The organism is Pseudomonas sp. BN505, from assembly GCF_029873175.1.
Lineage (GTDB): Bacteria > Pseudomonadota > Gammaproteobacteria > Pseudomonadales > Pseudomonadaceae > Aquipseudomonas > Aquipseudomonas putida.
In genome coordinates this window covers 168,738-226,408 of sequence record NZ_SSOI01000013.1, presented here as the reverse complement: position 1 = coordinate 226,408, position 57,671 = coordinate 168,738, and the positions used below count along the sequence as shown (strand labels likewise).

The window sequence follows — 57,671 nt, the reverse complement described above, 5'->3', positions numbered from 1 at the left end:
CCCTGGGCGCAATCGCCCTGGCCGGCCGCGAGAAGCTGGACAACCTGATCTTCGTCATCAACTGCAACCTGCAGCGCCTCGACGGCCCGGTTCGCGGCAACGGCAAGATCATCCAGGAACTCGAAGGCGTGTTCCGTGGCGGTGGCTGGAACGTCAACAAAGTGGTCTGGGGCCGTTTCTGGGACCCACTGCTGGCCAAGGACACCAACGGTGCCCTGCAGCGCCGCATGGACGAAGTCATCGACGGCGAGTACCAGAACTACAAAGCCAAAGACGGCGCGTACGTTCGTGAAAACTTCTTCAACACGCCAGAACTCAAGGCCATGGTCGAAGACCTGTCCGACGACGAGATCTGGAAGCTCAACCGTGGCGGCCACGACCCGTACAAGGTCTACGCGGCGTACCACCAGGCTGTGAACCACAAAGAGCAGCCGACCGTCATCCTGGCCAAGACCATCAAGGGTTACGGCACCGGTGCTGGCGAAGCCAAGAACACCGCGCACAACACCAAGAAGGTCGACGTCGACAGCCTGCGTCACTTCCGTGACCGCTTCGACATCCCTGTCAAGGATGCCGACCTGGAGAACCTGCCGTTCTTCAAGCCGGAAGAAGGTTCTGCCGAAGCCAAGTACCTGGCCGAGCGCCGCGTTGCCCTGGGCGGCTTCGTACCACAGCGCCGTGCCAAGAGCTTCAGCGTACCGACCCCATCCCTGGAAACGCTGAAAGCGATCCTGGACGGCTCGGGCGACCGCGAAATCTCCACCACCATGGCCTTCGTGCGTATTCTGGCGCAGCTGGTCAAGGACAAGGAAATCGGCCAGCGCATCGTGCCGATCATCCCGGACGAAGCCCGTACCTTCGGTATGGAAGGCATGTTCCGCCAACTGGGCATCTACTCGTCCGTCGGCCAGCTCTACGAGCCAGTCGATAAAGACCAGGTGATGTTCTACCGCGAAGACAAGAAGGGCCAGATTCTCGAGGAAGGCATCAACGAAGCCGGCGCCATGTCGTCGTTCATCGCTGCCGGTACCTCGTACAGCTGCCACAACCAGCCGATGCTGCCGTTCTACATCTTCTACTCGATGTTCGGCTTCCAGCGCATTGGCGACCTGGCCTGGGCCGCTGGCGACAGCCGCACCCGTGGCTTCCTGATCGGCGGTACCGCCGGCCGTACCACCCTGAACGGTGAAGGCCTGCAGCACGAAGACGGTCACAGCCACATGATGGCGGGTACCATCCCGAACTGCCGCACCTACGATCCAACCTACGGCTACGAGCTGGCGGTGATCATCCAGGACGGCATGAAGAAGATGACCGAAGAGCAACAGGACATCTTCTACTACATCACCGTGATGAACGAATCCTACCAGCAGCCAGCCATGCCGGCCGGTGTCGAGGAAGGCATCATCAAGGGCATGTACCTGCTGGAAGAAGACACCCGCGAAGCCGCGCACCACGTACAGCTGATGGGCTCCGGCACCATCCTGCGCGAAGTCCGCGAAGCCGCGAAGATCCTGCGTGAAGAGTTCAACGTCGGTGCCGACGTATGGAGCGTCACCAGCTTCAACGAACTGCGTCGCGACGGCCTGGCCGTTGAGCGCGCCAACCGCCTGAAGCCTGGCCAGAAGCCACAGCAGACTTACGTCGAAGAATGCCTGGCCGGCCGCAAGGGCCCGGTCATCGCCTCTACCGACTACATGAAGCTGTTCGCCGAGCAGATTCGCCAGTGGGTGCCGAGCAAAGAGTTCAAAGTCCTGGGTACCGACGGTTACGGTCGCAGCGACAGCCGCAAGAAGCTGCGTCACTTCTTTGAAGTCGACCGCCACTTCGTGGTACTGGCTGCCCTGGAAGCCCTGGCTGACCGTGGCGAGATCGAACCCAAGGTTGTGGCTGACGCCATCGTCAAGTTCGGCATCGACCCGGACAAGCGCAACCCACTGGACTGCTGAGGAGTATTTTTAAGTGAGCGAACTCATTCGCGTACCTGACATCGGCAGCGGTGAAGGTGAAATCATTGAGCTGTTCGTCAAGGTCGGTGACCGTATCGAGGCTGACCAGAGCCTGCTGACCCTGGAGTCCGACAAGGCCTCCATGGAGATTCCGGCCCCCAAGGCCGGTATCGTCAAGGAACTCAAGGTCAAGCTGGGCGACCGCCTGAAAGAAGGCGACGAGCTGCTGGTGTTGGAAGTCGAAGGTGCCGCTGCTGCGGCGCCTGAGGCTCCGGCCGCGGCCGCTGCCCCGGCTGCTGCTCCAGCGCCTGCCGCCGAAGCCGCCCCTGCTCCTGCCGCAGCCCCGGCTGCTGCCAGCGTGCAGGACATTCACGTGCCGGACATCGGCTCGTCGGGCAAGGCCAAGATCATCGAAGTGCTGGTCAAGGTCGGCGACACCGTCGAAGCCGACCAGTCGCTGATTACCCTGGAGTCCGACAAGGCCTCCATGGAAATCCCGTCGCCGGCTGCCGGCGTGGTCGAAGAAGTACTGTGCAAGCTGGAAGACGAAGTCGGCACTGGCGACCTGATCTTCAAGCTGAAAGTCGCGGGCGCTGCACCGGCTGCTGCACCGGCACCTGCTGCTGCACCGGCGCCAGCCAAGGCTGAGGCTGCTCCGGCCGCCGCGCCTGCCGCTGCTGCCCCTGCTGCTGCCCCTGCACCGGCTGCTACCGCACCGGCTGCTGGCAACAATGCCAAGGTTCATGCAGGCCCGGCTGTTCGTCAGCTGGCCCGTGAATTCGGTGTCGAGCTGGGCGCAGTGGCTGCCACCGGCCCGCACGGCCGTATCCTGAAGGAAGACGTGCAGGTTTACGTCAAGGCGATGATGCAAAAGGCCAAGGAAGCCCCGGCAGCCGCCGGTGCAACCGGTGGCGCTGGCATCCCGCCGATCCCGGTGGTGGACTTCAGCAAGTTCGGTGAAGTGGAAGAAGTGGCCCTGACCCGCCTGATGCAGGTCGGTGCCGCCAACCTGCACCGCAGCTGGCTGAACGTGCCGCACGTGACCCAGTTCGACTCCGCCGACATCACCGAGCTGGAAGCCTTCCGCGTTGCGCAGAAGGCCGTGGCCGAAAAAGCTGGCGTGAAGCTGACCGTGCTGCCACTGCTGCTCAAGGCCTGCGCCTTCCTGCTCAAGGAACTGCCGGACTTCAACAGCTCGCTGGCGCCAAGCGGCAAAGCCATCATCCGCAAGAAGTACGTGCACATCGGCTTCGCCGTGGACACCCCGGACGGCCTGCTGGTCCCTGTGATCAAGAACGTCGACCAGAAGAGCCTGCTGCAACTGGCTGCCGAAGCCGCTGCACTGGCCGAGAAGGCGCGTACCAAAAAGCTGTCGGCCGACGACATGCAAGGTGCCTGCTTCACCATCTCCAGCCTCGGTCACATTGGCGGCACCGGCTTCACGCCGATCGTCAACGCGCCGGAAGTGGCTATCCTGGGCGTCTCGAAGGCGACCATGCAGCCAGTGTGGGATGGCAAGGCCTTCCAGCCGAAGCTGATGCTGCCGCTGTCGCTGTCCTACGATCACCGTGTGATCAACGGCGCTGCCGCCGCGCGCTTCACCAAGCGCCTGGGCGACGTGCTGGGCGATATCCGCACCATGCTGCTGTAAGGCAGCCCGCTGCCCCTCCTTGCGAGGGGCAGTACCCTTTTCGAGCTGCCACGCTCGTACCTCAACCCCGCCAATTGGCGGGGCTTTTTTTGTCCGCCGATAGGGTTTTGCCGCCAGGGAGATCGAGCGCCGCCCGCGCGGCGCTCGATCTCCCAAGCGGCAAAAATTCCAACGCGATCTAAGTTTTCCGCCCCACCCGCCGATAACCTGTCCACAGCATCAAGCATGGCCGCTTGCCAGCCCTCGGGACATGATGCAACCTTGCCGAATCCGCCGCCGCTCCAAGGCCGCGCTCCCTGTTCAAGCGAGTCTTCGATGAAAAGCCAACCCGATGCCGCCAGCCGTGTGGCGGCCGAGGTCGTCACGCCGTTACCCGTGCCCTCGCGGCTCGGTATGCTGCGTTTCGAAAGGCTCAACGAAGCCACCTGGTCCATGCTCTACCTTGACCCGGCCTGCGAGCGCCAGTTTGGCCTGCACGCCGCCGACCTGTGTGCCCTGGTGGACGCGCCCTACGCCAGCCTGATGGAGCCCGAGGCCCGCTACCGGCTGCACGACGAGATCCAGCTGCAACTGGCCCAGCGCGGCTACTACCGCGTGCGCTACTCCCTGCACACGCCAACCACCTCGCTGCGCCTGCTGGAAACCGGTGAAGCCTACAAGCAGCACAACCGCCAGCTGTTGCGCGGTTACCTGAGCGTGCTCGACGACCAGCCCGACGACGCAGGCGAGAGCGCCAGCGACCTGGAGTCGCGCAACAACCGCCTGCAACTGGCCCTGCAACTGAACCAGCGTGCCCAGCAGGAACAACTGGAACACCTGGAGCGGGTACGCGGCCAGCAGGACCTGATCCTGCGCCTGGCGCGCCAGCGCTACAGCGCCGAGAACTCCCTGCTGGAAGCCGCCCAGCTGATCACCCAGAGCGCCTGCGAAATTTACAAGGTCGACAGCGCCAGCATCTGGCACCTGGACGACCAGCGACTGGAACCGATCACCGCCTGGTACCGCGACGCGCAGGAGCATCGCCAGCCCGAAGCCATCGATGCCAGCCGCTTCCCCGACTACCTTGAAGCACTACACGCCAGCCGCGCCATCGACGCCCACAACGCCGGCCACGACCCGCGCACCCGCGCCCTGACGCAAAGCCTGCGCCCCGAAAACAAGGCCATGCTCGATGCCAGTATCCGCGTCGATGGCCAGGTGGTCGGCGTGTTGTGCCTGGAGCAGAGCGGCCAGCCACGGGCCTGGCAATCGGACGAGATCGCCTTTGCCGGCGAGCTGGCCGACCAGTTCGCCCAGGTCATCACCAACCACAACCGGCGCGCGGCGGCCAGCGCACTGCACCTGTTCCAGCGTGCGGTGGAGCAAAGCGCCAGCGCCTTCCTGCTGGTCAACCGCGATGGCCGGGTGGAATACGTCAACCCAAGCTTCACCGCCATCACCCAGTACAGCACCGACGAAGTGCAAGGCCGCCAGCTGGGCGAGCTGCCTGCACTGGAAAACCTGAGCGAACTGCTGTTCGACTCGCCCTCCAGCCTGGCCATGGGCAATAGCTGGCAGGGCGAATTCAAGAGCCGGCGTAAAAACCTGGAGCCCTACTGGGGACAGTTGTCGATTTCCAAGGTGTACGGCGACAACCGTGAGCTGACCCATTACATCGGCATCTACGAAGACGTCACCCAGACCAAGCTGGCCCAGCAGCGCATCGAGCGCCTGGCCTACACCGACAACCTGACCAACCTGGGCAACCGCCCGGCTTTCATCCGCAGCCTGGACGAGCGCTTCGTCCGCGATGGCGAAAGCGCGATGTGCCTGCTGCTGGTAGACATCGACAACTTCAAGCGCATCAACGACAGCCTCGGCCACCAGACCGGCGACAAGCTGCTGATCAGCCTGGCCCGGCGCCTGCGCAACAGCCTGCACAGCGGTGGCATCCTGGCGCGCTTTGCCAGTAACGAGTTCGCCGTGCTGCTCGATGACACCAGCCTGGAAGATGGCCAGGGCGTTGCGCTGCAGTTGCTGAGCACACTCGACAAGCCGATGTTCGTCGACAACCAGCTGATCAACGTCACCGCCTCGGTAGGCCTGGCTTGTGCACCGCTGCACGGCGTCGACCCCGCCAGCCTGATGAAAAACGCCGGCCTTGCCCTGCACAAGGCCAAGGCCAACGGCAAGCATCAGGTACAGGTGTTTACCGAGGTGCTGAACGCCGAGGCCAGCTACAAGCTGTTCGTCGAGAACAACCTGCGCCGCGCCCTGACCCAGAACGAGCTGGAGGTGTTCTACCAGCCCAAGATCTGCCTGCGCAGCGGCCGCCTGCTGGGGCTGGAGGCATTGCTGCGCTGGAACCACCCCGAGCGCGGTATGATCCGCCCGGACCAGTTCATCAGCGTGGCAGAAGAAACCGGCCTGATCATCCCCATCGGCAAGTGGGTGGTACGCCAGTCGTGCCGCATGAGCAAGCAACTGCGCGAGGCCGGGCTGGGCAACCTGCATGTGGCCATCAACTTGTCGCCCAAGCAGTTCTCCGACCCGGACCTGGTGGCGTCCATCAGCACCATCCTCAACGAAGAAGCCCTGCCCCCGCACTTGCTTGAGCTGGAGCTGACCGAAGGCCTGCTGCTGGAAGCCAGCGAAGACACCCACCGCCAGCTGGACGAACTGAAGGCCCTGGGCCTGACCCTGGCCATGGACGACTTCGGCACCGGCTATTCGTCGCTGAGCTACCTGAAGAAGTTTCCGATCGACATCCTCAAGATCGACCGCAGCTTCATCAACGAAATCCCGGATAACCAGGACGACATGGAAATCACCTCGGCAGTGGTGGCCATGGCCCATAACCTCAAGCTGAAGGTGGTGGCCGAAGGTATCGAGACGCCGGAGCAGTTGGCGTTCCTGCGCCGGCACCGCTGCGACGTGGGCCAGGGCTACCTGTTCGACCGGCCGATTCCAGGGCGCGAGCTGGCCGAGCGGCTGAAGCGTTATCCACGTGGCCCGGTGGCCTGACAGCAGCGCAAACCTCGGGCACTATAGAGGTCATTCGGGCCCTTTCGCAGCGCAAGGCTGCTCCTACAGAAAAGCGCGTGCCCTGTAGGAGCAGCCTTGTGCTGCGAATGCCCCAACACCTATCCCACTGAATAAACACAGAGGAACGGCCATGGTCCTGCGTTCGGAAATCCTGGTGAACAAAAACGTCATGCCAACTGCGGAACAGGCCCTGCCTGGCCGCGAAACGCCAATGAGCCTGCCCGAGTTCCACTACGTGTTCGAAGGCACCCCGCTGCTCGGCCCCTTCTTCGAAGGCGCCATCGACTTCGCCATCTTCGGCCTGGGTTGCTTCTGGGGCGCGGAGCGGCGCTTCTGGCAGCGTGAAGGTGTGGTCAGCACCGTGGTCGGCTACGCCGGCGGCTTCACCCCTCACCCTACCTACGAAGAAGTCTGCTCGGGCCTGACCGGCCACACCGAAGTGGTGCTGGTGGTGTTCGACAAGGACAAGGTCAGCTACCGCGAGCTGCTGGCGATGTTCTGGGAACTGCACAACCCGACCCAGGGCATGCGCCAGGGCAACGATGTCGGCACCCAGTACCGCTCGGCCATCTACTGCACCAGCCCTGAACAGCTGGAACAGGCCAAGGCCAGCCGCGACGCCTTCCAGGCGGAACTGAACAAGGCCGGCTTCGGTGAAATCACCACCGAAATCGACCAGGCACCGACCGTGTACTTCGCCGAGGCCTACCACCAGCAGTACCTGGCCAAGAATCCGCAAGGCTACTGCGGCATCGGCGGCACCGGTGTATGCCTGCCACCCAGCCTGCAGGGCAACTGAACCATGGCCACGATGACCCTGTTCCACTCGCCATTGTCCCCTTTCGTGCGCAAGGTCATGGTGGTGCTGCACGAGACCGCCCAGCTTGAGCGCGTGACGCTGCAACCGGTCAACATCAGCCCGGTCAGCGGCGACCCGCAGCTCAACCACGACAACCCGATCGGCAAGATCCCGGCCCTGCGCCTGGATGACGGCACCGTGCTGCATGACAGCCGGGTGATCTGCGAATACCTCGACCTGCAACATGTCGGCCTGCCACTGCTGCCCCGCGAAGGCTCGGCGCGCTGGCGGCGCCTGACACTGGTGTCGCAGGCCGATGCGATCATGGATGCAGCAGTATCGTCGCGCTATGAAAGCTTCCTGCGCCCAGAAGACAAACGCTGGGACGGCTGGCTGCTGGCGCAAGGCGACAAGATCCGCCGTAGCCTGGCCAACCTGGAGCAGGAGCACCTGCCCGAGCTGGTGTCCGGGTTCGACCTGGCGGCGATTGGCGTGGCCTGTGCGCTGGGATACCTGGATCTGCGTCAGCCGGAGTTTGGCTGGCGTGAGCGCCAGCCTGGGTTGGCGGCGTGGTATGCAGAGGTGGCCAAGCGGCCGTCGATGGTCGCCACAGCACCGACAGCCTGACAGGGACATTCGCAGCCCAGGCTGCTCCTGCAGGGGATGCCACCGCCTGTAGAAGCAGCCTTGTGCTGCGAATTTCTCACTTGGCTGCCACAGGAAACAACAGCCCGATCCTGTAGGCCAACCACCGCCCGATTTCTTTGTCCTCCCTCATGCCGACCTCCCCACCCGCGCCCAGTCCAGCCGTCGGGTCAGCACCATGAACACCCCCAGCAAGCCAAAGCACAGCAGCGAGCCCATCAGCAGCGCATAGTCCTCGGCACTCAGCAGCCCATACAGCAGCGCATACAGCGCCGCCAACCCCGCCGCAAACCCCACCCCTCGTGCCAGGCTGCGCAACACATGGCTGAGGTAGAAGCCGATCAGCAGCACACACGCCGAAGCCGACAGCCCGTACGCCAGGCCAAAGCCTATGTGCTCGGACAACGACAACAGCAGCAGGTAGAAGAACGCCAGCGCCACACCCACCAGGATGTACTGCACCGGGTGCACACTCAGGTTTTTCAACACTTCGAACAGGAAGAAGCCGGCAAAGGTCAGCGCGATGAACAGCAACGCGTATTTGATCGCCCGCTCACTCTTCAGGTACTGGTCCACCGGGTCGACAAAGCTCACGCCGAAGCTGCGCTCGCTGAAGTCTTCGCACTGGCCGGCAGTGGCGCATTGGCGCAGGGCATCTTCAAGGTTGGTGGCGAAGAACGACGTCTGCCAGTGGGCGCTGAAGCCTTGCGCATCGATGTCTCGGCGGTTGGGCAGATAGCTGCCGACAAAGCTCGGATGCGGCCAGTTGGCACGCATGTCAACGCTGCTGGTGCGGCCCACCGGCACGATGTGCAACTGGCCGGTGCCTTGCAAAGCAAGGTCGAAGCCGTAGCTGAATTCCCGTGCCTGCATACCGTCCAAACCCGGCAGGCTGGCATGCACGCCACCGCGCATCCAGTCGAGCTGGGTGCCCGCCTCGAACGGCACCTTCTGTTCGTCCATGCTCAGTTCCAGGCCATTCTCGATGCCGCGGATATCGCTGATGCCCACCACCAGGAAGGGTTTGTCGAAGCGGTAGTCGTCGAAGTCCTTGTCGATACCCCAACGCTCCGGGAGCCTGAAGCGGCCGCTGATACGCCCCTTGGCGTGGAACAGCCGGGCCTGATAGATGCCGCGGGCACGCAGTTCGGTGTCCACGCCCAGGTCGGCGGCGAAGGTGTCCGGCAGGAAGTACAAGTGGCCGGCAATGGTGCTGGTTTCCTGGGTGCGCTCGCCGTCCTTTTCGATCCAGCGGCGCTGGTACTTGCGGTACGGCACCACCAGCAGCGGGCCGCTGAGCTGTTGGTCAAAGCTGGCACTTTGGGCGATGTCGCGCAGCACGTTGTCGCGCAGGGCCTGGCGCTCATCGATCAGGCCGTTGATCAGCAGCAGCGGGATGAGCAGCAGCACTATGAGCACGGCGATCATGCCGAGTTTGTAACCGAGGGTCTTGGTCATGGGGCCTCCTGTGGCAGTGGGCGCAGTGTCTGCGCCTTGCGTGGAGGCCTTGGGGAGACTGTGTGGAGATTGTGTGTTTTTGGGGCCGCTTCGCGACCCATCGCGACACTAGGCCGCTCCCACAGGTACCGAGCAGGTTCAAAATACAGCGCAGTTCGTGTGGGAGCGGCCTTGCGTCGCGATGGGCTGCAAAGCAGCCCCGGCTATTTCAGCTGATACGCCGCACCGGCAGCCATAAACGCACCCGCACCCCACCATCGACGTTATCCACCGCCAGCGCCCCGCCATGCAGTTGCATTACCTCGGCCACAAAATTCAGCCCCAGCCCGGTGCTCTTGCGCCCGCTCCCTGGCCGCGGCAACGAGTAGAACCGCTCGCTGACCCGCCCGATGGCATACGCCGGTATCGCCTGCCCCTGGTTGAACAGGCTCAATGCCACCCGCTCGCCGTCGCGCTCCAGGTCAAACAGCAGGGCGCCACCTGCGGGGGTGAAATCCAGTGCGTTATCCAGCAGGTTGGCCAGCGCCTGGCGCATCAGGAACGGATCACACAGCAAGCGCAAACCAGCCGGCACCCGCTGACGCACGTGCAAACCGGCGCCTTCGATCCGCGCCCCATGAGCCAACAACAACTCGTCCACCAGCGCCGCCAGCGCCACCTGCTGTTCATCCTCCAGGGCCTGCATCTGCTCGACCCTGGCCAGGTTTAGCAGGCGCTCGACCATCTGCTGCAAGCGCTCGCTCTCGCGCTCGATATTGCCGGCAAAGCGCGCGCGCTGGTCGGCGGGCATGCCCTCGTCCTGCAGCAGCTCGCAAGCCCCACGGATGGCCGCCAGCGGGCTTTTCAGTTCGTGCGTCAGGGTATGCACATAGCGCTCGACATAGGCCTTGCCCTCCAGCTGGGTACGCATGCGTTCCACCGCCTGGGCCAGGTGCGCCAGCTCGCCGCCCTTGTAGTGCGGCAACGCAGCCCGCTCACCCTCGCTGACCGCCTGGGCATAACGGGCCAGCCGGCGGAGCGAGCGTGCCAGCCACCACGACAGCGCCGCGCCAATCAGCAAGCCCAGGCCGATCAGCCCCAGGCCCAGCGTGAGCAGGCGCCGCTCGGAACGGTCGATGTACGGCTGCAGCGAGCTGTTGGGTTTGGCCACGGTGACCACGCCGATGACCTTGCCGTCGTCGGTGATCGGTGCGCCAACGTGCATCACCGAGGTACTTTCATCATTGGGGTCGCTGCGGGTGGAGCGCGCGCCGTACTGGCCACGCAGGGTCAGCAGCACGTCATTCCACTGCGAGTAATCTTTGCCCAGCGCCTCACCGCTGGAGTCCAGCAGCACGATGCCCTTGGCGTCAGTGACATAGATGCGGTGGCTGACCTGGTTCTTGGCCAGGCCCCAGATCTGCGCGCCCGGGCTGCGCGAGCCGTAGGCCTTGAGTACTTGCGGCAGGCGGCTCTGGCTCAAGGTGCCGGCCTTGACGTCATCGCGCAGGATCTCGGCCAGCAGGTTGGCGGTGTCGACCAGTGTTTCTTCGGAAGACTGGCGTACCACCGGGCGAATCTGTTCACGCACCGTGTTGAGCAGAAAGTAGCCCGCCAGGCCGACGAACAGGAAGTACACCAGGAAGATCCGGATGCCCAGGCGCATCAGGCATGGTCCGGGCTGTAGCTGTAGCCGAGGCCGCGGTGGGTCTGGATCGGCTCGGCATCACCCGCGACCTGGCGCAGCTTGGCGCGCAGGCTTTTGATATGGCTGTCGATGGTGCGCTCGTACCCGGCATCAGAGGCCACCCCCAGGGCATCAAGCAGCTGTTCTCGGCTGAACACCCGCTGCGGCTGCTCCAGCAGGGATTGCAGCAGGCGGAATTCGTGGCGGGTCAGCGTGAGTGGCTGACCGCGATAGGTGATCTGCATGCGCAGGGTGTCGAGCTGGAACAATGCCGCATCGGTAGCCGGGTCGGCCCTGGGGCCCATGCGTTTGAGGATCGCCCGCACCCGCGCAGCCACTTCACGCGGGCTGAAGGGTTTGACCACGTAGTCGTCGGCACCAATTTCCAGGCCCACCACCCGGTCGATTTCACCGTCACGGGCGCTGAGGAACATCACTGGCACGTCGCTGAAACGGCGCAATTGGCGGCAGGTTTCGAAGCCACTGATGTCAGGCAGGCCGATGTCGAGGATGATCAGGTCGGCCGGGCGCTGGCGCTGCTGGTCGAGGGCAGCGCCGCCCAGGGTCACCCATTCGGTGCTGTGGCCGTCGGCCTGCAGGGCGTAGACCAGGGTGTCGGCGATGGCGGCTTCGTCTTCGACGATGAGGATATGGGGCATGGATGCGCGGCCTGTGCAGATGTCGATGGCGACGCACTATTGTGTAGGAGCGGCCTTGTGTCGCGAAAGGGCCGCAGAGCGGCCCCGGCAATATCTGCTTCAGCGCTGAGATCATGGGGCCGCTTTGCGGCCCATCGCAGGCAAGCCAGCTCCTACACGTACTGCCCAGCCTTCGAGAGCAGCGTTAACCTGTGGGAGCGGGCGTGCCCACGAAGAGGCCAGTGCAGGCAGCCTGGATCAGCAATCAGGCTTGCCAGCGGTAAACTTCTTGGCCGGGTTGACCGCGGCCTTGAACTCACGCAGCGCCTTGGACCCCACCAGCAGCGGGTAGTTGAAGCTGCTGCGGTCCACCAGGTTCACTTCCACGGTGCGCTTCACGTCACCCAGGCACAGCTCCAGGTCCACCACCGGGCGCTTGGAAATTTCCGGCGCATCGCCCTCTTCCTCTTCATCGGCACGGCCCTTGATCTTGCTGATGCGCGAGACCTTGTGCTCGTACACCTTGCCGTCCGAGTCCTTGGTCGCCAAGCGGAAACGTACCCACTCGTCGCCATCGCGGTTGAACAGCTCAATGTCCTTGGCCGACAGCGACGCGGTGAAGGCACCGGTGTCCATCTTGGCCTTCAGGGTTTCGCCCAGCTCGGGCAGGGCGATGTTCTCGTACCGGCCGTAGATTGTAGGTTCGGCGGCCATTACTGGCAGCGCCAACAGTGACAACATGGCAAACAGAGATTTCACAAGCAGGCTTCCTTGAGAAGGGTCAGTGCTTAGACTGCACTGGCAGGATAGGTTCGCTGTCCCAAGCCTAATCAACATAATGTGAAACATTTGTTGCCGCCGCAGGGCATTGGACATTTGGCGTAGGACACTGCCCTGCTTATCATTGCCAGCCGTTTATTTCCCACAACAAGAGTCTCTTTATGCGTCGCCTGCTGACCGGCATTCTTACTACCACTCTGCTGCTGCTCAATACTGTTGTGTTGATCTGCCCGCTGCTGGTCTTTGCCCTGCTCAAGCTGGTGCTGCCGGGCCGTGGCCGCGACTATGCCTCGTGGGCAGTGATGTGGGTGGCCGAAACCTGGTCGGAAATCGACAAGGCCATCTTCGCCCTGTGCATTCCTACAAAGTGGGACATCCGCGGCGTAGAGAACCTGCGTAAGGACACCTCCTATCTTGCGGTAAGCAACCACCAGACCTGGGTCGATATCCCGGCGTTGATCGAAAGCCTCAACCGCCGCACGCCTTTCTTCAAGTTCTTCCTCAAAAAGGAATTGATCTGGGTTCCGCTGCTGGGCCTTGCCTGGTGGGGGCTGGATTACCCGTTCATGAAGCGCTACAGCAAGGCGTTTCTGGAAAAGCACCCCGAGCTCAAGGGCAAGGACCTGGAGATCACCAAGGCGGCCTGCGAGCTGTTCAAGCGTCAGCCAGTGACCGTGGTCAATTACCTGGAAGGCACCCGGTTTACCGAAACCAAGCGCCAGGAACAGCAGTCACCGTATCGCTACCTGCTCAAGCCCAAGGCTGGCGGCGTGGCCTTTGTGCTGGCGGCATTGGGTGAACAACTGGATGCACTGCTGGACGTGACCATCGTGTACCCCGGCAACCAGGCACCGGGGTTCTGGGCATTGCTCAATGGCAGCATTAGCCGGGTGATTATCGACATTCAGGTGCGGGAGCTGGACCCGGCATTGTGGGCGGGCGATTACGAGAATGACCCCGAGTTCCGGCAGACCGTACAGGCCTGGGTGAACCAGCTGTGGTCGGCGAAGGACCAGCGGATCGAGCTGCTCAAGGCCGAAATGGGCTGATATGTTTATCGTCTGACCGGGCCTCTTCGCGGGTAAACCCGCTCCCACAGGGAGGGCGTCGCACTCAAAGGCAGTGCTATACCTGTGGGAGCGGGTTTACCCGCGAAGAGGCCAGAACAGGCAAAGCACAATCCCGATTAAAACCCAGGCTAATAATCAACATTAGGATTACTTCTTTGTCACACCCCACCTAAGTGGATAAAAATCGATCAAAGCACAATTACAAAAAGCCTGGATCGATCAATGGCCAACCAACCTAGCTCCGCCCCCGCCCAATTCCGCCGTGTCCTCGGCCTGCCCGCCCTGGTGTTCTTCGGCCTGGTCTACATGGTCCCACTGACCATCTTCACCACCTACGGCATCGTCACCGAACTCACCGGTGGCCGCACCGCCGGCGCCTACCTGGTCACCCTGGTGGCCATGCTGTTCACCGCTGCGTCCTACAGCTTCATGGTCAAGCGCTTCCCGGTGGCGGGCTCGGCCTATTCCTACACCAACATGGCCTTTGGCCCCAATATCGGCTTCCTTGCCGGCTGGTCGCTGCTGCTCGACTACCTGTTCCTGCCGATGATCAACTACCTGCTGATCGGCCTGTTCCTCAACATCGCGTTCCCGGCAGTGCCCGCCTGGGCCTTCGTACTCGCCTGCATCGCCCTGGTGACAGTGCTGAACGTGGTCGGCATCAACTCGGTGGCCAAGACCAGCAACCTGATCGTCGGCGCGCAGATCGTATTTATCGGCGTGTTTGTCGCGCTGTCCTGCCAGACACTCGCCGGCCAGCCGCTCGACCTGCTCTCGCCGCTGCTGGGTGACGGCAGCAAGCCAGGCTTCGGCCATCTGATGGCTGGCGCAGCGGTGCTGTGCCTGTCGTTCCTCGGCTTCGACGCCGTATCGACCTTGGCCGAAGAATGCCGCGACGCACGCCGCGACGTGCCACGGGCGATCATCCTCACCACCCTGTTTGCCGGCTTGCTCTTCACCCTGCTGGCCTATGTCAGCCAACTGGTGCTGCCAGGCAGCAGCTTCGCCAATGCCGATGCAGCGGCCAACGAAGTGATGTTCAAGGCGGGCGGGCAGTTCCTTACCAACTTCTTCACCGCCGCTTATGTTGCAGGCAGCCTGGGCTCGGCGCTGGCCTCGCAAGCGGCGGTGTCGCGCATCCTGTTCACCATGGGCCGCGACAACGTGCTGCCACGGCGCAGCTTTGGTTATCTTTCACCGCGCTTTGGTACGCCGGTGTTCGCCATTTTGCTGGTGTCGGCATTCTCGCTGCTGGCGCTGGTGATCGACCTGTCCACCCTCGCCTCGCTGATCAGCTTTGGTGCGCTGGTGGCGTTCTCGGCGGTGAACCTGGCAGTGGTGAAGACGCACCTGATGGATGACGCTAGCCAGCGTAATGCCAGGGGGCTGGTGAGCTATGGCGTGGTGCCGCTGGTGGGGTTGGCGCTGACACTGTGGCTGTGGACCAGCCTGTCGGCGCTGACGCTGATGATCGGGTTGTGCTGGTTTGCCTTGGGGCTGGCCTATCTGGCGACCCTGACTGCCGGTTTCCGCCGCCCAGTGCGCCTGATGGACTTCTCCGAAGCAAGCTGATACTGGCGACGGGTACTGATATTTTTGCTAGTTGTGCGTGGCCTCGCGAAGATCAAGACTGTAGATATGACATCATCCGAGGCCCAACTTCATGCCAGGAATCTTGCGCTCCTACAGCCCCCACGGCCAACATCACGATAAAACAAGCCATGCAATCTTGCTTGGCTTTAACGGTGAACATTACGATCTGTTAACTCAAAGTTACGCCTTGGGTATGGGATACCGCAGCTACAGCCCGGCGCTAATGAGGTTTCTATCACCCGACAGCCTGAGCCCGTTCGATGCCGGCGGACTAAACTTATATGGCTACTGCGCAGGAGATCCGATCAATTTCACTGACCCCAGCGGCCATTTGGACCCAAAGTTATTAAAACTCGCCAAAAGCCGTCTCAAGCCGACGGCACCTTTAGGATCTCAAAAGCTGAAAGTTCCTGCTCGCGATAAACCAGTCTACAAACATTCAGAAAAAATGCCTGAAGGGCAGAGCTCAACCGCCCCTGCCTCCGAGCACCTCCAACTGTCCAGTCCTAAACGCCCCCAAAAAAACAAAGGCCAAGGTGATGGCGGACTTCGCTCCATACTTGCAAACCCAGCCTCACCTGGCAAAATTTACAAAGACAGACGCGCCTATTACGCACTGGTCGACGGGTGGTTCGACAACATGGAAGACCTTGGCCGCCTACGTATCCAAATGAAGGCCAGATCTTCATTACCGAGTGTGCTGGCTAAAATTACATCCATTCAAGAAAAATCATTTATTTTACGCGACAAAGCAGTGGACCAATATCCTTTATATTGATCTGCGACTCTGAGACCTAGAGCGCCCTCCCCGAGGCCAATAGCATGAGAAGCAAAGCAACGCTTACGTATTCAGCCTATGGCTACTCCACGGGGGTCTCATCAGCGCAGATACTACTCGGATTCAACGCAGAGCCCATCGACACATCGACAGGATACTATCCACTTGGAAATGGCTATCGTCTGTACAGCCCGGTAACAATGCGATTCTTCGCACCTGATAGCTGGAGCCCGTTCGGCAAGGGGGGGCTCAATGCCTATGGCTATTGTGCAGGAGACCCCATAAACAGCGTAGATCCAGACGGGCATGTAGCTGTCAATCGATTACGCCGCCACGCCGTAATACTGACGCGCGATGGTCCTCCCCCCCAAACGGCTCAGGATCTCAATCGGTCCCTCAACAGGCAGCGCTTGCAAACTCAGCAGCCACGCGCCAATAGAAACCCACTGGCAAACGGTGGTCGAATGCCGTTTGAAGACCGGAGAAATCCAAGCGTGCCGTTGAGTGAGGTTGTAACTCTGGCCAATGAACTGGCGGGGGCGAAACAGTCCCTGGCTGCGCCAGTGGATCTGGCACTGGTGCATGACCCGGAAATGCGGGCGGATTACCTTGCGGATCTCACCAGAATCCGTAGTGAAGTGCCAAAACAGCAAGCTCGATTGAACATGGCGATGGTCAGGTGGTTCCACTCCTGACCAATCCCATGTCCAGCCCAATCATACCGATGGCGTATTTATTGGCGCCGGCGTGGTCCACAGACTGCCCAGGTTCTGCAGAAGCGACCCGGCGATGCCCTGCTGGCCAAGGTACTGCAGAATCAACGGCGCAAACTGCCCGATCATCCCGGTATCCATCCCCAGCGCCTTGAACGCACTGTCCAGATCGCTGCGGTTTTCCACGTTGTTGCCCAGTGCGTTGCTCAGAGCCGACTGGTTTTCGCTGTTCTTGCCCAGCAAATCGCCCAAGCCACTCAAGCCGCCCAGCGCGTTGGCCCCGGCCAACAGGTCCAGCCCTGGCACCGCTTTGGTCAGTTGCCCATAGTCATCGCTGCTAAGGTTATTGCGCGCCAACCCCAGCATGGCTCCTGCCCCGCCTACCGCCTGTTCGGGGGTGATGTTCAACTGGCTGCCGAGGGTGTTGAGCAAATTGGCCTGCACCTCGGGGGCCTGCACCTGCCCTTGTTGTTTCTGGTTTTGCAGGGCGGACACAGCGTTGGCAGCGTCGCTGAGATTGAAGGCGAACACCGGGGTAGCGGCCAGGGTCATCAGTGTTGCCAAGGTGAGTGCTTTCATCGGGAGGGACCTCGTCGGCCGGGATGGCCTGGGAAACGAGGCATATGACTGGTGATCAATGAAATTGTTCCGAGCCACCGGTCAACACGGCTCCAACATCAAGTACCAAGATAAACTTCGGGGTTCGCTAGCCGAGCATTTTAAGCAGGAGCCACTGACCTATCATTTTTGACAGTAGACGTTCATACCGTCAGCGTGAATACTCGATGAGACAGCCGGCCCATTATCCCAACACCGGAGACAGCTCAATGAGTAATCATGTCGACTCGCTTAAATTATTTCATCAAGGTGACAACATCAGTGTTGTCCAAACCAATATCTTCCACCGCCGAATCTTCCATTCAGCGACGTTCGCACTTGCAGAGTTCCAAGTTGAGCCCGACACCACATACTTGCTAGCGGAAGATGCTTCAGGCTCTATCTACAGGGTCGTAGATGACACAAAAAACGAAACGCACACCTACTCTGCGTACGGATTCGATCAGAACCTACCCTCTGCGCACAGTTTACTTGGGTACAATCGCGAGCCAGCTGTCCTCCCCACTGGCAGTTACCTATTGGGATCGTATCGGGCATATTCCTCAGCGCTAATGCGCTTCGGTTCGCCTGATGAGGCGAGCCCTTTTCAACGCGGCGGCATCAATGCCTATTGTTACGTATCAGGCGACCCAATCAATTATACTGACCCCACGGGGCAGGCTCCCCAATTTGTGAGAAGCGTAGTAAAAGGCTATCAAAATCTATTGGGCAGAAGAGAGCGTAAGAAAAGCGTTATCGAAAAATACTCTTCTCTTGTCAAGCTCGCCAACGAAAGAAACCAAACCATAGCACAACTCAATAGCCCTATTGAAAAAAAAGGGCCTAGCCTAAGCATCACGAAACAAAACCTAAGTGTACTTAAACGTGGGCCTGCACTTTCCGCCCCTCCCACCTTGTCGCAATCAAACCTAGAGTACGCAAACAAACACAATTTACCGCTAAGTGACTTTAATGATGCCAATTTCAAAGCTGCAGTAAATATAATGAAGGAGACAAATATTGCGAGTGCCCTTCTCACTCAAGAATTTATGGAGAAATCCATGCAGGAAATTCGGACTACTACGCTACCAGCGCCCCCTAAACCAGGAAATCCGATCAATAATAGTAGGGGGATATTTAGCTGGGGCAACAGTTCTAAATTCGACGACCTTCGTTCATAGACGTCAACTGCCCTGCTGTTTCCAGCGATAGCGGGGCAGGCGCACCGCATCGCCGTCACCTCGGCGCGCCGAACGGTACGCACCACCGAGCTTTTGAGGTAATTGCTGATCCAGGCAAGGGTCCAGCAACGGTGCATGGCACGGTGGGCGGTGGGGCATCGGCATCGCGCCGCTAGGCCCACAGGCCAAAGAAAATGCCCCTCTCAGCGAGGGGCATCATGGGCTGCGATCAAGCCGCGCCCCACATCTTGTGCGGGTCAATCACAAACTTCTTCGGTACACCCGCATCAAACTCGCCATACCCTTCTGGCGCCTGATCCAGGTTGATCACCTGTACCCCCACCACTTCAGCAATGTTGATACGGTCCCACATGATCGCCTGCATCAGCTGGCGGTTGTATTTCATGGTCGGGGTCTGGCCGGTGTGGAAGCTGTGCGACTTCGCCCAGCCCAGGCCGAAGCGGATGCTCAGCGCGCCGATCTTGGCGGCGGCATCTACCGCGCCTGGGTCTTCGGTTACGTACAGGCCCGGGATACCGATGTTGCCGGCCACGCGGGTCACTTGCATCAGCGAGTTCAGCACGGTGGCCGGGGCCTCGTGCTTGGCGCCTTCGTGACCATGGCCACGGGCCTCGAAGCCGACGGCGTCGACGGCGCAGTCCACTTCCGGCTCACCGAGGATGTCGATGATCTGCTCGTGCAGCGGGGTGTCCTTGGACAGGTCGACCACTTCGAAGCCTTGCGACTTGGCGTGGGCCAGGCGGGCCGGGTTGAGGTCGCCGACGATGACACAGGCGGCGCCCAGCAGGCGGGCCGAGGCAGCAGCGGCCAGGCCGACCGGGCCAGCGCCCGCAACGTAAACGGTGCTGCCTGGGCCTACGCCAGCCGTCACGGCACCGTGGTAGCCGGTAGGCAGGATGTCGGACAGGCATGTCAGGTCACGGATCTTTTCCATGGCCTTGTCGCGGTCCGGCAGTTTCAGCAGGTTGAAGTCGGCGTATGGCACCAGCACGTACTCAGCCTGGCCGCCGGTCCAGTCGCCCATGTCGACGTAGCCGTAGGCACCACCGGCGCGGGCCGGGTTGACGGTGAGGCAGACGCCGGTGTGCATCTCTTTGCAGGAGCGGCAGCGGCCGCAGGCAACGTTGAACGGTACCGACACCAGGTCACCGATTTTCAGGCGTTCGACGTCACGCCCGATCTCGACAATTTCACCGGTGATTTCGTGGCCCAGAACCAGGCCGACCTGGGCAGTGGTGCGGCCACGGACCATGTGCTGGTCAGAGCCGCAGATGTTGGTGGAGACCACCTTCAGGATGACGCCGTGCTCGATCTTCTTGCCACGCGGGTCCTGCATTTTCGGGTAGTCGATGTGTTGCACTTCGACCTTGCCGGCGCCGAGATATACCACTCCACGATTGCCAGACATGCTCTTACCTCGCTTGATTTTTATTTATGCAGCGGTGGTTGAACGCGCCGCCATCCATGGGCGGCTTGTGTTACTGGAATGCAGGGAATTGTGGGCCTGATAGGCCGGGGTGCGCTGACTGGAAGCGACAGGGGGATGTCTTTTAGCGGCAGGTACAAAGGTGTGAGGCCATTCGCGGGCAAGCCCGCTCCCACAGGCTCACCGCTCTTTCGAACATGGCGATGAACCTGTGGGAGCGGGCTTGTCCCGCGAAGAGGCCGGTACAGGATGTCAGAGCACGACCGTGCGGTTGGCGTTGAGGAACACCCGCCGCTCGATGTGATAACCCACAGCCCGCGCCAGGGTCAGGCATTCGATATCCCGCCCCTTGGCAATCAGGTCTTCCGGATAGTGGCTGTGGTCCACCACCTCGACGCCCTGGGCAATGATCGGCCCTTCGTCCAGGTCGTTGTTGATGTAGTGCGCGGTGGCACCGACCATTTTCACGCCCTTGTTGTAAGCCTGGTGGTAAGGCTTGGCGCCTTTGAACCCTGGCAACAGCGAGTGGTGAATGTTGATCGCCCAGCCATCCAGGCGCCGGCACAGCTCGGGTGACAACACCTGCATGTAACGGGCGAGGATAACCAGCTCGGCACCTGTCTCCTCGATCACCTGCAGCACCTTGCGCTCTTGCCCCGCCTTGTCATTGGGGTCGAGGGCGAAGTGGTAGTAGGGGATCTTGTGCCAGTGCGCCAGGGGCTCGAGATCGGGGTGGTTGGAAACCACCGCTACCACGTCCATGCCCAGCTGGCCAATGCGCTGCCGGTACAGCAGGTCATTCAGGCAGTGGTCAGCCTTGGACACCATGATCACCACCTTGGGGCGGTGATTGGGTGCGGTCAGCTCGAAGGCCATGCCGAACGCTTCGCTGCGCTCGGCCAGGCCGGCACGGAAGCCCGTTTCGTCGAAATCATCCGGCTGGCGGAATTCGACGCGAATGAAGAAGCGCCCCGACTGCCGGTCATCGAAGGAGTGGTGCTCCGTCACGTAGCAGCGCTGCTCGAAGAGGTAACGCGTCACCACGTCGACGGTGCCGAGCATGCTCGGGCAGTCGGCGGTGAGAATCCAGGTATCCGGTGCCCGACTCATGTTCTGCTCTCCTTAAGCTTCGATGCTCAGGCCGTATTCGGCCGAAGCGTCCTGCAGCCACAGCCACCAGTAGTCGGCGAAGCTGCGGCGAATCACCAGCTCCCAGGTGTCTTCGGCGGTACGGCGGATCACCAGTTGCGACTTGGCGAACACGGTGCCCACGGCCTTGCCCACCGGGAAGTTGTTCGGGTGAACATCATAGCTGGTGGATTTCATCAGCACTTCGCGCACGTTCGGGCCGCGCAGTTCCAGCAGGCTTTGCCCGCCGCTGACGTTGACCACCTGGATGTGCTGGCCATCAAGGGCCGCGCGCAGCTTTTGCTCGACCGCCAGTTCCTGGCCACCGGGCACGATCAGCAGCCACTCGTCGGGGCCAACCCATTGCAGCGACATGTCGTTGTTGGCGACCACGGTCAGGGCCACTGGCAGCTCCAGGCCCAGGGCCTTGTGCACGCCGGCGGCGAATTCCGGGTTGTGGCCGTCGCCACGCAGGGTCAGGTGGCCAAGGAACTTGCGTTCACGCAGGGTCACGCCTGCGTTCTTGCGGCCTTTGCCAACCAGGCTGGCCAGGTCGGCATGGTGAAGTGGCGACTGGGCCTTGGCCTCGGCGCCGGGGTTTTGCTGGAAGACGTTGATAGCGCTCATTTCTTACCTGCCTTGAATTCTGTAGTTCCGAGCAACGCCGAACCTGTGGGAGCGGGTTCACCCGCGAAGAGGCCAGTGAGGCCAACATCGCATTCGCGGGTAAACCCGCTCCCACAGGGTTCGGCGCCACCATCCGGGGGCCTTAGACGTTTTGCCGCTCACCCTTCGGATCGAAGAACACCGAAGACACGATTTCCGCCTCGATCACGCTGCCATCTGCCTGCGGCGAGTAGACACGCTCGCCCATGCGCTTGAGGCCACCTTTGACCACACCCATGGCGAACGAGTAGCCCAGGGAGTTGGACGCGTAGCTGGAGGTAACGTGGCCAACCATGTCCATCGGGATCGGCTGTTTGGGGTCGAACACCAGCTGGGCGCCTTCCGGCAGCCACTTGGTCGGGTCGACCGGCTTCAGGCCTACCAGCTGCTTGCGGTTCTCGCGCACGCAGTCCTCGCGGTTCATGCCACGCAGGCCGATCCACGAATATGGTTTGTTGCGGCCCACACACCAGCTCATGTTCAGGTCGTCCGGGTTCATCGAACCGTCGGTGTCCTGGCCCACGATGATGAAGCCCTTCTCGGCACGCAGTACGTGCATGGTCTCAGTGCCGTACGGGGTCAGGTTGTACTTCTTGCCCGCCTCGATGATCTGTTCCAGCACGCCCATGGCGTAGTTGGCCTGCACGTTGACTTCGTACGACAGCTCACCGGTGAACGAGATACGGAACACACGGGCCGGCACGCCGCCGACGTTGCCTTCCTTCCAGGTCATGAACGGGAAGGCTTCCTTGTCCATGTCGATGTCGGTCAGCTCGCTGAGCAGCTTGCGGCTGTTGGGGCCGGACAAGGTCATGGTGGCCCAGTGGTCGGTAACCGAGGTGAAATACACCTTCAGCTCCGGCCATTCGGTCTGGTGGTACAGCTCCATCCACTGCAGCACACGGGCGGCGCCGCCGGTGGTGGTGGTCATGATGAAGTGGTTGTCGCCAACGCAGGCGGTTACGCCGTCGTCGAAGACCATGCCGTCTTCCTTGCACATCAGGCCATAGCGGGCCTTGCCCACGTCCAGCTTGGTCCAGGCATTGGTATAGATGCGGTTGAGGAACTCACGGGCGTCCGGGCCCTGGATGTCGATCTTGCCCAGGGTCGAGGCGTCCAGCAGGCCCACGCTGTCGCGCACGGCCTTGCACTCGCGGGCCACCGCGGCATGGATGTCTTCACCGGCTTTGGGGAAGTACCAAGGGCGCTTCCACTGGCCGACGTCTTCGAACTCGGCGCCGTTCTTCACGTGCCAGGCATGCAGGGCGGTGAAGCGCACGGGCTCGAACAGGTGGCCACAGTGACGGCCCGCTACGGCGCCGAACGTCACCGGCGTGTAGTTGGGGCGGAACATGGTGGTGCCCATTTCCGGGATGGTGATGCCGATCGAACGGGCGGCGATGGCCAGGCCGTTGATGTTGCCCAGTTTGCCCTGATCGGTACCGAAACCCAGCGCGGTGTAGCGTTTTACGTGCTCGACCGACTCGAAGCCTTCACGGGTGGCCAGCTCGATACCTGCGGCGGTCACGTCGTTCTGCTGGTCGACGAACTGCTTCGGCCCCTTGCTGCCTTTGTCGTGCGGCACCTGGAACAGTGCCACAGTGGCCTCTTCCTTGCGCGCCACGGTTTTTGGCAGGGTGCCGACAGAGGCCTTGAAGCCCGCCTCGGTGGCTGCGCGAACGCCGCCTTCGAAGCCATCGGCAATCACGTCACCGAGGGCGTAGACGCCATTGATACCGCCCACGCACTCGCGTTTCTGCGGCGCATCGCCCGGTACGAAGCCGAGGATGTCGTCACGCCACACTGGGCGACCGCCCAGGTGCGAAGCCAGGTGCACGATCGGGCTGTAGCCACCGGAGGTTGCGATCAGGTCGCACTCAAGGGTTTCGCCTGGGCTGGTAACTTTGTGCGCCTGCACATCAATAGCCGCCACGCGGGCGCCGGTGACATGCTTGCTGCCTTTGGCCTCGACCACGGCGCTGGAGGTGAGGATGCGGATGCCTTTGGCACGCGCTTCTTCAACCAGCGAGCCACGTGGGTTGTGGCGGGCGTCGGCGATGGCGACCACTTGCAGGCCAGCGTCGTGCCAGTCCAGCGCGGCGCGGTAGGCGTGGTCGTTGTTGGTCGACAGCACCAGCTTGCGGCCCGGTGCCACGCCGTAGCGGCGAACGTAGGTGGACACAGCACCAGCCAGCATGTTGCCCGGTACGTCGTTGTTGCCGTACACCAGCGGGCGCTCGTGGGCGCCGGGCGCCAGTACCACGCGCTTGGCGCGTACACGGTGCACACGGTGGCGTACCTGGCCGATCGGGGCGCGGTCGCCGAGGTGGTCGGTGAGGCGCTCGTGAATGGTCAAGAAGTTGTGGTCGTGGTAGCCGTTGACCGTGGCACGTGGCAGCAGGGTCACTTCCGGCAGGCCTTCCAGCTCTTTGATCACGGCGTTGACCCAGTCGGCGGCAGGCTTGCCGTCGAGGGTTTCGCGGCTGTCGAGCAGGCTGCCGCCAAACTCTTCCTGCTCGTCAGCCAGGATCACACGGGCGCCGCTGCGCGCAGCAGCCAGTGCAGCGGCCAGGCCAGCAGGGCCGGCGCCGACGATCAGCACGTCGCAGTGCTGGTTCATGTAGTCGTAACTGTCCGGGTCGTTCTGCAGCGGTGCACGGCCAAGGCCTGCCGCTTTACGGATGTACTTTTCGTACGTCATCCAGAACGATTTCGGGTACATGAAGGTTTTGTAGTAGAAGCCCGGGGGCATCATGCTGCCGCCCACCTTGCCGAGGATGCCCATCACGTCGTTGTTGACGTTAGGCCAGCCATTGGTGCTGGTGGCAACAAGGCCTGCGTACAGCGCCTGTTGGGTGGCGCGCACGTTCGGAATCTGGGTGGCTTCGCTGGAACCGATCTGCAGGATGGCGTTCGGCTCTTCGGTACCGGCAGCGATGATGCCGCGTGGGCGCGAGTACTTGAAGCTGCGGCCAACGATGTCGACGCCGTTGGCCAGCAACGCAGCGGCCAGGCTGTCACCGGCATAACCCTGGTAGGTCTTGCCGTTGAAAGTGAAGTTCAGGACCTTGCTGCGGTCGATGCGGCCGCCGCTGGCGAGGCGATAGGTCTGGCTCATACTTTTTCCCCTTGGCCTTTGACGGTCGACGGTGCGTTCGCAGCTTTACCGTTGGCGGTCACTTGCGGCTTTTCGCCAATCTTGTAGGTTTCCAGAATTTCGTAGGTCACGGTGTCGCGGGTGACGTTGAAGTACTGGCGGCAACCGGCAACGTGGTCCCACAGTTCATGGTGAATACCGCGTGGGTTATCACGGTAGAACATGTAGGTACCCCACTCCTCGTCGGAGCAGGCGGCAGGGTCCAGCGGGCGGGCGATGTGCGCCTGGCCAGAGGCGTGGAACTCTTCTTCGGAGCGCAGCTCGCCGCAGTGGGGACAGAAAATATGCAACATGACGGTGTCTCCGGTTAGTGGGCGACGGCGGCGGCGCCGTGTTCGTCGATCAGTGCGCCGTTGTAGAAACGGTCCATGGAGAACGGCGCGGCCAGTGGGTGCATTTCGCCCTTGGCCAGGCTCGCGGCGAAGACGTTGCCCGAACCCGGGGTCGCCTTGAAGCCGCCAGTGCCCCAACCGCAGTTGAAGAACATGTTCTTGACCGGGGTCTTGGTGATGATCGGGCAGGCGTCCGGCGAGGTGTCGACGATGCCGCCCCACTGGCGGTTCATGCGCACGCGCGAGAGGTTGGGGAACATCTCCACGATGGCCTGCAGGGTGTGCTCGATCACCGGGTACGAACCGCGCTGGCCGTAGCCGACCCAGCCGTCGATACCGGCACCGATTACCAGGTCGCCCTTGTCGGACTGGCTGATGTAGCCGTGCACGGCGTTGGACATGATCACGCTGTCGATGATCGGCTTGATCGGCTCGGATACCAGCGCTTGCAGCGGGTGCGATTCCAGCGGCAGGCGGAAACCGGCCAGCTTGGCCATGTGCCCGGAGTTACCCGCGGTGACCACGCCGACGCGTTTGGCGCCGATGAAGCCTTTGTTGGTTTCCACGCCGATGACCGCGCCGTTTTCCTTGCGGAAGCCGATCACTTCGGTCTGCTGGATCAGGTCCACGCCCAGGGCGTCGGCAGCGCGGGCATAGCCCCAGGCCACGGCGTCGTGGCGGGCTACACCACCACGGCGCTGAACGGTTGCGCCAAGGATCGGGTAACGGGTGTTCTTCGAGCAGTCCAGGTACGGGATTTCGGCCGCGACCTGGGCGGTGTTCAGCAGCTCGCCATCGACACCATTGAGGCGGTTGGCGCTGACGCGGCGCTCGGAGTCACGAATGTCCTGCAGGGTGTGGCACAGGTTGTACACGCCGCGCTGGGAGAACATGACGTTGTAGTTGATGTCCTGGGACAGGCCTTCCCACAGCTTCATGGCGTGCTCGTACAGCTGCGCCGACTCGTCCCACAGGTAGTTGGAACGCACAATGGTGGTGTTACGGGCGGTGTTGCCGCCGCCCAGGTAACCTTTCTCGATCACGGCAACGTTGGTGATGCCGTGCTCTTTGGCCAGGTAGTAGGCCGTGGCCAGGCCATGGCCGCCACCGCCGACGATAACCACGTCGTAAACCTTTTTAGGGGTTGGCGTGCGCCACATGCGCTGCCAGTTTTCGTGGTGGCTGAGGGAGTGTTTGAAGAGGCCGAAGCCCGAGTAGCGTTGCATGGTCGTTTACTCCACTCAGCGGTAAACAGGGAAGTCTGCGCACAGCGCCGCGACGTTCTTCGCCACATCGGCTTCGACGTCTGCGTCACCGAGGTTGTCGAGGATGTCGCAGATCCAGCCGGCCAGGGCCACGCACTGCGCAACCTTGAAGCCGCGGGTGGTGACGGCCGGGGTGCCGATGCGCAGGCCCGAGGTGACGAACGGCGACTGCGGGTCGTTCGGCACGGCGTTCTTGTTGACGGTGATGTGCGCGCGGCCCAGGGCGGCGTCGGCATCTTTGCCGGTGAGGCCCTGGCGGATCAGGCTGACCAGGAACAGGTGGTTATCGGTGCCACCGGACACCACGTCGTAGCCGCGGTCGATGAAGACCTGGGCCATGGCCTGGGCGTTTTCGATCACTTGCTGCTGGTAGGCCTTGAAGCCAGGCTCCAGCGCTTCCTTGAAGCACACGGCCTTGGCGGCAATCACGTGCATCAGCGGGCCGCCTTGGGCGCCCGGGAATACAGCGGCGTTCAGCTTCTTCTCGATCTCTTCGTTCGACTTGGCCAGGATCAGGCCGCCACGAGGGCCGCGCAGGGTCTTGTGGGTGGTGGTGGTCACCACATCGGCGAACGGGATCGGGTTCGGGTACAGGCCAGCGGCAACCAGGCCGGCTACGTGGGCCATGTCGACGAACAGCAGCGCACCGACCTTGTCGGCAATGGCGCGGAAGCGTGGGAAGTCGAGGGTCTTGGAGTAGGCCGAGAAACCGGCAACGATCATTTTCGGCTTGTGCTCGACCGCCAGGCGCTCGACTTCGTCGTAGTCGATCAGGCCGGTGTCGGTGTTGATGCCGTACTGCACCGCGTTGTACAGCTTGCCCGAGGACGACACTTTTGCGCCGTGGGTCAGGTGGCCACCGTGGGCCAGGCTCATGCCGAGGATGGTGTCACCGGCTTGCAGCAGGGCCAGGTAGACGGCGCCGTTGGCCGACGAGCCGGAGTGCGGCTGGACGTTGGCGTAGTCGGCACCGAACAGCTGCTTGGCGCGCTCGATGGCCAGGGCCTCTACTTTGTCCACGTGCTCGCAGCCACCGTAGTAGCGCTTGCCCGGGTAGCCTTCGGCGTATTTGTTGGTGAGGCCGCTGCCTTGGGCCTGCATGACGCGCTGGCTGGTGTAGTTCTCCGAGGCGATCAGCTCGATGTGATCTTCCTGGCGCTGTTCTTCGGCATTCATCGCCGCCAGCAGTGCGTCGTCGTAACCCTGGATCTGGTCTTGCTTGCTGAACATCGTGTATCTCCCGGCAGCGATCGTTTTTTGTCGTGGGGCACTGTGGCCCTTTGTGGCGATGGTATGACTGGCGGGGGCGGGTCAGATGCCTGCGCACGCCTTGCAATGGCGCGTTTACGACATTCGTTTTGTACTGGGTTGTCTGGCCCTATCGCCGGCAAGCCAGCTCCCACAGAAATTGCAGCGTCCTCAAGCCCTGTGGAGTACCTGTGGGAGCTGGCTTGCCGGCGATAGGGCCTGTACAGGCAAAGCTGAAAATCAGCCAATGCTCAGCTTGTATAGGCAACCGCTGAATCGATGGTTTAGAGTGCTGTTCTGCGTCGTTCACAGGACCGTGTCATGACAGATAAGAGCCAACAATTCGCCAGCGACAACTATTCCGGTATCTGCCCCGAAGCCTGGGCGGCGATGGAGAAGGCCAACCACGGCCACGACCGCGCCTATGGCGACGATCAGTGGACCGAGCGCGCCTCGGAATACTTCCGCAACCTGTTCGAAACCGACTGCGAGGTGTTTTTCGCCTTCAACGGTACCGCAGCCAACTCCCTGGCCCTGGCCTCGCTGTGCCAGAGCTACCACAGCGTGATCTGTTCCGAGACTGCCCACGTCGAAACCGACGAATGCGGCGCGCCGGAGTTTTTCTCCAACGGCTCCAAGCTGCTGACGGCGGCCAGCGTCAACGGCAAGCTGACCCCGCAGTCGATCCGCGAAGTGGCACTGAAGCGCCAGGACATCCACTACCCCAAGCCACGCGTGGTGACCATCACCCAGGCCACCGAAGTGGGCACCGTGTATCGCCCCGATGAGCTCAAGGCCATCAGCGCCACCTGCAAGGAGCTGGGCCTGAACCTGCACATGGACGGCGCGCGCTTTACCAATGCCTGCGCGTTCCTGGGCTGCAGCCCGGCTGAGCTGACCTGGAAGGCCGGCGTCGACGTGCTGTGCTTTGGCGGCACCAAGAACGGCATGGCGGTGGGCGAGGCGATCCTGTTCTTCAATCGCCAACTGGCCGAGGACTTCGACTACCGCTGCAAGCAGGCCGGGCAACTGGCGTCGAAAATGCGCTTCCTGTCCGCGCCGTGGGTGGGCCTGCTGGAAGATGGCGCGTGGTTGCGCCATGGCAACCACGCCAACCATTGCGCGCAGCTGCTGGCGTTGCTGGTGAGTGACTTGCCGGGGGTGGAACTGATGTTCCCGGTGGAGGCCAACGGGGTGTTCCTGCAAATGCCGGAGCACGCGATTGAAGCGCTGCGCGCCAAGGGCTGGCGGTTCTATACCTTTATCGGCAGCGGCGGGGCGCGGTTCATGTGTTCCTGGGATACCGAGGAAGAGCGGGTGCGCGAGCTGGCGGCGGATATCCGCAGCATCATCACCGCCTGACAGGCCCCAATCGCCGGCAAGCCAGCTCCCACATGGACCACACAAGGCTCAGGCCTGTGGTGATCCTGTAGGAGCTGGCTTACCGGCGATGAAGCCCACACCGATCTAAAGCCTGAACCCGCCCATCTGCCGAGCCAGGTCATCAGCCAAGCCACGCAACGCCTGGCACTCCTCGCGGCAGCCCTGCACCTCTGCCGCCGTCTCCCGCGCCAGGTCGGAAATGCCCTGCACCGTGCGGTTGATTTCCTCAGTCACCGCCGACTGCTCTTCGGTCGCCGTGGCGACCTGATGGTTCATGTCGCTGATGTGTTCCACCTGGTCGGTAATCGCCCCCAGCGACGCCCCGGTACGCTGGCTCGATTCCACCCCACTGCCGGTCGCCTGCTGCCCCGCCTGCATCGAGCTCACCGCCGAACCCGCGCCCTGCTTCAGGCGTTGGATCATCTGTTGCACTTCGTCGGTGGATAGCTGCGTGCGCCGCGCCAGCGTGCGCACTTCGTCGGCCACCACAGCAAATCCGCGGCCCATTTCCCCTGCCCGCGCAGCCTCGATGGCGGCGTTCAGCGCCAGCAAATTGGTTTGCTCGGAAATACTGCGGATAACCGCCAGCACTTCATCGATAGAGGCGACTTCGTTGGCCAACTGGCTGACTGCATCGGCTGCCTTGCCGATGTCGCCCGACATGCCCTCGATGCCCTGAATTGAACGCCGTACCACCTCGCGCGCCTGCAAGGCCTCATCCCGTGCCGACTGCGAGGCCTGCGCTGCATCACCGGCATTGCGGGCAATGTCCTGCACGGTCAGGCCCATTTCATGTACGGCAGTGGCAACCATTTCGGTCATTTCCTGCTGTCGCCCGGAGCGCTCGGCCGTGTTTTCCACCACCTGGGTCACCTGCTCAACCGCCCGATGCAGCCGTTCGGAAGTCTGCAACACCTCGCCAATCAGGCTGCGCTGGCTGTCGAGAAAGCGGTTGAAGCCCCGGGCCAGGTCACCCAGTTCGTCCTGGCGCGAATCATCCAGGCGGTGGCTAAGGTCGCCTGCGCCACTGCCAATCTGCACCAGCGCAGCGGTAACGCGGCGCACAGGGCGCACCAGGCCCCGCGCCAGCAGCACCACCAGCAGCAGCGACACAAGCGCCACGGCGCCACCGATCAGGCTGGTCAGCCATACCGCCTGATGCATTTGTGCGTAGATTTCCGACTCCGGCACTTCGGCCACCAGCGTCCAGTTGAGGTCACGCAGGGGCAGGCCCAGCGCCAGGTAGCGCTCGCCGTCACGGCTGAAGCGGCTGTTGCGCAGGCCTTCGCCGCCGGTCATCACGGCCTTGGCAGCGTCCGTGCCGAGCTGCTCGGCGAGCTGGCGCTTGCCGCTGAAAGCAGCGTCCGGGTGCACCTGGATCAGGCCGTCGTTACGTACCAGGAAGACCTTGCCATGCTCGCCAAAGCTGAAGTCGTGAATCAGCTGCGACAGCTCGGTCATGCGCAGGCCCATGCCGGCCACGCCCACCAGCTTGCCGGCCTTTTCCACGCGATAGTCGATAAACAGCGCCAGCTCGCCTGTGGCACCGTCAATGTCGATATTGATAAACCGTTCGGCGCCGCTGTCGATGTAGCCGTAGAACCATTTGTCCTTGGGGTTGCTGCGGCTGAGGGTGCGGTCCAGGCCATTCTCGTTGTAGTAGTGGCCGGTTTCGGTCGAGGCAAACAAGGTGGTGAAGGCCCGGTTACGCTGTTTGGCGGCGCCCAGGTATTCGATGAATGCCGCAGCCTGGGCGGGGTCTTCGCCGGCCGCCAGCCAGTCGCGCAGCAGGGTGTTGCCGGCAATGTCCGCCGCAGCCACCAGTGGCTGGCCGAGCATGCGTTCGATGTCGTTGCGGATCGCCTCGACACTGGCGGGCAGGGCAGTGTCGACCAGGTAGCGGTCGGTGAGGCGGTTGAGCGCCACGGTGAAGATGATGACCACCACCAGGATGCTGGCCAGCAGGGCGGCGCCCATGCTGGTGATCAACTGCCACTGGATGCTTTTACGCCAGATACGCATGCCCCTACTCCCCCGCACATTATTGTTTTGCGAGAAGTGTATACACTTGCGTATCCAGTTAATCCAGTGACCTGGAACAATGAGTTGGAGCTTTGGGGCTGCTCCGCAGCCCATTCGCAGCACAAGGCTGCTCCTACACGGGAACGCATAACCCTTGGAGGAGCGGCCTTGGGCCTTTCAGCTATCGATCAGGACTCTGCAATAGTCCGCACGATGGCGTCCACCGTGGCGTCGATCTGCGCCTGGGTACGCGCAAGGGTCTGCTGGTGTTCTTTCTGCAGTTCAACCTGTTTGGAGCACAGGTTAAGGGCAGCCAGCACCAGCAATTTGTCACCGATCAGGGTCGGGTACTGACGCTTGGTTTCGTTCAGGGCGGTGTTGAGCATCCGCACCGCCTGGGCCAGGGTTTCTTCCTGGCCTTCGGGCGCCTTGATCGAATAGTCGATGCCGAGAATCGACACGACATTGACCGGCTGCTCTTGCAATCTCATGCGCCAACAACGCCAGCGCTGGCGCGATCAACCAGGGCCTGCAGGCGAGCGGCGGTGCTGCCGTTCTTCTCTTCCTGCTCCATCAGCGACAGCTGCAGGGTTTCGTTCTCTTCCTTGGCCTGGGCCAGTTGCGTGCCCAGGGTGGTGTTCTGCTCGGTGAGTTGAGCGTTTTTCTGCATCAGGTCGCTGACCAGTTGCTCGATTTGATTCAGGGAAGCTTCCAGCATGGGTCTATCTCAGGTTGTTGCGAGGGGCGCACACGATAAAGAAAAGCGCGGCCCATCGCCATTAAAAATCGGATTCACAAGGTGTCTGGCCCGCAGATTGACAGGGTAATCACCCCCTTGTTCCGACCTGGGTCAACCGCCGGTCAGGAAAAGGTTAGCTACCTCACAATTTTTGCGGGTTGCACTCAAGACTGGCCAGTCACGACCGATAGCCCGGCAAGTCATGTTTTGTCGCACTTTGCGCACTCTTTATCCCTTGCCTGGATCTTCCTCTCCATGTCTCTACGTAACATGAATATCGCCCCGCGCGCGCTGCTCGGCTTTGCGCTTATCGGCCTGCTGATGCTTGGCCTCGGTGTCTTCTCGCTGGTGCAGATGGGCAACATCCGTCAGGCGGGCGTGGCCATCGAGCAAGTCAGTGTGCCCAGCATCAAGATCCTCGACGAAATCACCGCGCTTAACCTGCGCATGCGCACCCTCTCCTACCGCCTGCTGACCAACCGCGAGCCTGCAATCCAAAGCGATACCCTCAACCTGCTGGCCCAGCGCAACAGCCAGATCGACCGCGCACGCCAGGCCTACCTGCCAATGATCGGCGCCGCCGACGAACAGGCCGCGTTCGACCAGTACGGCCAGTTGCTTGAACAGTACCGCCAACTGGAATCGCGCATGCGCAGCCTGAGCCAGGCCGACCGCGTCGACGAACTGCGCGACCTGCTCAACCGCGACCTGTTGGCCAACTCCGAACAGATCAACAAGGTCATGGACACGCTGGTACGCATCAATACCGACCAGACCCGCGCCACTAACGAGAAAGCCGCCAGCCAATACGCTGCGGCCTTTGCCTTGGTTATCGGCCTGCTGGTTGCCGCCACCGTGCTGACCTTCGCCTGCGCCTTCCTGCTGACCCGCAGCATCGTCAAGCCGATCGATGAGGCGCTCAAGTGCGCAGAGCAAGTCGCCGACGGTGACCTGACCCAGGTCATCCGCGCCGAGGGTACCGATGAAGCCGCGCGTTTGCTGCGCGCCATGGCCCGCATGCAGGACAAGCTGCGCGACACCCTGCAGCAGATAGCAGGCTCTGCCACCCAGCTGGCCTCAGCCGCCGAAGAGCTGAATGCCGTTACCGACGAAAGTGCCCGTGGCCTGCAGCAGCAGAACAACGAGATTGAACAGGCCGCCACCGCCGTCACCGAAATGACCAGCGCTGTGGAAGAAGTGGCGCGCAACGCCGTGAGCACCTCGGAAGCGTCCAGTGAAGCCAGCCGCTCCACCGGTGACGGTCGCGACCTGGTGATGGAGACCGTGGGCGCCATCGAGCGCATGAGCGGTGATGTGCAGGCCACTGCCAAACTGATCACTCACCTGGCCGAACAGTCGCGCGACATTGGCAAGGTACTCGACGTGATCCGTGGCCTGGCCGACCAGACCAACCTGCTGGCGCTCAACGCTGCCATCGAGGCGGCGCGTGCCGGCGAAGCGGGCCGTGGTTTTGCCGTGGTTGCGGATGAGGTGCGCGCACTGGCGCACCGCACCCAGCAGTCGACCAGCGAAATCGAGCGGATGATCGGCAGCATTCAAGGCGGTACGGAAGAGGCGGTGGAGTCGATGCGCACCAGCACCGAGCGCGCCGAGTCGACGCTGAACATCGCCAAAGGCGCCGGCATGGCGCTGGACACCATTGCCGGTGCGGTCGCGCAAATCAACGAACGTAACCTGGTAATCGCCAGCGCGGCGGAAGAGCAGGCGCAGGTGGCGCGGGAAGTGGACCGCAACCTGGTGAACATCAATGACCTGTCGGTGCAGAGCGCTACCGGTGCCCATCAGACCAGTGCGGCGAGTGCAGAGCTGTCGCGGTTGGCGGTGGACCTTAATGGTCTGGTGGCGCGATTCCGTACCTGAGCCTAAAAGGCACTGCTATGCCGCCTTGATAAGTGCCCCTCCCGAACTTGCGTGACCTGCGACACAGGAGGGGCACTATTGACATGCGAGAGCCCACTGGGCGGTAGAATCCCCGCTATCATGGGCCTGACTTTATGCATGACAAAATAGTCAACAGCCTTACGGCCAAAGAAGAAGCCGACATCAACTGTCGCGCTTCCCATTTTTACAGCAAAGCTTGCCACGTTGACCCAGTTAGCACCCGGCACTCCCGCCGCAACCATCACTACGCCGACCTTCTTTACCCATTTGTTCCTGTCGTCTAGCCGCTTCAGCCCCTTAAGATTGGACATAGACGCTTTGGCACGCTTTCCAAGCCATACAGTGTTCGCAATTACCTTGGTGACGCTGTATTGGCCAGTGGGGTCCACTCGATTAACAGGATTCCCATGGCAGTAAGCGTATGCATTGATTCCTCCCCGCGAGAAGGGGCTTAGCCGATCCGCGCTGAGAAATCGCATTAATGCTGGGCTGTACATACGCCTGCCTTTTCCGAGCAGATAATTACTGGTGGCTCTGTCACGCAGTTCAGCATTGAATGCGATCGTAGCAGCGCGATTATCATTATCTACACCATAAGGGTTATATGCGCAGACCCTCGGGACAGCATCGGGCAAGAATGAGCTGGATAAATGGAGATGCGATATTTCTTCGTCCACCATGCCCCCCTTTTTTGTAGACCATATTCTATAGCCAACCGCCCCTCATGATTACTGACAGAAATGACAGGCCGCAAAGGGGTTAGCGAGGTACCTGTCGGGGCCCCGCTATCTGGAATCAGTAATCGATCCGCACATCCCCTTTCGGCACGCTGCAACACGACAGGATGTAGCCCTCGGCTTCATCCTCTTCGGTAATGCCGCCGTTGTGCTCCATCTCTACTTCGCCGCCCAGTTTGAGCACCTTGCAGGTGCCGCAGATGCCCATGCCGCAAGCTTTCGGGATCATCAGGCCAACTTTGGCTGCCGCAGCATGCACGGTCTCGCCCGGGGCAACGCGGATGCTCTTGTCGCTGCCGATGAACTCCACCAGGTTGAGGTCGGAAATATCCAGCTCCGGTGCATCGGCTGCCTGCTCGGCGTGCTCCACTGCATCGGCCTTGGCCTCTGGTGGCGTCGCGCCGAACGACTCCTCGTGGTAGTTCTTCATGTCGAAGCCGACCGCTTCGAGCATGCGCTTGACTGCCGTCATGTAAGGCGTCGGGCCGCAGCAGAACACCACGCGCTCCATGTAGTCCGGCGCAATCAGCTCCATCAGCCGCTGGTTCAGGTAACCGCGGTACCCCGCCCATGGCTCGCCCAGGCCATGCTTTTCGCAAATGATGTGCAGGCTGAAGTTGGGGATGCGCGAAGCCATCTGTTCCAGCTCGCGGTGGTAGATGATGTCTTTCGGCGAACGGGCGCTGTGCACGAACACCATGTCGACATTGGCGTTGGTGTCGTAGAACCAGCGCGCCATCGACATCACCGGGGTAATGCCCACACCGCCCGACAGGTACAGCGCCTTGCCCGCCGGGAAGTCGATGGCGTTGAACAGGCCCACCGGGCCGTGCACCGGCAGCTCGGCGCCTTCGTGCATGGTGTCGTGCAGGAAGTTTGACACCAAGCCGCCCGGCACGCGCTTGACGGTGATCGAGAAGCTGTACGGCACCGACGGCGAACTGGAGATGGTGTAGGAGCGCATCACCGGCTTGCCTTCGATCTCCAGCTCCAGGGTGACGAACTGCCCGGGCTTGAAGAAGAACATGATCGGCTGATCGGCCATGAAGCAGAAAGTGCGCACGTCCCAGGTCTCCTGGATGACCTTGACGCAGCGCACGATGTGGCGGCCGTTGGCCCAGGTCTGGGTGGTGACCGGATTGAGGAAGGTATCGGACATGTTCATCTCCAGCAGCCGACTATCGGGCTTTTTATGGCTTGGATAATGCGCAAGCTGAGAGCGACGTACATTCCTGCCAGCGACATCGGCGTGCTTATCGCGACCAGCCCCGCGCTACAAGGGCTGGCGCGTCGTAATTCAATTCGGCCATGTCGCCCATGGATACGGTTCGCGGCGTCTTCGGACGCACACTCCACGGCAAATAAACAAGCCTGCTGTTTAAACAAAAAGCCGCTGATAACCGCCTTGCGGCAACAACAACGATTAGCCACCTTTTGCCGGCCGCACACGGCCCCGAGGAATACACGATGGACGTCACCGCAACCCTGAGCCTGGGCGATCCACTTGAACCTGCACGCAAGGCTACCGCCGAGATGCTGCAGACCCGCGAGCGCACCTACTCGCTGCCCCAGCCTTTCTACACCGACGAGCGTCTGTTCCAGATCGACATGCAGGAGATCTTCCAGAAAGAATGGTTGATCGCTGGCATGACTTGCGAAATTCCGGCGAAAGGTAACTACATCACTTTGCAGATCGGCAAAAACCCGATCCTGGTGGTGCGTGGTGCCGAAGGCAAGGTGCACGCCTTCCATAACGTCTGCCGCCACCGTGGTTCGCGTTTGTGCGTCAGCGACAAAGGCAAGGTGGCCAAGCTGGTCTGCCATTACCACCAGTGGACCTACGAACTGGACGGCCGCCTGCTGTTCGCCGGCACCGAAATGGGCGCCGACTTCGACATGAAGGAGTACGGCCTGAAGCCGGTGCATGTGAAGGTGGCCGGTGGCTATATCTTCATCAGCCTGGCAGAAAACCCGCCTGCCATCGACGAGTTCCTGGCTACCCTGGAACACTACATGGAACCGTACGACATGGAGAACACCAAGGTGGCGGTGCACACCACCTTGATGGAAAAGGCCAACTGGAAGCTGGTGCTGGAGAACAACCGCGAGTGCTACCACTGCAGCGGTTCGCACCCGGAGCTGCTGCAAACCCTGCTGGAGTGGGACGACACCAACGACCCGCGCGCGAGCCAGGAATTCAAGGACCACGTGGCCGCTTCGGCCGCCGCCTGGGAAGCCGAAAAGATCCCGTACCTGCACAAGAGCCACGGCCTGCGTAACCGTATCGTGCGCATGCCGCTGCTCAAAGGCACGGTATCGATGACCATGGACGGCAAGCAGGCCTGCCAGAAGCTTATGGGCCGCATCAAGAACCCGGACCTGGGCTCGATGCGCATCCTGCACCTGCCGCACTCGTGGAACCACTGCATGGGCGACCACATGATCGTGTTCACCGTGTGGCCGATCAGCGCCCAGGAAACCATGGTCACCACCAAGTGGCTGGTGCACAAGGACGCCGTGGAAGGTGTGGACTACGACCCAGAGCGCATGCGCAAGGTGTGGGACGCCACCAACGACCAGGACCGCCGCCTGGCGGAAGAAAACCAGCGTGGCATCAACTCCACGGCGTACCAGCCGGGGCCTTACTCGAAGACTTACGAGTTTGGTGTGGTGAACTTCATTGACTGGTACAGCGACCGTGTATTGGCCAACTTGGGTGCAGAGCCTGCTCCATACCTGAAAGAGGTGAAGGCGCAGTAATCGGAACCCCCGCCAAGGTACACAGTACTGCGGCGGGGGCTCTCCAGCGGCTTACAAACGCGTGTCACTGATACCGGCCTCAACATCAGCTGGCCTACGACGCCCCCTCACTCTCTCGACAACCCCCCTGAAAGCACCCGACACGGCTCTCCTCACCGCCCTGCTGGCTTGTTGTACCCCTTGCCACATATAGCTCAAGCCGTAAGCATCCAGTACTGCGTCGCCGAGCAGTCGCCCTCTAGGCATGCCTCGTACGCCCGCACGACGCCACTCATGCCCGGCATTCATAGGTAGGGCTGCGAAGCCCAGAAATCCTGCCCCTGCACGTCCCAGGTCCGCCCCATTGAGTACTGGCTGAAGGTTTGCCATGTACCCAGGATTAAAGGTTTCGGCTAGATGCGGTCCGCGCAGAAGGATCGAAGTCGTGTAAGCGTACGTATCAAGGACATTTGCAGCAGCGGCCACGCGAGGATGAAGGCTCGGCAGAGCTGGTTCGACCACGCGATCCGGAAGTGCCACATTGTTGATCCTGGCCCTCATACGCGAAACAACCATGTTGCCCGTACCTGCTATTGCACTTGTGCCAAAAGCCAAGTGAGTAAGAAACTTGATCCAGAACCGCCCCGACTCGTCGGTTCGATTTACGGGGTCACCTCCACAATAGGCATACGCATTCATCCCTCCACGATCGAACGGGCTAAGGGAATCGGGGCTTACGAATCGCATTAACGCAGGGCTGTAGTGGCGATAACCATTCCCCAGCGGGTCCCCCCCCAAAAGCGGATCACGGCGTTGGCCGCAAAACCCCAGTGTTGTAACCGGGCGGCCCCCAGAAACGCCGTAAGGTGAGTAAGCTTGTGCCATGGTTATCCACAACTCCTCTAAGTGCCCGACTACCTTAGCGCTAACCCAGAAGATTGCGTACTGACACAAATAACAGGTATTACCTGATCATTATTTGATCAACACAAGCAAAGCCTTAGTCTTGTTGGGCTACAGCGATGTTCATACAACTTGTCCACAGAAACGCCAACAGAGTTTGTGAGCAAAGTACGAATGTGCAGCACCTGGGATGTGGATAAGCGATTCAACGCCTTGAAAATCATGGAACAGAAGATATTCATGCCCATTTGATCATTTTTCAATCAACTCCTCACAAGCCACGACCTGCGCGGCTTTCAGGCAGTGCCGAACAGATTATCCACAGACCCGCTAACAGCGATTGTGGGCAAAACCAGCTGGAGGCACGCATATCTGTGTCTGAGGAGCCGGCTCAGAGTTGATCAGTTTATGATCAAAACCCTGCAAGCCCCGTTATATATGGTCCCCAGCCATGCACCAACACTTTATCCACACCTTGGCGAACAGATTCCGGGGGCAAAACACAGGCGTACCTGATAGTTCTGCCATTTTCGTGAAATGCAGCGATGTGATGGGGTACTGGTTACTGCTTTGGCATTACCCAGGAGTAACTTATGCACAGCCGCCAGGAGGGCACTGTGAAGTGGTTCGATGACGGGCGGGGCATTGGGCTACTGGGCGTTCAATGTAGCCAGGGAACATCATTAGTCTGTCAGGGCCAATTGCCGGCAAGCCAGCTCCCACAGGTATTTCACTGAACCCGTAGGCAGTGGTGATCCTGTGGGAGCTGGCTTGCCGGCGATGAGGCCAGTAAAGGTCTTAGCGCAGCACGCCCTCTTCCACCAGCAGCTTGAGGATGGCCTCAGCGCCTTCCTGTGGCGAAACGTCCTTCAGCACCTTGCCACCGCCACCACTGGCCTTGGCTGTTGCTGCTTTCATGCGGTCTGCACCGCTCTTGGCCTTGATCACCTTCAGGCGCTTGGGCCGAGGGCGGGCCGGTTGCAACTCGGCATGGGCCAGCAACTCATCTTCGACAATAGCCACATTACGCGCCGCCAGCACACCACGTCGCGCGGGCCCGAATGCGCTCTGGCGCGGCTTGGGCGCAGCGTTATCCACAGTCGCCAGCAACGGCAGGCGCACTTTCAGCCGGCGCCGCTGGCCCCGCGGCAAGGCCTGCAATACCTGAGCGGTGCCGTTCTCGATCGACTCCACCTCGGCCAACCCCACGATCAACGGCCAGCCAAGCTTTTCGGCCAGCAGGAATGGCAACATGCCCGACCCTTCACCCGTCTCGGCCTGGCTACCGGTCAGCACCAGCTGTGCTCCGGCGTCGCGCAGGTAATCCCCCAGCACGCCCAGCACATCGGCACCGGCCGGCTGCTCCAGCACGTCAAGATGATCCAGACCCATGCCCAGGTAAGCGCGCAAAGCCTCTTCCTGTGGATTGCCAGCATGTACCACCTGCAAGTTATCCCCAGCCAGCTGCAAACCCAGTTCCACGGCGCGGGCATCCTGCTCGGCGCGCCGGGCGCGCCCGGAGCTTGGGTGGGCACCGATTGAAACCAGGCTGATCACTTTCGTACTCATGCTCGTGCCCTTATGCCGCGTCGCGCTGGCCGCCGCTGCGGTAGTTGTCCACAGCCTCGATCAATGCCTTGAGAATCGCCGAACTGTCGCCAATCACCGACAGGTCCGCCCGTTTGATCATGTCGCAACCCGGGTCCATGTTGATCGCCACCACCTTGTCGCAGGCGCCGATGCCCTGAAGGTGCTGGATGGCACCCGAGATACCCACAGCCACGTACACGCGCGCGGTAACCCAGGTGCCGGTAGCACCCACCTGGCGGTTGCGCGGCATGAAGCCGTCGTCCACCGCCACCCGCGAGGCGCCTTCGGTGGCGCCAAGGGCTGCGGTGGCCTGGTGGTACAGGTCCCAGTCCTTGACCCCGTTGCCGCCCGAGATGATGAACTCGGCCTCGGCCATGGCAATGGTGGCCGGGTCCACGGCCACCGAGCCCAGGTCTTCGATGCGCGACAGGCTGCGCGCCACGCTTGTGGACAACTCCACCGGCAAGGCTTCGTGACGGGTTTCGCTAACCGGCTCGGCGCACTCGGCAGCCGCCAGGATCAGCCGTGGCACCGCACGTTGCAGGTCTTGCTGGCCAGCACCGGCGCGGCCGATGCACTGGCCGTCCTTGACCTGCCATACGCGCGTGGCCGGGCGCTCGCCCAGCGCCGCGCCCAGGCGTCGGCCCAGTTCGCCGCCACCGGTGCGGCTGTCAGGCAGCAGCCAGTGGCGCGGGGTAAACTGGTTATCCACAGCCCGCAGGCCCTGCACCAGTTGCTCCGGTGCATAACCCTCGAAGGCCTCGCCCTCGACGACCAGCAGGCGGTCGACGCCAGCTGTGGAAAAGTTGCTTTCCTTATGCTCGTTAAAGACCACCGCCAGCACCGCGCCGTCACTGCCGGCCAGGCTGTGGGCCAGGCCGAGCAGGTCGCGGTCGTGACTGCTCAGGCGGCCACCGACCATGTCCGGCACCACCGCGATGTAGAACGCCGGCGCCGGTACCTGGTGCAGCGGCAGCTTGACCTCTGCCGCCGCGGTGCGCCGCCCGCCCACACCGGTACCCTGCTGGGCGCCGCTGCGGTCGATGCGCTTGATGCCGGCCGGGCCGATGAAGCCTGCGGCAATCGCATGGGGGTTCTTGCGGATGACGCCATTGGGCCCCATCCAGCTGGTTTGTTGCGTCTGCATGGCCGCGTGCAGCGGGTGCAGGCGGTTACGGGCGATCCACTCGGCGCGGGGGTCGCGGCGGATAATGTCGCTCATCAGTGCACCTCCGCAGGTTCACGTTTGGCCGTTTGCGGCTTTGCGGCAGACGGCGCATCCTCTTCGATCAGCACGTCGGCCACCAGCTCCGCCAGGTCCTTGATCTGTGGGCGCGGCTCGACCACGCCTTCGAGCATGGCGGTGCACTGTGGGCAACCCACGGCCACCAACTCGGCCTCGGTTTCGCGAATGTCGTCCATGCGCATGTCGGGGATACGCTGCTTGCCCGGGATGTCGGTGATCGGTGCACCGCCGCCACCGCCGCAGCAACGGGAACGGAAGCCCGAGCGCTGCATCTCGCGCACTTCGATACCCAGCGCCTTGAGCACTTCACGCGGCGCTTCGTACTCACCGTTGTAGCGGCCCAGATAGCACGGGTCGTGGTAGGTGACGCTGCCGCCCTTGTGCTGGCCCAGGTTGAGCTTGTTGGCCGCGATCAGTTCGGCCATGTAGGTACTGTGGTGCTGCACCTGGTACTCGCCGCCCAATGCGCCGTACTCGTTCTTCAGCACATGGAAGCTGTGCGGGTCGCAGGTGACGATGCGCTGGAACTTGTATTTGGCCAGGGTCTGGATGTTGCGTTTGGCCAGTTGCTGGAAGGTCGCTTCGTCGCCCAGGCGGCGGGCCACGTCGCCACTGTCGCGTTCTTCCAGCCCGAGCACGGCAAAGTCCACGCCAGAGGCCTTCAGTACTTTGACAAACGAACGCAGGGTGCGCTGGTTGCGCATGTCGAAGGCACCGTCGCCAACCCAGAACAGCACTTCGGTGGTTTTCACCTCCGACAGCAGTTTCAGGTTGAGGTCGGCAGCCCAGTTCATGCGACCGCCGGGGGCGAAGCCGCCGGGGTTGTCGGTGGCGATCAGGTTGTCCAGCACCTCGGCGCCCTTGTTCGGAGTGGCGCCCTTTTCCAGGGTGAGGTGGCGGCGCATGTCGACGATGGCATCGACGTGCTCGATCATCATCGGGCATTCCTCGACGCAGGCACGGCAGGTGGTGCACGACCACAGCGTTTCAGCGTCGACCAGGCCATTGACGATAGGCTGGTGCGGATGGCCGCCGTGCTCACCGATCGGCTTGCCGGGGTAAGGGCTACCGGCGAACTTGGCGTCCGTGCCACCGGCCAGGCCGATGACCATGTCCTGGATGAGCTTTTTCGGGTTCAGCGGCTGGCCAGCAGCAAAAGCCGGGCACATGGCTTCACATTTACCGCACTGCACGCAGGCATCGAAGCCCAGCAGCTGGTTCCAAGTGAAGTCAGCCGGTTTTTCCACGCCCAGCGGCGCGTTGGGGTCTTCCAGGTCCAGCGGCTTGAGGCCGGTGGAACGGCCGCCGCCAAAGCGCTCGGCGCGGCGGTGCCAGGCCAGGTGCAGCGCACCGGCGAAGGCGTGCTTCATCGGGCCGCCCCAGGTCATGCCGAAGAACAGCTCCGACACGCCCCACAGCACGCCCAGGCCGAGCACTGCGACCATCACCCAGCCACCCGTGTTGGCAGGCAGGATGCCGGCGACCGGCAGGGTGGCAATGAAGAAGCTTGCAGCGAACACCAGCAGGCTCTTCGGCAAGCGCATCCACGGGCCTTTGGACAGGCGCGCAGGCGGGTTGAGGCGGCGCTTGAAGACAAAGATGGCGCCAGTGAACATGATCACCGTGGCCACCAGCAGCGCGTAGCCGAGGATTTTGCTCTGCAGGCCAAAGCCATGCACCAGAATCGCCAGCGCGGCCGACAGCACGAAGCCGCCAGCGGTGGCCACGTGGGTCTTGGACATGTACTTGTCGCGCTCGACGACGTGGTGCAGGTCCACCAGGTAACGGCGCGGCATGGCCAGCAGGCCGCCGATCAGGTCGACCTTGGAGGCCCGGCCACGCCGCCACATGCGCACCCGGCGCAGGGCGCCGAGCACCGCCAGGCCAAGGGCAGCGAACAGCAGGATGGGTAGAAGGGTGTTCAACATGGGAGGCTCCCACAACAGCTAGATTCTTGCGCCACCCCAAAGGCCAGCGCGGACCCCTGTAGGAGCGGCCTTGTGCCGCGAAAGGGCTGCGTAGCGGCCCCAGCATCCTTGATACCGATGAAATGCTGGGGGCCGCTTCGCGACCCTTTCGCGGCACAAGGCCGCTCCTACAGGGGGGCCAGTCCCGCCTCTAGAAAGGCGGTGCGATCAGAAATCCTTGCACAGGCGCAAGGCGTCGTAGATCGCCGCATGCACGTTGCGCTGGGCCACGCAGTCGCCGATGCGGTACAGCAGGTAACCTTCGCCCGGCTGGCTGAGGATCGGCTGTGGCTTGATGGCAAACAGCGCCTCCACATCGATCTGGCCCTTGTTGCGCGAGCCCTCTTTCAGCGCGTAGTACAGCTGTTCATCAGGCCGCACGCCGTTCTCGATCACCACCTGGTCGACCACGCGTTCTTCCTTGGCGCCGGTGTACTCGTTCTCCAGCACCGCCACCAGCTTGTCGCCTTCGCGGTAGACCTTTTCCAGCATCATGTCGCCGGTCATGATCACTTCTTTCGGGTACATGCTGCGGTAGTAGGTCGGGAAGGTCGTGCCGCCCATGGCCACGCCCGGCTTGATGTCGTCGGTGACGATTTCAACCTGGCTGCCTTTGTCGGCAATGTAGTCTGCTGCCGACATGCCGGTGAATTCACAAATGGTGTCGTACACCAGCACGTTCTTGCCCGGCGCAACCTTGCCGTCGAGCACGTCCCAGCTGCTGACCACCAGCCCTTCGGCAGCGCCCCAGTGCTCGTTCTGCTCGACAAACGGATGGCCGCCCACCGCCAGCACGATAACGTCCGGGCGCAGGTCCTGGATGGCGTCCACGCTGGCAGCGGTGCCCAGGCGCAGGTCCACTTTCAGGCGCGCCAGCTCCAGCTGGTACCAGCGGGTGATGCCGGCGATCTGGTCACGCTGCGGTGCCTTGGCGGCAATGGTGATCTGCCCGCCGATCTGGTCTTTCTTCTCGAACAGGGTCACATCGTGCCCACGTTCGGCAGCCACGCGGGCTGCTTCCATGCCGGCAGGGCCGGCGCCAACCACCACCACCTTGCGTTTGACGCCGGTGGTTTTTTCGATGATGTGCGGCACACCCATGTATTCACGGGAGGTCGCGGCGTTCTGGATGCACAGCACATCCAGGCCCTGATACTGGCGGTCGATGCAGTAGTTGGCACCGACGCACTGCTTGATCTGGTCAATCTGGCCCATCTTGATCTTGGCGATCAGGTGCGGGTCGGCCATGTGCGCACGGGTCATGCCGACCATGTCCACGTAGCCGCCTTCAAGAATGCGCGTGGCCTGGTTCGGGTCCTTGATGTTCTGCGCGTGCAGCACCGGGACCTTGACCACTTCCTTGATGCCGGCTGCCAGGTGCAGGAACGGCTCTGGCGGGTAGCTCATGTTGGGGATGACGTTCGCCAGGGTGTTGTGGGTGTCGCAGCCCGAGCCGACCACGCCGATGAAGTCGAGCATGCCGGTGCCGTCGTAGTAGGCGGCAATCTGCTTCATGTCCTCGTGGCTGAGGCCATCGGGGTGGAACTCGTCACCACAGATGCGCATGCCCACGCAGAAGTCGTCGCCCACTTCGGCGCGCACGGCTTTGAGTACTTCCAGGCCGAACTTCATGCGGCCTTCAAACGTGCCGCCCCATTCGTCGGTACGCTTGTTGACCCGCGGGCTCCAGAACTGGTCGATCATGTGCTGGTGCACGGCCGACAGTTCCACGCCGTCCAGGCCGCCCTCTTTGGCACGCCGCGCAGCCTGGGCGTAGTTGCCGATGACACGCCAGATCTCTTCCACCTCGATGGTCTTGCAGGTGGCGCGGTGCACCGGTTCGCGGATGCCCGACGGCGACATCAGGGTCGGCCAGTTGAAGCCGTCCCAGCGCGAGCGACGGCCCATGTGGGTAATCTGGATCATGATCTTGGCGCCATGCTTGTGCATGGCGTCGGCCAGGTTCTGGAAGTGCGGGATGATGCGGTCGGTCGACAGGTTGACCGACGCCCACCATTCCTGCGGGCTGTCGATGGCGACCACGGACGAGCCGCCGCAGATCGCCAGGCCGATACCGCCCTTGGCCTTCTCTTCGTAGTACTTCACGTAGCGGTCGGTCGTCATGCCGCCGTCAGTGGCGTAGACCTCGGCGTGCGCGGTGCTGAGCACACGGTTGCGGATGGTCAGTTTGCCGATCTGGATCGGCTGGAACATTGCTTCGAATGCCATGACGCTATCTCCGGCTTACAACGGCTTTGTAACGAACAGGCCATCTTCGTGGCCTTCTTCCGAACCGCCGTAGACCTGTTCGGCCACGGTGCGGATCGAGCTGCCGCGGGCAGCAAGAATCTGGTCCATTGCGCCGGCGAACCAGCCGGTGAACATGTAGTCGACCTTGCGGCCAACCTTGCCGTACACGTACACGAACGCCGAATGCTTGAGTTTGACGCTGCAGGTGCCTTTGTCCAGGTCGATGTCCTGGATCTCGAACAGGCCCCAGCCACGCTGGCTCAGGCGCTTCATGTAGTGCTCGAACACCGCCACGCCTTCCAGGCCATGGCACTCGGCTTCCTTTTCACACCAGTGCCAGGCGGACTTGTAGCCGGCCTTGTAGAGGATCTCGGCATAGGCGTCGGCGCCCAGAACTTCCTCGATGCCGATGTGGTTGTTGACGAAGAAATGGCGCGGCACGTACAGCATCGGCAAGGCGTCGCTGGTCCAGACACCGGTCTCGCTGTCGACTTCAATTGGCAATTGCGGGGCGATCTTGGCCATGGAAACTCAACTCCATACAAATTTTATGTGGGTGCCCCGGCGTTGCTGGCAGGGGCTATCAGGCTTGGAGAGCGGCTTACTCGCCCCAGACGTCCTTGAGGACGTTGACCCAGTTCTCGCCCATGATCTTGCGCACCACACGCTCGGAGTGGCCGCGCTTGAGCAAGGTTTCGGTGAGGTTGGGGAATTCGCCCACGGTGCGGATGCCCAGCGGGTTGATGATCTTGCCGAAGTTGGTCAGGCGACGGGCGTAGCCCTTGTCGTGGGTCAGGTACTCGAAGAAGTCCTGCCCATGGCCCTGGGTGAAGTCGGTGCCGATACCGATGGCGTCTTCACCGACGATGTTCATGGTGTACTCGATGGCTTCGGCGTAGTCGTCAATGGTCGAGTCGATGCCTTTGGCCAGGAACGGCGCGAACATGGTCACGCCGACGAAGCCGCCGTGGTCGGCGATGAATTTCAGCTCTGCGTCCGACTTGTTGCGCGGGTGCTCTTTAAGGCCCGACGGCAGGCAGTGGGAGTAGCAGACCGGTTTTTTCGATTCGAGGATCACCTCTTCGGAGGTCTTGGAGCCGACGTGGGACAGGTCGCACATGATGCCGACGCGGTTCATTTCCGCCACGATCTCGCGGCCGAAGCCCGACAGCCCGCCGTCACGCTCGTAGCAGCCGGTGCCCACCAGGTTCTGGGTGTTGTAGCACATCTGCACGATGCCCACGCCCAGCTGCTTGAACACGTCCACATAGGCGATCTGGTCTTCGAACGCATGGGCGTTCTGGAAGCCGAAGAGGATGCCGGTCTTGCCCAGTTCCTTGGCCTTGCGGATGTCGGCGGTGGTACGCACCGGCATCACCAGGTCGCTGTTGTCGCGGATGAGCTTCTGGCTGGCGGCGATCTGGTCAACGGTTGCCTTGAAGCCTTCCCAGACCGACACCGTGCAGTTGGCCGCAGTCAGCCCGCCTTTGCGCATGTCCTCGAACAGCTCGCGGTTCCATTTGGCAATGATCAGGCCGTCGATGACGATGCTGTCGGCGTGAAGTTCGGCTGGGCTCATCAGGCTGTCCCCTTTTATTGAATGGTTGGCGCCAAACCTTGTGCCGGCGCTTTGGGGCCAGCATATGCCTGTGCCCAAAGGCGCCCCGATGCAAAAACGACAGGGGGTTTGCCGAAAGCGTCAATGCGCGACAACACGCCCTCTGGCACGCCGTCTGGCGATGAGAGGCAGTCGCGTTAACGACCTTTCGGGCTGCTTTATGAACATTTGGACAGGTGGCTACCCAGGCGCCTTCGTCTGAGCGAGAATCCCTGCGATTCGTCAGCCTGTTGAGGAGAAAAGGGATGAAATCATTGGCATGGCTGGCGCTGCTGGCCGTCGTATCGGGCGCCCAGGCCGGCGAGGAAGAAAGCACCCCGTGCGACAACGTCGACACCGACCAACAGACCTACGCCTGCGCTGCGTTCAACAAGCAGACGGCCGAGCGGGAGCTGAAGTCGGCTTACGATGACTTGATCCAGCGCATTCGCGATCAATATGCCGACGAAAACGACCAGGCCACTGCCCTGATCGGGCGCATGGACGCGGCAGAGAAGCTGTGGATGCAACTGCGCGATGCTGATTGCAAGGTCGAGACCTATGCCGAGAAGCAAGGGAGCAAGGCATTCCAGGCGGCCTGGGATACCTGCGTGGCCCAGCGCAGTGACGACCGGTCGGAGTATTTGCAGTCCATCGGCCAGCAGTGAAAACCCTGTTTCCTGCGCAGGCCCTATCGCCGGCAAGCCAGCTCCCACAGGTACCCCATGGCATTCAAAGGCTGTGCAATACCTGTGGGAGCTGGCTTGCCAGCGATAGGGCCAGTGCAGGAGGAAATCAAACTGCCCTGGCCAACCTGTCCTCCCGCGGGCAACGCTGGTACCGCGCCCGGTAACAACGGGTAAAGTACGAAGCCGACTCGAACCCGCAAGCCACCCCCACCTCCAGCACACTCATGTCGGTCTGGCGCAACAACTGCCGCGCCTTGTCCAGCCGCAGTCGCAGATAGAAACCACTGGGCGTGTCGTCCAAGTGCACACGAAACAGCCGTTCCAGCTGGCGCCGGGTCACCTGCACCGCTTCAGCCAGCACCTGGGTATTGAGCGGCTGTTCGGTGTTGCGCTCCATTTCGCCAATCACCTTCACCAGCTTCTTGTTGCTGATGCCATAGCGGCTGGCGATCTGCATGCGCTGGTGGTCCTGTCGCTGGCGGATACGCCCGAGCACGAATTGCTCCGACACCTGCACCGCCAGTTCACTGCCGTGGGCCTGTGCAATCAGGTCGAGCATCAGGTCAATGGACGCCGTGCCGCCAGCGCAAGTGATGCGCCGCCGGTCGATCTCGAACAGCTCCTGGGTCGCCTGCAGGCTCGGGTAGTTTTCCTTGAACGCTTCCAGCGCCTCCCAGTGCACGGTGGCGCGGTGGCCGTCGAGCAGGCCGGCCTCGGCCAGTACCACTGCACCCGTGTCGATGCCGCCGAGTATCACCCCTTCATGATCCAGGCGGCGTAGCACCTGTTGCAGCGCCTGGCCATAACAGGCCAGGGGATCGAAACCGGCCACGATCAGCAGGATGCCGGCAGGCTCGCCCGCGGCCAGCGCCGCATCGGCGTTTACCGACATGCCGTTGCTAGCCTGCACCGCACCGCCATCCAGGCTCAATACCTGCCAACGGTAGGACGGCCCCTTGAACCGGTTGGCTACCCGCAGCGGCTCCAGGGCACTGATGAAGCCCATGGCCGAGAACCCGGGCAACAGCAGAAATTGAATGTTTTGCAGCATTGCATGCTCCACGGCAAAGGTGGTCGCCTCCGTGCAAGTGTTGGTCGCCAGGGTGCGATTTTTCACCCTGCGTGCAGCGTAGCGTGTTCACACGGCCCAGAGAGACCGAACCCCATAACAATATGCACTGCCGATGGAGAGCCACCATGCACAGCTTGATCCGCCGCAGCCTGTTGACCCTTGCCCTGAGCAGCATCGCCACCTCCCCGCTTTACGCCGCCGAACCTGCGGCCTGCAAGAATGTCCGCCTGGGCGTGGTCAACTGGACCGACGTCATCGCCACCAGCGCCATGGCGCAGGTGCTGCTCGACGGCCTGGGCTACCAGACCAAACAGACCAGCGCCTCGCAGCAGATCATCTTCGCCGGCATCCGCGACAAGCGCCTGGATATGTTCCTGGGTTACTGGAACCCGATCATGACCCAGACCATCACCCCGTTCATCGATGCCCAGCAGGTGAAGGTGCTGGAAAAGCCCAGCCTGGAAGATGCCCGGGCGACCCTGGCAGTGCCGAAGTACCTGTATGACAAAGGCCTGAAGACCTTCGCCGACATCCACAAGTTCGAGAAGGAGCTGGGCGGCAAGATCTACGGCATCGAGCCCGGTTCCGGCGCCAACACCCAGATCAAGGCGATGATCACCAAGAACCAGTTCGGCCTGGGCAAGTTCCAGCTGGTCGAGTCCAGCGAGGCCGGCATGCTTGCTGCCGTCGACCGCGCCGTGCGGCGCAAGGAGGCCGTGGTGTTCTTCGGCTGGGCGCCGCACCCGATGAACGTGAACATCGACATGGCCTACCTGGGCGAGAGCCAGGACGCCCTGGGCCCGGACGAAGGCCGCGCAACGGTGTGGACAGTGACTGCCCCGGACTACGCCGAACGCTGCCCCAACGCCCACCGCCTGTTGGCCAACCTGAACTTCAGCGCCGAGGACGAGAGCCGCATGATGCAGCCGCTGCTCGACCACAAGGATGCGCTGGAATCGGCCCGCCAGTGGCTCAAGGACCACCCCGATGACAAAGCCCGCTGGCTTGAGGGCGTGACCACCTTCGATGGCAAGCCGGCCGCAGACAACCTCAAGCTTACTGCCAACTGATCCGGCCCTTTCGCGGGCACGCCCGCTCCCACAGGTTCTCCCTACGCCCAGGGTTCACGCGAACCCTGTGGGAGCTGGCTTGCCGGCGATAGGGCCAGCACAGACAACACAAGGAACCCCGCCATGAACCACGACGTCATCATCACCTGCGCCCTCACCGGCGCCGGTGACACCGCCTCGAAAAGCCACCTGGTCCCGGTCACCCCCAAACAGATCGCCGAAGCCGCCGTCGAGGCCGCCAAGGCCGGCGCCACCGTGGTCCACTGCCACGTCCGCGACCCGCAGACCGGCCGCTTCAGCCGCGATGTGGCGCTGTACCGCGAAGTCATGGAACGCATCCGTGAAGCCGACGTGGACATCATCGTCAACCTCACTGCCGGCATGGGCGGCGACCTGGAAATCGGCCCGGGTGAAACGCCGCTGGAGTTCGGCCCGGGCACCGACCTGATCGGCCCGCTGGAGCGCCTGGCCCATGTCGAAGCGCTGCTGCCGGAAATCTGCACCCTCGACTGCGGCACCCTCAACTTCGGCGACGGCAACTCGATCTACGTGTCCACCCCGGCCCAACTGCGCGCCGGCGCCAAACGCATCACCGAACTGGGCGTGAAAGCCGAACTGGAAATCTTCGACACCGGCCACCTGTGGTTCGCCAAGCAAATGATGAAGGAAGGCCTGCTCGAAGACCCGCTGTTCCAGCTGTGCCTGGGCATCCCGTGGGGCGCACCGGCCGACACCACCACCATGAAGGCGATGGTGGACAACCTGCCTGCCAACGTCACTTGGGCCGGCTTCGGCATCGGCCGCATGCAGATGCCCATGGCCGCCCAGGCCGTTTTGCTCGGCGGCAATGTGCGGGTGGGCCTGGAAGACAACTTGTATCTGGACCGTGGGGTGCTGGCCAGCAATGGCCAACTGGTGGAACGCGCAAGCGAGATCATCACCCGCATGGGTGGCCGCGTGCTCAGCCCGGCAGAAGGCCGGGAAAAAATGAACCTCAAGCGCCGCTGATCCATTCAGGAGACCGATATGCCCTTCATCACCGAGATAAAGACCTTTGCCGCCCTGGGTAGCGGCGTGATCGGCAGCGGCTGGGTCGCCCGCGCCCTCGCCCACGGACTGGATGTGGTCGCCTGGGACCCGGCGCCCGGTGCCGAACAGGCGCTGCGCAAACGTATCGCCAACGCCTGGCCGGCGCTTGAAAAACAAGGCCTGGCCCAAAGTGCCTCCCAGGACCGGCTGAAGTTCGTCAGCACCATCGACGAATGCGTGCGCAACGCCGATTTCATCCAGGAAAGCGCACCGGAGCGGCTGGACCTCAAGCTCGACCTGCACGCAAAAATCAGCGCCGCCGCCAAGCCCGATGCCATCATCGGTTCCAGCACTTCAGGCCTGCTGCCCAGCGAATTCTATGAGTCGTCGACTCACCCAGAACGCTGCGTTGTCGGCCACCCGTTCAATCCGGTGTACCTGCTGCCGCTGGTCGAGATTGTCGGCGGTAGCCGCACCTCACCCCAGGCCATTGAAGCTGCCAAAACCATCTACACCGCACTCGGCATGCGCCCGCTGCATGTGCGCAAGGAAGTGCCAGGCTTCATCGCCGACCGCCTGCTCGAAGCGCTCTGGCGCGAGGCCTTGCACCTGGTCAACGACGGCATTGCCACCACGGGCGAAATCGACGACGCGATTCGCTTCGGCGCAGGCTTGCGCTGGTCGTTTATGGGCACGTTCCTTACCTACACCCTGGCCGGTGGCGATGCCGGCATGCGCCACTTCATGTCACAGTTCGGCCCCGCCCTGAAGCTGCCCTGGACCTACCTGCCAGCACCGGAACTGACCGACAAGCTGATCGACGATGTGGTGAACGGTACCTCTGAGCAACAGGGCGAGCGCAGTATCGCTGCACTGGAGCGCTACCGTGACGACACCCTGCTGGCGGTACTGGAAGCGGTGAAAACCAGCAAGGCCAGCCACGGCATGTCGTTTAGCGATTAAGGAGACCAAGATGCCCGCTCTGATCACCTACCGCACCACGGTCCAGGAGGACTGGGTCGATTACAACGGCCACCTGCGGGATGCCTTCTACCTGCTGATCTTCAGCTACGCGACCGATGCCCTGATGGAGCGCATTGGCCTGGACGCCGACAGCCGCGGGCAAAGCGGTAATTCACTGTTCACGCTGGAGGCGCATATCAATTATCTGCACGAGGTGAAGCTGGGCACCGAGGTGTGGGTGCAGACGCAGATCATCGGCTTTGATCGCAAGCGTCTTCACGTGTATCACAGCCTGCACCGGGCAGGGTTCGACGAGGTGCTGGCGGCGAGCGAGCAGATGTTACTGCACGTGGACCTTGCGGGGCCGAAGTCAGCGCCTTTTGGGCACACGACTGTTTGCCGATTGAATCACTTGGTAGAGCAACAGGAGGGGGCGCAGGCGCCGCAATATATGGGGCGTACGATAAAACTTCCTTCCTGAAAAACCAGAAAACCGGCGCCAGGGTCTCCATAGATACGAAGCACCTTGGCGCCTTCACTCGCCACAATCAGACAGAGTAGAAGCGGATAATCATAACGATCACTCGTATGACACCCTATAGACTGGCCCTATCAGTCTTCTCGTAAATGTGAACCCCTCTGGTTTACCACCGCCAGAATGAACGCTCGTGATAACAAAATCCCCAGAAAAGTTACTGCCCGTATAGCAGCTCCTTACTGTGTAAAAAATGTTGGAGAAGCATAATTTTCTCGGAGTCGAACCGCTGTAGAAGTCTTTTACCTCTACCCGTACGGGATCGACATCATTATCCTTGCATTCCGTATACCAAGAGAGCAGCGCTTGTTCACCCGGTTTTAAATCAATGAAGCAACCCCGGTTCGCCCCATACAACCACAAACGAACGCGATGAGCAGGGTCCGGATAAAAATTGGCAACAGTGTCCCGATTTTCGTTGAAAGTCCGCGCCACATCATTTTTATCTACCGTACCTATGGGACCCCCTTGATACTGCAACCGCGGGTTTGAATGATAGGGAATGGCGCCATGCGACGTTCGCATCTGCGTATGGAAATTTGGCGCTGTATGCTTGTAGCCATAAGCGTAAGGGGTAGGGACTCACCTGGATCCTCATCGTTATGATGAGGCCCACATGTTATGCCCTCGTTCATGGGCTAACGCACCATAGCAACTAAATGACCGAGAAAGCCTTGTCCAGGTACGCTGGCGTTGTAAATATCCGACAGCTCGTACACGGCATCGACTTTGCTATTGATCAAGTATTGGTTGGCGTCTGTAACGCCTGAACCAATTCGATCTTGTGATTCGGAAATAGCGCCTTGGACTGCCGGGTTGTCACGAATAGCACCCTAATCGTACTTTTTGACGACAGAGGCTGGTCAGTACCCGATTGCCTCTCAAGGGCGGCGCGGTCCTGGTCTGGCTTGATCTGAAACAGCGTATCCGCCGAACTTTCGAGATAGTGTGTAGGATCCGAAGCTGTGCATCCTCCAAAAAGAAACACAGTACCAAGCAAGCAGAATTTCAATTGTTTCCGTTTCATGTCCATGCTCCAACTATCGGAGCCTTACTTGACCACGGGCATCGCCCCCAACAACTGACATAAATAACAGTTGCAAAAATTTATGCCTAAAAGCCGTGAGCTACCGAGGCCAAGAGCGAGCACCTCCACTGTGCGTGTGCGTGAGCGAGGGTGACCAAACCCTCTCCACCACGCCCGGCATGCACCCGCTGCATGTGCGCAAGGCACTGCCCGATTTCATCGCCGACAACTTTCTTGACGGTAATTGGGTGAGTAATGGAATCCGGGGCGCATATTACGCCCCGAATTTACGGTAACACTCAAGGTGCGGGAGGCCGTCTCGCTGGACCAAATCCATAGAAGCTGTGATGCACGGAACCGTTCATAGAACCGCCACCACCCGGAGTCCTGACCAGCCCCGCGGGCAACCCGCTACCCTCGTCCCAATTTTTGATCGAGAAATTACCTTGGTAGGCTCCGGTGAAACAGAGGCTTTGAACAAAATCCGCATTGTAAAAGCAAAGCTTGCTGTCGCCCCCCCCAAAAGCAAATACCTTAGCGGAGCGTGACTTTCCGTCACTGAGCGCTGCACACTGCGGCCAGTCGGACAGGCTGCCTCCAGAACCCCTGCCCAGACGAAACTCGCAAGATGCTCCCTGATGATCCGGAAGCGAATGCAACTGAATGGTCAACATATAATCATTTTTATATTCAACATGTTGAACGTCACCGTTAAATGCGTCATCGCCAACCTTCCCCTCGCGATACAACCCCGACGGTAGCGCACCTGCTGCTTTAAGATCAGGCACCTCAAAGCTACCAGCAAACGAACCGCCATAACAAACTTCTTTATAGTTCTCCGATCGGAAGCAAAGTCTCATACCCGGGACAAAATTAAAAACTTTTGCAGACTTTGGCTGGTCGCAGGGTGGCTTACCCACACCTGACTCGAGAGACATGGCACACATATCACCCTGAAAATTTAAATCAGTGAACACCTGCATCCTCAAGGTGGGGTAAAAATTTTCAACGACTTCCCTGCGCTCATTAAAGGTGCGCGCCACATCATTCTTATCCACCGTACCTATCGGAACTCCTTCATATTGCAACCGCGGGTTTGAATGATAGGGAATGGCGCCATGCGACGTTCGCATCTGCGTATGGAAATTTGGCGCTGTATGCTTGTAGCCATAAGCGTAAGCGGGTATGCCCTGAACGGGAGACTCGTCACTATGCATAGCCCCCATATTATGCCCTAATTCGTGGCCTAACGCACCAAAACAACTAATGGACGAGAAAGCCGTCTCTTTGCGCGCTGGCATTTTTGCTATACCACAGTAAATACTATACGTGGAAAGCATCGATACCAGATCGGCGCGCGCTTTTTCACGTTCGATATGAATTGCGGCCCCTAATGGTTTATCAGCCATCATATCATTAAGCTGAGCCTGGGGTTCCTTGCCTGTTTCATCGTAGTCAGAATCGTAAAATCCACCCAGTTCGTACAAAGCCTCGACATTACTGTTACTCAAGTACAGGTTGGCCTTCAGTAACGCAAGTATCAATTCGAGCCCGTAATTCGGATATAGCGCCCTGGACTGCCGGGTTGTCACGAATAGCACCCTAATCTTACTTTTTGACGACAGAGGCGCAGTGAGTGACGGGGTATTACCCTGTGGTTGCACAGGAACAGCTATCGGCGCTGCTTCTGGTGGTAGTTTTGTTTCATCAACCTTGACCAAGACTTGCTGGCCTTTGCCAACCGCCGTTAACCGGTAGAGCTGCCCCTCCACCCGTATATCCCCAACGACCAGGTTGCCGTCGCTCACCAACGAAACCCAGTTGAGCGGATCCATATCTATTTCCGCAGGTGAGGGGTAGAGTTGTCTGCGATTGGAAGGCATATCGCCAACCCACCCTACCATTCCCGAAGTAACATTATCGCTTCTTGACAACTTGAAACTCACTGTTCTGCCGTCAGTCAGAGGCATTGATAGCATCGTCGTACCTTTCGATACAAGTCCAGGCTTGACCTGCACTTCTTTAACTTCAGCGTCTTCTGCCACATTCAACAAAAGTTTCAAATATTGGTCAGTACCGGATTGCCTCTCAAGGGCGGCGCGGTTCTGGTCTGGCTTGATCTGAAACAGCGTATCCGCCGAACTGTCGAGATGGTTTGTAGGGTCCGAAGCTGTGCAGCCTCCAAAAAGAATCACAGCTCCTATCAAGCAGAATTTCAATTGTTTCCGGTTCATGTTCATGCTCCAGATATCGGAGCCTTACTGGACCATGGGCATCGATTCCTAACAACTGACATAAATAACAGTTGCAAAAAATAACCCCGGAAAGCCGTGAGCTACCGGGGCCAAGAGCGAGCAACATCCACTGTGCGTGAGCGAGGGTGACCAAACCCTCGGGTACCGTGAATGGCTTCAGTGTGCGTGCTTGCCGGGCGGGGGATTTAGCCGTAAACGACCTGTTCTTAGCCAAAGCAGCCATGGCGACATTCTGTCCTTGCGAGGCTGTTGCGCACGTCACAGAATCGGTCCTGGATCACAGCAGCACTCTCTTAGCGATAAAAGGGACAACAGCCATGATGCATGCGGATTTGATTGACCAGGACGACCTCGCCGGCCACCTGCGCGCCCGCGGTTTCGATATTCCTGCCGGGGCCAGTGCCGAACAGGCGTGCGAAGCGGTGGTGCGTGGGCTGACCGAGCCTAATGCGCGGGCGCTGAAGGGGATGGTGGAGCAGATGTACACCGGTAGTGCGACGATCCTGCCTGCTGTGCGCCAGGCCATCGACAAGCAGCTGTTGCCAGCGCTGGCGAGTTTCAATAAGCGGGCCTGATTCTTTTTCCTGTACTGGCCCTATCGCCTGCAAGCCAGCTCCCACAGTGACTACACACAGCTCGAGGCCTGTGCAGTACCTGTGGGAGCGGGCGTGCCCGCGAAAAGCCCGGCGCGTTGTCAGAGCCTTACGCTGGCAAAGGTCGACTCGTTGCGCGCCTGGCTAAGCGCGGCCATCGGCCCACTGTGCGGCGACAGGGTCATGGCCTGCGGAATCGGCATCATCGCTACCTGCTGCGCGGTGTTGGAACCCACACGCTCGTCACGCGGCGGTATGCCGAAGTACTCGCGGTAGCACTTGGAGAAGTGCGGCGTGGACACAAAACCACACACCGACGCCACTTCGATGATCGACATCGGTGTCTGCTTGAGCAGCTGCCGCGCACGGATCAGGCGCAGTTTCAGGTAGTAGCGCGATGGCGAGCAGTGCAGGTACTTCTGGAACAGCCGCTCAAGCTGGCGTCGCGACACCGCCACGTACACCGCCAGTTCGTCCAGGTCGATCGGCTCTTCGAGGTTGGCCTCCATCAGCGCGACGATTTCCTGCAACTTCGGCTGGTTGGTACCGAGCATGTGCTTGAGCGGCACGCGCTGGTGGTCCTGCTCGTTGCGGATGCGCTCATAGACGAACATCTCGGAGATGGCCGCCGACAGCTCGCGGCCATGATCGCGGCTGATCAGGTGCAACATCATGTCCAGCGGCGCAGTGCCGCCGGAGCTGGTGAAGCGGTTACGGTCGAGGGTGAACAGCCGGGTGCTCATGTTCACCCGCGGGTAGGCCTCCTGCATGGCCGCCAGGCACTCCCAGTGCACACTGCAATCGAAACCGTCGAGCAGCCCGGCACAGGCCAGGGCCCAGCTGCCGGTGCACACCGCGCCAAGGCGGCGCGACTGACGGGCCTGGGCCTGCAGCCAGGTGACATGCTCACGGGTAACAGTGCGCTGGATGCCCACGCCGCCGCAGACGATCACGGTATCGATGGGCGGGGCGCTGTGCATGGCGGCATCGGGGGTGATCTGCAGGCCGTCGCTGGCCCAGACCTGGCCGCCGTCGACCGTCAGGGTGTGCCAGCGGTACAGCTCGCGGCCGGACAGCTGGTTGGCCATGCGCAGCGGCTCGACGGCCGATGCCAGGGAAATCAGGGTGAAATTGTCCAGTAGAAGAAACCCGATGGACTGGGGTGCTGTGCGGTTCTGGGTTGGGGTCCCGGAGGTGTACGACGTCATCGCGATTTCTCCTCACACAAATGCAGGGTGTGCCTCAGGCGGGCACTGATTTCTTGTTATGACCCCTCGGTCATTTTCCGGGGGTAGGTTGCCAATCTCAACGCAAACGCCGTGCCTGAAATTGAACGGCTATCCAAAAAAACCTGAAAACGACACCTGCATCAGACAAATCAGGGGCTTCGGCCGAGTTGGCAGATAGTCGCAAAACAGGCGTGCTAGGCGCCGTGCGTGTAACGGCTGAGCAATTTGGTGACACGTGCAGCGTAAGTTGCCCAGAAACGACACTCTTGAGTGTCACCGACAATGCCGACACTGATCGCGACACCCGACGATCGGTAGGCGGCGGGCGCACCATAAGGAGGCATAGGTA

General features: G+C 61.4%; 48 protein-coding genes and 1 pseudogene (1 of these 49 only partly in view). 19 read left to right on the top strand and 30 right to left on the bottom strand.

Annotated elements, in window-relative coordinates; translation table 11 throughout:
* From aceE to E8E78_RS01860, 5 genes are all read left to right on the top strand, one after another.
* Positions 1 to 1,949 carry the 3' portion of a pyruvate dehydrogenase (acetyl-transferring), homodimeric type gene (gene aceE / locus E8E78_RS01880; protein WP_280312490.1) on the top strand. Its footprint begins 697 nt before the window's first position, so only the last 1,949 of its 2,646 coding nucleotides appear in the window; its start codon lies off the left edge, out of view; the stop codon is at positions 1,947 to 1,949.
* Positions 1,950 to 1,962: 13 nt separating this feature from the next.
* Positions 1,963 to 3,600, top strand: a complete 1,638-nt coding sequence (gene aceF / locus E8E78_RS01875) for a dihydrolipoyllysine-residue acetyltransferase (protein ID WP_016497644.1) — start codon at positions 1,963 to 1,965, stop codon at positions 3,598 to 3,600.
* Positions 3,601 to 3,915: 315 nt separating this feature from the next.
* The gene (locus E8E78_RS01870; RefSeq protein ID WP_016497643.1) at positions 3,916 to 6,603 is read left to right on the top strand and encodes an EAL domain-containing protein; all 2,688 of its coding nucleotides are present in this window, start codon (positions 3,916 to 3,918) and stop codon (positions 6,601 to 6,603) included.
* Between the two features lie 151 nt (positions 6,604 to 6,754).
* A complete protein-coding gene (gene msrA / locus E8E78_RS01865) occupies positions 6,755 to 7,423 on the top strand; it encodes a peptide-methionine (S)-S-oxide reductase MsrA (RefSeq protein ID WP_049274033.1) in 669 nt (222 codons plus the stop codon).
* A gap of 3 nt (positions 7,424 to 7,426) precedes the next feature.
* Positions 7,427 to 8,050, top strand: coding sequence for a glutathione S-transferase (locus tag E8E78_RS01860; RefSeq protein ID WP_049274032.1), 624 nt, complete (start codon positions 7,427 to 7,429; stop codon positions 8,048 to 8,050).
* Positions 8,051 to 8,197: 147 nt separating this feature from the next.
* Here the strand turns inward: E8E78_RS01860 and creD are convergent, their stop codons facing one another.
* The 4 genes from creD to E8E78_RS01840 all read right to left on the bottom strand — a co-directional run bounded on the left by creD (position 8,198) and on the right by E8E78_RS01840 (position 12,589).
* Positions 8,198 to 9,526, bottom strand: coding sequence for a cell envelope integrity protein CreD (gene creD / locus E8E78_RS01855; RefSeq protein ID WP_059394971.1), 1,329 nt, complete (start codon positions 9,524 to 9,526; stop codon positions 8,198 to 8,200).
* Between the two features lie 208 nt (positions 9,527 to 9,734).
* Positions 9,735 to 11,171, bottom strand: coding sequence for a two-component system sensor histidine kinase CreC (creC, locus tag E8E78_RS01850; RefSeq protein ID WP_049274028.1), 1,437 nt, complete (start codon positions 11,169 to 11,171; stop codon positions 9,735 to 9,737).
* Positions 11,171 to 11,851 (bottom strand): two-component system response regulator CreB, encoded by a 681-nt coding sequence (creB, locus tag E8E78_RS01845; protein ID WP_016497638.1) that lies wholly within the window; start codon positions 11,849 to 11,851, stop codon positions 11,171 to 11,173. The genes creC and creB overlap by 1 nt, the downstream gene beginning before the upstream one ends.
* A 237-nt stretch (positions 11,852 to 12,088) precedes the next feature.
* Positions 12,089 to 12,589, bottom strand: coding sequence for an ATP-dependent zinc protease (locus tag E8E78_RS01840; RefSeq protein WP_016497636.1), 501 nt, complete (start codon positions 12,587 to 12,589; stop codon positions 12,089 to 12,091).
* A 182-nt stretch (positions 12,590 to 12,771) separates the two neighbouring features.
* Between E8E78_RS01840 and E8E78_RS01835 the strand changes: the two genes are divergently transcribed.
* The 4 genes and pseudogenes from E8E78_RS01835 to E8E78_RS01820 form a co-directional block, all read left to right on the top strand.
* Complete coding sequence (locus tag E8E78_RS01835; protein WP_061203599.1) at positions 12,772 to 13,659, top strand: acyltransferase; 888 nt, start codon at positions 12,772 to 12,774, stop codon at positions 13,657 to 13,659.
* Positions 13,660 to 13,902: 243 nt separating this feature from the next.
* Positions 13,903 to 15,252 carry an APC family permease gene (locus E8E78_RS01830; protein WP_151326336.1) on the top strand — a complete coding sequence of 450 codons (1,350 nt, stop codon included), beginning with the start codon at positions 13,903 to 13,905 and terminating at the stop codon, positions 15,250 to 15,252.
* Positions 15,253 to 15,343: 91 nt separating this feature from the next.
* Positions 15,344 to 16,051, top strand: coding sequence for an RHS repeat-associated core domain-containing protein (locus tag E8E78_RS01825; protein ID WP_080889190.1), 708 nt, complete (start codon positions 15,344 to 15,346; stop codon positions 16,049 to 16,051).
* 44 nt (positions 16,052 to 16,095) lie between these two features.
* Positions 16,096 to 16,362 (top strand): annotated as a pseudogene (locus tag E8E78_RS01820) (RHS repeat-associated core domain-containing protein); the annotation flags it as partial.
* A 12-nt stretch (positions 16,363 to 16,374) separates the two neighbouring features.
* Here E8E78_RS01820 and E8E78_RS01815 read toward each other — a convergent pair.
* Positions 16,375 to 16,740, bottom strand: coding sequence for a hypothetical protein (locus E8E78_RS01815; RefSeq protein WP_232862022.1), 366 nt, complete (start codon positions 16,738 to 16,740; stop codon positions 16,375 to 16,377).
* A gap of 27 nt (positions 16,741 to 16,767) precedes the next feature.
* Complete coding sequence (locus E8E78_RS01810; RefSeq protein WP_049274020.1) at positions 16,768 to 17,343, bottom strand: DUF2780 domain-containing protein; 576 nt, start codon at positions 17,341 to 17,343, stop codon at positions 16,768 to 16,770.
* A gap of 248 nt (positions 17,344 to 17,591) precedes the next feature.
* Between E8E78_RS01810 and E8E78_RS01805 the strand changes: the two genes are divergently transcribed.
* On the top strand, positions 17,592 to 18,542 hold the full coding sequence (locus E8E78_RS01805; protein ID WP_280312481.1) for an RHS repeat-associated core domain-containing protein: 951 nt from the start codon (positions 17,592 to 17,594) through the stop codon (positions 18,540 to 18,542).
* Positions 18,543 to 18,545: 3 nt separating this feature from the next.
* Here the strand turns inward: E8E78_RS01805 and E8E78_RS01800 are convergent, their stop codons facing one another.
* The 8 genes from E8E78_RS01800 to E8E78_RS01765 all read right to left on the bottom strand — a co-directional run bounded on the left by E8E78_RS01800 (position 18,546) and on the right by E8E78_RS01765 (position 27,767).
* The gene (locus E8E78_RS01800; RefSeq protein ID WP_197863493.1) at positions 18,546 to 18,701 is read right to left on the bottom strand and encodes a hypothetical protein; all 156 of its coding nucleotides are present in this window, start codon (positions 18,699 to 18,701) and stop codon (positions 18,546 to 18,548) included.
* 70 nt (positions 18,702 to 18,771) lie between these two features.
* A complete protein-coding gene (gene fdhA / locus E8E78_RS01795) occupies positions 18,772 to 19,971 on the bottom strand; it encodes a formaldehyde dehydrogenase, glutathione-independent (RefSeq protein ID WP_016497631.1) in 1,200 nt (399 codons plus the stop codon).
* 270 nt (positions 19,972 to 20,241) lie between these two features.
* Positions 20,242 to 21,099, bottom strand: coding sequence for a formyltetrahydrofolate deformylase (gene purU, locus E8E78_RS01790; protein ID WP_016484540.1), 858 nt, complete (start codon positions 21,097 to 21,099; stop codon positions 20,242 to 20,244).
* Between the two features lie 12 nt (positions 21,100 to 21,111).
* Entirely contained in the window at positions 21,112 to 21,744 is a 633-nt protein-coding gene (soxG, locus tag E8E78_RS01785) for a sarcosine oxidase subunit gamma family protein (protein ID WP_012270121.1), read from the bottom strand.
* A 142-nt stretch (positions 21,745 to 21,886) separates the two neighbouring features.
* Positions 21,887 to 24,901: a sarcosine oxidase subunit alpha gene (locus E8E78_RS01780; RefSeq protein WP_016497630.1), complete on the bottom strand. Its 3,015-nt coding sequence runs from the start codon at positions 24,899 to 24,901 to the stop codon at positions 21,887 to 21,889.
* A complete protein-coding gene (locus E8E78_RS01775) occupies positions 24,898 to 25,233 on the bottom strand; it encodes a sarcosine oxidase subunit delta (RefSeq protein WP_016484537.1) in 336 nt (111 codons plus the stop codon). Before E8E78_RS01775 ends, E8E78_RS01780 begins: the two co-directional genes overlap by 4 nt.
* 14 nt (positions 25,234 to 25,247) lie before the next feature.
* Positions 25,248 to 26,498 carry a sarcosine oxidase subunit beta family protein gene (locus E8E78_RS01770; RefSeq protein WP_016484536.1) on the bottom strand — a complete coding sequence of 417 codons (1,251 nt, stop codon included), beginning with the start codon at positions 26,496 to 26,498 and terminating at the stop codon, positions 25,248 to 25,250.
* A 15-nt stretch (positions 26,499 to 26,513) separates the two neighbouring features.
* Positions 26,514 to 27,767 (bottom strand): serine hydroxymethyltransferase, encoded by a 1,254-nt coding sequence (locus tag E8E78_RS01765; protein ID WP_016497629.1) that lies wholly within the window; start codon positions 27,765 to 27,767, stop codon positions 26,514 to 26,516.
* Between the two features lie 339 nt (positions 27,768 to 28,106).
* On the opposite strand from E8E78_RS01765, the gene E8E78_RS01760 reads away from it, so the two are divergent.
* Positions 28,107 to 29,147, top strand: coding sequence for a low specificity L-threonine aldolase (locus E8E78_RS01760; protein WP_016497628.1), 1,041 nt, complete (start codon positions 28,107 to 28,109; stop codon positions 29,145 to 29,147).
* 105 nt (positions 29,148 to 29,252) lie between these two features.
* On the opposite strand, the gene mcpH is transcribed toward E8E78_RS01760, so the two are convergent.
* The 3 genes from mcpH to E8E78_RS01745 all read right to left on the bottom strand — a co-directional run bounded on the left by mcpH (position 29,253) and on the right by E8E78_RS01745 (position 31,908).
* Positions 29,253 to 31,190 carry a methyl-accepting chemotaxis protein McpH gene (gene mcpH, locus E8E78_RS01755; RefSeq protein WP_016497627.1) on the bottom strand — a complete coding sequence of 646 codons (1,938 nt, stop codon included), beginning with the start codon at positions 31,188 to 31,190 and terminating at the stop codon, positions 29,253 to 29,255.
* 188 nt (positions 31,191 to 31,378) lie between these two features.
* Complete coding sequence (locus E8E78_RS01750; RefSeq protein ID WP_016484532.1) at positions 31,379 to 31,681, bottom strand: cell division protein ZapA; 303 nt, start codon at positions 31,679 to 31,681, stop codon at positions 31,379 to 31,381.
* Positions 31,678 to 31,908, bottom strand: a complete 231-nt coding sequence (locus E8E78_RS01745; RefSeq protein ID WP_016497626.1) for a hypothetical protein — start codon at positions 31,906 to 31,908, stop codon at positions 31,678 to 31,680. The genes E8E78_RS01750 and E8E78_RS01745 overlap by 4 nt, the downstream gene beginning before the upstream one ends.
* Positions 31,909 to 32,184: 276 nt before the next feature.
* Between E8E78_RS01745 and E8E78_RS01740 the strand changes: the two genes are divergently transcribed.
* Positions 32,185 to 33,810, top strand: coding sequence for a methyl-accepting chemotaxis protein (locus tag E8E78_RS01740; protein ID WP_084966526.1), 1,626 nt, complete (start codon positions 32,185 to 32,187; stop codon positions 33,808 to 33,810).
* Between the two features lie 2 nt (positions 33,811 to 33,812).
* Here the strand turns inward: E8E78_RS01740 and E8E78_RS01735 are convergent, their stop codons facing one another.
* Positions 33,813 to 34,511: an RHS repeat-associated core domain-containing protein gene (locus E8E78_RS01735; protein WP_156859206.1), complete on the bottom strand. Its 699-nt coding sequence runs from the start codon at positions 34,509 to 34,511 to the stop codon at positions 33,813 to 33,815.
* A gap of 115 nt (positions 34,512 to 34,626) precedes the next feature.
* Positions 34,627 to 35,727 carry a glycine-betaine demethylase subunit GbcB gene (gene gbcB / locus E8E78_RS01730; RefSeq protein ID WP_049274014.1) on the bottom strand — a complete coding sequence of 367 codons (1,101 nt, stop codon included), beginning with the start codon at positions 35,725 to 35,727 and terminating at the stop codon, positions 34,627 to 34,629.
* Between the two features lie 308 nt (positions 35,728 to 36,035).
* On the opposite strand from gbcB, the gene gbcA reads away from it, so the two are divergent.
* Positions 36,036 to 37,328, top strand: coding sequence for a glycine-betaine demethylase subunit GbcA (gene gbcA, locus E8E78_RS01725; RefSeq protein ID WP_016484527.1), 1,293 nt, complete (start codon positions 36,036 to 36,038; stop codon positions 37,326 to 37,328).
* Positions 37,329 to 37,379: 51 nt separating this feature from the next.
* On the opposite strand, the gene E8E78_RS29060 is transcribed toward gbcA, so the two are convergent.
* The 7 genes from E8E78_RS29060 to E8E78_RS01690 form a co-directional block, all read right to left on the bottom strand.
* The gene (locus E8E78_RS29060; RefSeq protein WP_080983657.1) at positions 37,380 to 38,192 is read right to left on the bottom strand and encodes an RHS repeat-associated core domain-containing protein; all 813 of its coding nucleotides are present in this window, start codon (positions 38,190 to 38,192) and stop codon (positions 37,380 to 37,382) included.
* Between the two features lie 816 nt (positions 38,193 to 39,008).
* Positions 39,009 to 39,779 (bottom strand): electron transfer flavoprotein subunit beta, encoded by a 771-nt coding sequence (locus E8E78_RS01715; RefSeq protein WP_084966525.1) that lies wholly within the window; start codon positions 39,777 to 39,779, stop codon positions 39,009 to 39,011.
* Between the two features lie 10 nt (positions 39,780 to 39,789).
* Positions 39,790 to 41,022 (bottom strand): electron transfer flavoprotein subunit alpha/FixB family protein, encoded by a 1,233-nt coding sequence (locus E8E78_RS01710; protein WP_049274012.1) that lies wholly within the window; start codon positions 41,020 to 41,022, stop codon positions 39,790 to 39,792.
* Positions 41,022 to 42,974, bottom strand: coding sequence for a dimethylglycine demethylation protein DgcB (dgcB, locus tag E8E78_RS01705; protein WP_049274010.1), 1,953 nt, complete (start codon positions 42,972 to 42,974; stop codon positions 41,022 to 41,024). Before dgcB ends, E8E78_RS01710 begins: the two co-directional genes overlap by 1 nt.
* 207 nt (positions 42,975 to 43,181) lie before the next feature.
* Positions 43,182 to 45,242, bottom strand: coding sequence for a dimethylglycine demethylation protein DgcA (gene dgcA / locus E8E78_RS01700; RefSeq protein ID WP_016497620.1), 2,061 nt, complete (start codon positions 45,240 to 45,242; stop codon positions 43,182 to 43,184).
* Positions 45,243 to 45,257: 15 nt separating this feature from the next.
* The gene (locus tag E8E78_RS01695) at positions 45,258 to 45,788 is read right to left on the bottom strand and encodes a DUF5943 domain-containing protein (protein ID WP_016497619.1); all 531 of its coding nucleotides are present in this window, start codon (positions 45,786 to 45,788) and stop codon (positions 45,258 to 45,260) included.
* Positions 45,789 to 45,864: 76 nt separating this feature from the next.
* Positions 45,865 to 46,842: a dipeptidase gene (locus E8E78_RS01690; protein ID WP_009682902.1), complete on the bottom strand. Its 978-nt coding sequence runs from the start codon at positions 46,840 to 46,842 to the stop codon at positions 45,865 to 45,867.
* Positions 46,843 to 47,126: 284 nt separating this feature from the next.
* Here E8E78_RS01690 and E8E78_RS01685 point away from each other — a divergent pair, with 284 nt between their 5' ends.
* Entirely contained in the window at positions 47,127 to 47,528 is a 402-nt protein-coding gene (locus E8E78_RS01685; protein WP_084966524.1) for a lysozyme inhibitor LprI family protein, read from the top strand.
* Between the two features lie 127 nt (positions 47,529 to 47,655).
* On the opposite strand, the gene E8E78_RS01680 is transcribed toward E8E78_RS01685, so the two are convergent.
* Complete coding sequence (locus E8E78_RS01680; protein WP_016497616.1) at positions 47,656 to 48,600, bottom strand: GlxA family transcriptional regulator; 945 nt, start codon at positions 48,598 to 48,600, stop codon at positions 47,656 to 47,658.
* 146 nt (positions 48,601 to 48,746) lie between these two features.
* Here E8E78_RS01680 and choX point away from each other — a divergent pair, with 146 nt between their 5' ends.
* The 4 genes from choX to E8E78_RS01660 all read left to right on the top strand — a co-directional run bounded on the left by choX (position 48,747) and on the right by E8E78_RS01660 (position 52,164).
* Positions 48,747 to 49,691, top strand: coding sequence for a choline ABC transporter substrate-binding protein (choX, locus tag E8E78_RS01675; protein ID WP_016497615.1), 945 nt, complete (start codon positions 48,747 to 48,749; stop codon positions 49,689 to 49,691).
* Positions 49,692 to 49,814: 123 nt separating this feature from the next.
* Positions 49,815 to 50,699: a 3-keto-5-aminohexanoate cleavage protein gene (locus tag E8E78_RS01670; RefSeq protein WP_043202848.1), complete on the top strand. Its 885-nt coding sequence runs from the start codon at positions 49,815 to 49,817 to the stop codon at positions 50,697 to 50,699.
* Between the two features lie 18 nt (positions 50,700 to 50,717).
* Positions 50,718 to 51,683 carry an L-carnitine dehydrogenase gene (locus E8E78_RS01665; protein WP_280312467.1) on the top strand — a complete coding sequence of 322 codons (966 nt, stop codon included), beginning with the start codon at positions 50,718 to 50,720 and terminating at the stop codon, positions 51,681 to 51,683.
* A gap of 10 nt (positions 51,684 to 51,693) precedes the next feature.
* On the top strand, positions 51,694 to 52,164 hold the full coding sequence (locus E8E78_RS01660) for a thioesterase family protein (RefSeq protein ID WP_061204165.1): 471 nt from the start codon (positions 51,694 to 51,696) through the stop codon (positions 52,162 to 52,164).
* A gap of 793 nt (positions 52,165 to 52,957) precedes the next feature.
* Here the strand turns inward: E8E78_RS01660 and E8E78_RS01655 are convergent.
* Positions 52,958 to 53,245, bottom strand: coding sequence for a hypothetical protein (locus E8E78_RS01655; RefSeq protein WP_049276712.1), 288 nt, complete (start codon positions 53,243 to 53,245; stop codon positions 52,958 to 52,960).
* Between the two features lie 299 nt (positions 53,246 to 53,544).
* Positions 53,545 to 55,479, bottom strand: coding sequence for a zinc-dependent metalloprotease family protein (locus tag E8E78_RS01650; RefSeq protein WP_084966522.1), 1,935 nt, complete (start codon positions 55,477 to 55,479; stop codon positions 53,545 to 53,547).
* A gap of 338 nt (positions 55,480 to 55,817) precedes the next feature.
* Here E8E78_RS01650 and E8E78_RS01645 point away from each other — a divergent pair, with 338 nt between their 5' ends.
* Entirely contained in the window at positions 55,818 to 56,075 is a 258-nt protein-coding gene (locus E8E78_RS01645) for a hypothetical protein (RefSeq protein ID WP_016497608.1), read from the top strand.
* A 119-nt stretch (positions 56,076 to 56,194) separates the two neighbouring features.
* On the opposite strand, the gene E8E78_RS01640 is transcribed toward E8E78_RS01645, so the two are convergent.
* A complete protein-coding gene (locus tag E8E78_RS01640; RefSeq protein WP_016497607.1) occupies positions 56,195 to 57,301 on the bottom strand; it encodes a GlxA family transcriptional regulator in 1,107 nt (368 codons plus the stop codon).
* Positions 57,302 to 57,671 lie beyond the last annotated feature (370 nt).

Bases quoted from the DNA above. Each gene is read 5' to 3' on its own strand.
- E8E78_RS01870 (WP_016497643.1), top strand. From the start codon at position 3,916: ATGAAAAGCCAACCCGATGCCGCCAGCCGTGTGGCGGCCGAGGTCGTC.
- msrA (WP_049274033.1), top strand. From the start codon at position 6,755: ATGGTCCTGCGTTCGGAAATCCTGGTGAACAAAAACGTCATGCCAACT.
- E8E78_RS01860 (WP_049274032.1), top strand. From the start codon at position 7,427: ATGGCCACGATGACCCTGTTCCACTCGCCATTGTCCCCTTTCGTGCGC.
- creD (WP_059394971.1), bottom strand. From the start codon at position 9,526: ATGACCAAGACCCTCGGTTACAAACTCGGCATGATCGCCGTGCTCATA.
- creC (WP_049274028.1), bottom strand. From the start codon at position 11,171: ATGCGCCTGGGCATCCGGATCTTCCTGGTGTACTTCCTGTTCGTCGGC.
- creB (WP_016497638.1), bottom strand. From the start codon at position 11,851: ATGCCCCATATCCTCATCGTCGAAGACGAAGCCGCCATCGCCGACACC.
- E8E78_RS01835 (WP_061203599.1), top strand. From the start codon at position 12,772: ATGCGTCGCCTGCTGACCGGCATTCTTACTACCACTCTGCTGCTGCTC.
- E8E78_RS01830 (WP_151326336.1), top strand. From the start codon at position 13,903: ATGGCCAACCAACCTAGCTCCGCCCCCGCCCAATTCCGCCGTGTCCTC.
- E8E78_RS01825 (WP_080889190.1), top strand. From the start codon at position 15,344: ATGCCAGGAATCTTGCGCTCCTACAGCCCCCACGGCCAACATCACGAT.
- E8E78_RS01810 (WP_049274020.1), bottom strand. From the start codon at position 17,343: ATGAAAGCACTCACCTTGGCAACACTGATGACCCTGGCCGCTACCCCG.
- E8E78_RS01805 (WP_280312481.1), top strand. From the start codon at position 17,592: ATGAGTAATCATGTCGACTCGCTTAAATTATTTCATCAAGGTGACAAC.
- E8E78_RS01800 (WP_197863493.1), bottom strand. From the start codon at position 18,701: ATGCCCCACCGCCCACCGTGCCATGCACCGTTGCTGGACCCTTGCCTG.
- fdhA (WP_016497631.1), bottom strand. From the start codon at position 19,971: ATGTCTGGCAATCGTGGAGTGGTATATCTCGGCGCCGGCAAGGTCGAA.
- purU (WP_016484540.1), bottom strand. From the start codon at position 21,099: ATGAGTCGGGCACCGGATACCTGGATTCTCACCGCCGACTGCCCGAGC.
- soxG (WP_012270121.1), bottom strand. From the start codon at position 21,744: ATGAGCGCTATCAACGTCTTCCAGCAAAACCCCGGCGCCGAGGCCAAG.
- E8E78_RS01780 (WP_016497630.1), bottom strand. From the start codon at position 24,901: ATGAGCCAGACCTATCGCCTCGCCAGCGGCGGCCGCATCGACCGCAGC.
- E8E78_RS01775 (WP_016484537.1), bottom strand. From the start codon at position 25,233: ATGTTGCATATTTTCTGTCCCCACTGCGGCGAGCTGCGCTCCGAAGAA.
- E8E78_RS01770 (WP_016484536.1), bottom strand. From the start codon at position 26,498: ATGCAACGCTACTCGGGCTTCGGCCTCTTCAAACACTCCCTCAGCCAC.
- E8E78_RS01765 (WP_016497629.1), bottom strand. From the start codon at position 27,767: ATGTTCAGCAAGCAAGACCAGATCCAGGGTTACGACGACGCACTGCTG.
- E8E78_RS01760 (WP_016497628.1), top strand. From the start codon at position 28,107: ATGACAGATAAGAGCCAACAATTCGCCAGCGACAACTATTCCGGTATC.
- mcpH (WP_016497627.1), bottom strand. From the start codon at position 31,190: ATGCGTATCTGGCGTAAAAGCATCCAGTGGCAGTTGATCACCAGCATG.
- E8E78_RS01750 (WP_016484532.1), bottom strand. From the start codon at position 31,681: ATGAGATTGCAAGAGCAGCCGGTCAATGTCGTGTCGATTCTCGGCATC.
- E8E78_RS01745 (WP_016497626.1), bottom strand. From the start codon at position 31,908: ATGCTGGAAGCTTCCCTGAATCAAATCGAGCAACTGGTCAGCGACCTG.
- E8E78_RS01740 (WP_084966526.1), top strand. From the start codon at position 32,185: ATGTCTCTACGTAACATGAATATCGCCCCGCGCGCGCTGCTCGGCTTT.
- E8E78_RS01735 (WP_156859206.1), bottom strand. From the start codon at position 34,511: ATGGTGGACGAAGAAATATCGCATCTCCATTTATCCAGCTCATTCTTG.
- gbcB (WP_049274014.1), bottom strand. From the start codon at position 35,727: ATGTCCGATACCTTCCTCAATCCGGTCACCACCCAGACCTGGGCCAAC.
- gbcA (WP_016484527.1), top strand. From the start codon at position 36,036: ATGGACGTCACCGCAACCCTGAGCCTGGGCGATCCACTTGAACCTGCA.
- E8E78_RS29060 (WP_080983657.1), bottom strand. From the start codon at position 38,192: ATGGCACAAGCTTACTCACCTTACGGCGTTTCTGGGGGCCGCCCGGTT.
- E8E78_RS01715 (WP_084966525.1), bottom strand. From the start codon at position 39,779: ATGAGTACGAAAGTGATCAGCCTGGTTTCAATCGGTGCCCACCCAAGC.
- E8E78_RS01710 (WP_049274012.1), bottom strand. From the start codon at position 41,022: ATGAGCGACATTATCCGCCGCGACCCCCGCGCCGAGTGGATCGCCCGT.
- dgcB (WP_049274010.1), bottom strand. From the start codon at position 42,974: ATGTTGAACACCCTTCTACCCATCCTGCTGTTCGCTGCCCTTGGCCTG.
- dgcA (WP_016497620.1), bottom strand. From the start codon at position 45,242: ATGGCATTCGAAGCAATGTTCCAGCCGATCCAGATCGGCAAACTGACC.
- E8E78_RS01695 (WP_016497619.1), bottom strand. From the start codon at position 45,788: ATGGCCAAGATCGCCCCGCAATTGCCAATTGAAGTCGACAGCGAGACC.
- E8E78_RS01690 (WP_009682902.1), bottom strand. From the start codon at position 46,842: ATGAGCCCAGCCGAACTTCACGCCGACAGCATCGTCATCGACGGCCTG.
- E8E78_RS01685 (WP_084966524.1), top strand. From the start codon at position 47,127: ATGAAATCATTGGCATGGCTGGCGCTGCTGGCCGTCGTATCGGGCGCC.
- E8E78_RS01680 (WP_016497616.1), bottom strand. From the start codon at position 48,600: ATGCTGCAAAACATTCAATTTCTGCTGTTGCCCGGGTTCTCGGCCATG.
- choX (WP_016497615.1), top strand. From the start codon at position 48,747: ATGCACAGCTTGATCCGCCGCAGCCTGTTGACCCTTGCCCTGAGCAGC.
- E8E78_RS01670 (WP_043202848.1), top strand. From the start codon at position 49,815: ATGAACCACGACGTCATCATCACCTGCGCCCTCACCGGCGCCGGTGAC.
- E8E78_RS01665 (WP_280312467.1), top strand. From the start codon at position 50,718: ATGCCCTTCATCACCGAGATAAAGACCTTTGCCGCCCTGGGTAGCGGC.
- E8E78_RS01660 (WP_061204165.1), top strand. From the start codon at position 51,694: ATGCCCGCTCTGATCACCTACCGCACCACGGTCCAGGAGGACTGGGTC.
- E8E78_RS01655 (WP_049276712.1), bottom strand. From the start codon at position 53,245: ATGAAACGGAAACAATTGAAATTCTGCTTGCTTGGTACTGTGTTTCTT.
- E8E78_RS01650 (WP_084966522.1), bottom strand. From the start codon at position 55,479: ATGAACCGGAAACAATTGAAATTCTGCTTGATAGGAGCTGTGATTCTT.
- E8E78_RS01645 (WP_016497608.1), top strand. From the start codon at position 55,818: ATGATGCATGCGGATTTGATTGACCAGGACGACCTCGCCGGCCACCTG.
- E8E78_RS01640 (WP_016497607.1), bottom strand. From the start codon at position 57,301: ATGACGTCGTACACCTCCGGGACCCCAACCCAGAACCGCACAGCACCC.